Origin of the sequence: Pseudomonas sp. PS02288 (genome assembly GCF_029959715.1) — a bacterium.
In the GTDB taxonomy this organism is placed as follows: Bacteria; Pseudomonadota; Gammaproteobacteria; order Pseudomonadales; family Pseudomonadaceae; genus Pseudomonas_O; species Pseudomonas_O kuykendallii.
Genome location: NZ_JASCPA010000045.1, coordinates 1 through 42,907, shown reverse-complemented (window position 1 = coordinate 42,907; position 42,907 = coordinate 1). Strand labels below are relative to the sequence as shown.

The following is a 42,907-nucleotide window of genomic DNA, read 5'->3' as shown; positions in this document are numbered from 1 at the left end:
TGAGCGAGCAGGTCGCCGCCGCGGCGCTGCCCGCCGCCAACCACGGCGTCTGGCTGCGCACCGGCCAGGCCGACTCACGCCCGCTGCCGGCGGCGCTGGCGAGCATGCGCGAGCAGCTCGCCAGCGACTTCGCGCCGGTGATCGAGGACCGCGCGCTGGAGACCGAGCTGCGCCTGTGCCTCACCCACATCCGCAACCGCCACTGGGGGCTGTATGCGTAAGGACGGCGTACTGCAAAGCGAAATCGAGGTGCTGGTGCCGTTCTTCGACGTCGACTCGATGGACATCGTCTGGCACGGCCACTACGTCAAATACCTGGAGGTCGCCCGCTGCGCGCTGCTCGAGCGCATCGGCCACAACTACCAGCAGATGCGCGACGCCGGCTACGGCTGGCCGATCATCGACCTGCAGCTGCGCTACGTGCGGCCGGCGCGCTTCAACCAGCGCATCAGCGTGCGCGCCGACCTGGTCGAGTGGGAAAACCGCCTGAAGATCAACTACCTGATCCGCGACGTGGAAACCGGCGAACGCCTGACCCGCGCCAGCAGCGTGCAGGTGGCGGTCGAGATCGCCAGCCGGGAAATGCAACTCGCCTCGCCGGCGGTGTTCGTCGACGCCGTGCGCAGGGCGCTGGCATGAGACGCCTGCTGCTGGCGACCGCGTTGTCGCTGCTCCCGGCGCTGGCCCAGGCGTTCGGCCTGGAACAGCTGGCGGCGCAACTGGGCAAACCCGCGGTGGTGCGCGGCGAATTCGTTCAGCAGAAGTTTCTCCGCGCCCTGGAAAAACCGCTGACCAGCCGCGGGGAGTTCGTCCTGGCCAAGGGCCACGGCCTGCTCTGGCTGTTGAAGACGCCGCTGCAGCAGGATTACCGCATCGACGAACAGGGCATCGCCCGGCGCGAGGCCGGCGGCTGGCAGGCGATCCCGCAGCGCAGCGCCAGCGCCCAGCAGAACCGCCTGTTCCTCGCCGTGCTGGGCGGCGACAGCAGCGGCCTGCAACGGGATTTCGAGCTGGCCCTGCAAGGCGATGCACAGCACTGGCAGCTGACCCTGACCCCGCGCGCGCTGCTGCTCAAACAGATCTTCAACAGCATCCGCATCGACGGCGGCGCGCTGGTGCAGCGCATCGTGCTGGACGAAACCCAGGGGGACCGCACCGAACTGCTGCTGCAAAACAGCGTCGCGGCCGATGCCCTGTCCGATCGGGACCAGCATGATTTCACCGATTGAGCGACGCGCCCCCCGGGTCTTTCTCGCCGGTCTGCTGATGCTCCTCGCGCTGGGCGCCTGGCAGTGGCGAAACGGCGCGCCACTGAGCACCGACATCCTCGAACTGGTGCCCGGCAGCAGCCGCGACGCGCTGCAGAAAAGCGCCGAACAGCGCATGCAGGAGCCGCTGAATCGCGAATTGCTGGTGCTGGTCGGCTACCCGGAGCGCGACCGCGCGATCGCCGCTGCCGCGCGACTCGCCGATGCCTGGCGAGCCGGTGCGCTGTTCGAGAAGGTTCAGACCGGCGTTCAGGCCGACCTGCCGGCGCTGCGCGAGCAACTGCTGCGGGGCCGCCTGGCGCTGCTCGGCGCGACCACCCGCGAACGCCTGATCGACAACCCGAAGGCCTTCATCGAACAGCGCGTGCAGCAGCTCTTCGACCCCTTCGCAGGTTTCGGCCTGATCGCCAACCAGCAGGACTGGCTGGGCCTGGCCGCCGCCATCGCGCAGCAGCGTCCGGCCAGCGCCAACGTGCAGCTGGACCTCGGCAGCGGCGCGTTCTTCGCGGAAGCGGACGGCCTGCAATGGGCGCTGCTGCGCGCGCGTACCCGCGCCGATGCCTTCGACATGAACGCACCGCTGGAGGCCGCGCGACTGGTGGCCGAGGCCCGCGCCCAGGTCACGGCGGACGGCGGGCGGCTGGTCGCCGCCAGCGGCCTGCTGTACGCCGCCGCCGCCCAGCAGCAGGCCACCCGGGAAATCACCTGGGTCGGCGGCGGCGCGACCGTCGGCGCGCTGCTGCTGTTGCTGCTGGCCTTCCGCCGGGTTCGCGTGCTGCTGGCGTTCCTGCCGGTGGTGGCCGCGCTGCTCGCCGGCTGCGTCGCCTGCGTGGCGCTGTTCGGCCATATCAACGTACTCACGCTGATGCTGGGCAGCAGCCTGATCGGCGTCGCGTCGGATTACCCGCTGCACTACCTGTCGAAGAGCTGGGGCGCGCCGACCTGGCGCAGCTGGGACGCGGTGCGCGCCACGCTACCGGGGCTCAGCCTGAGCCTGGCGACCAACCTGATCGGCTATCTGGCGCTGGCCTGCACGCCGTTCCCGGCGCTGACCCAGGTCGCGGTGTTCTCGGTGGCCGGGCTGCTGGCCGCCTACCTGTGCTCGATCTGCCTGCTGCCGGCGCTGCTGAACGGCTTGCAACTGCGCCCGCGGCGCTCGCTGCTGCGCCTCGCCCAGCTTGCTGCTCATCTCCTGCAGGTTGAGGTGAACGGCGGGAAAGGCCTGGCGGAACGCGTGGATCGCCCTGGGGATACGGGTGCTGAACGGCGCCGACGAGGTGAAGCCGATCTTCATCTCGCCCAGTTCGCCGAGCTGCGCACGGCGCGCGACATCGGCCGCCTTGTCGACCTGCGCCAGCACCAGACGCGCCTCCTCGAGGAACAGCCGGCCCGCCTCGCTGAGCTCGACCCGACGATTGGTACGCTCGAACAGGCGCGCCCCCAGCTCCTGCTCCAGTGCCTGGATCTGCTGGCTGAGGGGCGGCTGGGAGATGCCCAGCAGCTCTGCGGCGCGGCCGAAGTGCAGTTCCTCGGCCACCGCGATGAAGTAGCGCAGGTGACGCAGTTCCATAGCGCGCTCCAATTAAGTCGTTTCAGATATCAAACAGGTCGAATGATATATTGGATGTAATCGTTAGCCACCTATATTCTTTTCCTGCCAATCCTTCATTCGCCCCCTTGAGGTACCCGTGAAAACTGCTGTCGCGTCGCCCGCCTTGTCGTCCGTGGCTGTTTCCAGCGCCGTCCAGAGCAGCGAGATCTACATCGAGAAGAACACCCCGATGTTCATGCGCACGGTGCTGGCGCTGTTCTGCGGCGGCTTCTCCACCTTCGCACTGCTCTATTGCGTGCAGCCGATGATGCCGATCCTCTCCCACGAGTTTTCCATCAACGCGGCGCAGAGCAGCCTGATCCTTTCGGTTTCCACGGCGACGCTCGCCATCGGCCTGCTGATCACCGGCCCGCTGTCCGATGCGCTCGGGCGTAAACCCGTGATGGTCGCGGCGCTGTCCGCCGCCGCGCTGTTCACCATTGCCAGCGCGCTGATGCCTACCTGGCAGGGCGTGCTGGTGACGCGCGCGCTGGTCGGGCTTTCCCTCAGCGGGCTCGCGGCCGTGGCGATGACCTACCTCAGCGAGGAAATCCACCCGCAGCACATCGGCCTGGCGATGGGCCTGTACATCGGCGGCAACGCGATCGGCGGGATGTCCGGGCGGCTGATCGCCGGCGTGCTGATCGATTTCGTCAGCTGGCACACGGCGATGCTGGTGATCGGCGTGCTGGCGCTGACGGCGGCTGTGGTGTTCTGGAAGATCCTCCCCGAGTCGCGCAACTTCCGCGCCCGCTCGCTCAACCCGCGCAGCCTGCTGGACGGCTTCACCGTGCATTTCCGCGACGCGGGCCTGCCCTGGCTGTTCCTCGAGGGCTTCCTGCTGATGGGCGCCTTCGTCACGCTGTTCAACTACATCGGCTATCGCCTGCTCGCCGAGCCTTACCACATGAGCCAGGCGCTGGTCGGGCTGCTCTCGGTGGTCTATCTGTCGGGCATCTACAGCTCGGCGCAGATCGGCGCGCTGGCCGACAAGCTGGGCCGCCGCCGGGTGTTCTGGGCGACCATCGTGCTGATGTCCGCCGGTCTCGCACTGACCCTGTTCACCGCGCTGCCGCTGGTGGTGATCGGCATGCTGACCTTCACCTTCGGCTTCTTCGGCGCGCACTCGGTGGCGAGCAGCTGGATCGGCCGCCGCGCACCCAAGGCCAAGGGCCAGGCGTCGTCGCTGTACCTGTTCAGCTACTACATCGGTTCCAGCGTCGCCGGCACCCTCGGCGGGGTGTTCTGGCACGCGGCGGGCTGGAACGGCATCGGCCTGTTCATCGGGACGCTGCTGATGATCGCTCTCGGCGTGGCCATCCACCTGGCGCGCCTGCCGGTGCTGCCGGGCAACCGCAACCGCTGATCGGCAGCGCAACGCAAAACGCCCGGCAGATGCCGGGCGTTTTCGTTTCAGCGTCCCTCGCGGAGGGGAACTCTTAGGCGTGGTACTGCGCGGACAGCTCGTGCACCGCCTCGAAGAACGCCCGCGCGTTCTCTGGATCGACTTCCGGGGTGATGCCGTGGCCGAGGTTGAACACCTGCCCTTCGCCGTGGCCGTAGCGGGCGAGGATGCGCCCTACCTCGGCGCGGATCGCCGCCGGGTTGGCGTAGAGCACGCTCGGGTCCATGTTGCCCTGCAGCGCCACCTTGTCGCCGACGCGGGCGCGGGCGCTGCCGATGTCACAGGTCCAGTCCAGGCCGAGGGCCTCGGCGCCGCTGTCGGCCATCGACTCTAGCCACAGGCCGCCGCCCTTGGTGAACAGGATCACCGGCACGCGCCGGCCCTCGTGCTCGCGGATCAGCCCGTCGATGATCTGCTTCATGTAGGCCAGGGAGAACTCCTGATAGGCCGCCGCCGACAGGCTGCCGCCCCAGGAGTCGAAGATCTGCACGGCTTGCGCGCCGGCCCTGATCTGCCCGTTGAGGTAGGCGGTGACCGAGCGCGCCAGCTTGTCGAGCAGCGCGTGCATGGCCTGCGGGTTGTCGTAGAGCATCGCCTTGGATTTGCGGAAGTCCTTCGACGAGCCGCCTTCGACCATGTAGGTCGCCAGCGTCCAGGGGCTGCCGGAGAAGCCGATCAGCGGCACGCGGCCGTTCAGCTCGCGGCGGATGTTGCGCACCGCGTCCATCACGTAGCCCAAGTCCTGTTCCGGCTCGGGAATCGGCAGCGCTTCGATGTCGGCCATCGAACTGACGACCTTCTTGAAGCGCGGGCCTTCGCCGGTCTCGAAGTACAGGCCCTGGCCCATGGCGTCGGGAATGGTGAGGATGTCGGAGAAGAGGATCGCCGCGTCCAGCTGCGGGTAGCGGTCCAGCGGCTGGATAGTGACCTCGCAGGCCAGCTCGGGGTTCTTCATCAGGTTGACGAAGTTGCCGGCCTTGGCGCGCGTGGCCCGGTACTCGGGCAGGTAGCGGCCGGCCTGACGCATCATCCATACCGGGGTAACGTCCACCGGTTGCTTGAGCAGGGCACGCAAGAAGCGATCGTTCTTCAGGACAGTCATGGGGTCATCCGGGAAAAAAGTGCGGGCATTTTCGCAGAGCGCAGGGCAAAAGGCACGGCGGGTGCCGTGCCTTTGCGTTATGCGGTATCGGGTTCAGTGTACGGCGGCGGCCGCCAGGGCCTTGCGCCGGCGACCTTCGGCGTCCGCGGTGCGCATGGCGCCGAGAACGGTCTGGGCGTCGACCGGGAAGGGTTCGTTGTGGATGCTCTCCCCGACCGCGCAGGCCAGCTCGGCGGCGCGCAGCAGGTAGGCATCGTCGACGTCGTGCAGGCCGATGTCGGCCAGGGTCACCGGCAGGCCGATGGCGATGCAGAAGTCGTAGACCTCATCGATCTGCGCCGGCGCGCTGTCGCGCAGCATGAGCATGCTCAGCACGCCGAAGGCGACCTTCTCGCCGTGCCAGTAGGCGTGGGTCTCGGCCAGCGCGGTGAAGCCGTTGTGGATGGCGTGCGCCGCCGCCAGGCCGCCACTCTCGAAGCCGAGACCGGAAAGCAGGGTGTTGGCCTCGATGATGTGTTCCAGCGCCGGCGTCACCACCTGCTGGCGGCACGCCTGCAGCGCCAACGGACCGTACTCGAGCAGGGTGTCGTAGCACAGCCGTGCGAGGGCGAAGGCGGTACGCGGGCCGGGGCGACCGGTCATGTTGGCGGCCCCGCGGATGCGGCAATCCTCGGCCTCGAACCAGGTCGCCATGGCGTCGCCCATGCCGGCGACGAGGAAACGCGCCGGGGCCTGGGCGATCACCTGGCTGTCCACCAGCACCAGATCGGGATTGCGCGGCAGCACCAGGTAGCGCTTGAACGCCCCCTCGGCGGTGTAGATCACCGACAGCGCGCTGCACGGTGCATCGGTGGAGGCCAGTGTCGGTACCACGGCCACCGGCAGGCCGAGCTCGTGGGCCAGCGCCTTGGCGGTGTCGAGCGCCTTGCCGCCGCCGATGCCGACGATCGAATCCGGACGGCGCGCCTCGGCGAGGCCGACCAGCCGGGCGATTTCCTCGTCGCAGCATTCGCCGGTGAAGCGCACGCGGTGGAAATCGATCCGCTCGCTGGCGGAGGCGTCGAGTTGCGCGCCGAGGTTGTCGTCGGCGAAGGGATCGAGCAACGCCAGGCTGCTGCCGCCGAATCGGGCCAGCTCTTCACCGAGTTGCGCGAGCGCGCCTCGACCCTGGACGTAACGCGAGGGGAAAATGGCGGTGGTGAGCATGGCGAGACTCCTGGACAACGGGGGATGTCGTCACTCTAGGGGAACGCCGCTGGCGGGGTTTTGCGTCAGGTCAGCTTGGCGCGGCATCGCGTCGCGCCTGCTGCCGGAAGGGCGCGAGCTGAGCGCTCGCGCCGCGCGGGATCAGACTTCCAGGTAGTCGAGGATGCCCTCGGCGGCCTGGCGACCCTCGAAGATCGCGGTCACCACCAGGTCGGAACCGCGGACCATGTCGCCACCGGCGAAGATCTTCGGGTTGCTGGTCTGGTGCTTGAACTGCGACTGCTCGGGAGCGATCACCCGGCCCTGGCTGTCGGTGCGGATGTCGAACTGCTCGAACCAGGGCGCCGGGCTCGGGCGGAAGCCGAAGGCGATGACCACGGCATCGGCCGGCAGGACTTCCTCGGAACCCGGAATCGGCTCCGGGCTGCGACGACCACGGGCATCCGGTTCGCCGAGACGGGTCTCGACCACCTTCACGCCTTCCACCTTGTCCTCGCCGACGATGGCGATGGGCTGACGGTTGAAGAGGAACTTCACGCCCTCCTCCTTGGCGTTCTTCACTTCCTTGCGCGAGCCAGGCATGTTCTCGGCGTCGCGACGGTAGGCGCAGGTCACGGCCTTGGCGCCCTGGCGGATCGAGGTGCGGTTGCAGTCCATCGCCGTATCGCCGCCACCGAGCACCACCACGCGCTTGCCCTTCATGTCGACGAAGTCCTCGGGGGACTTCTCGAAACCCAGGTTGCGGTTAACGCTGGCGATGAGGAAGTCGAGCGCGTCGTGGACGCCTGGCAGGTCTTCGCCGGGGAAGCCGCCCTTCATGTAGGTGTAGGTGCCCATGCCCATGAACACCGCGTCGTACTCGGCGAGCAGCTCGTCGATGCTGACGTCCTTGCCCACCTCGGTGTTCAGGCGGAATTCGATACCCATGCCGGTGAAGACTTCGCGACGATTGCTCAGCACGCTCTTCTCCAGCTTGAACTCGGGGATGCCGAAGGTCAGCAAGCCGCCGATCTCCGGGTTCTTGTCGAACACCACCGGGGTCACGCCGTTGCGCACCAGCACGTCGGCACAACCGAGGCCGGCAGGGCCGGCGCCGATCACCGCGACGCGCTTGCCGGTCGGTTTGACCTTGGACATGTCCGGACGCCAGCCCATGGCGAAGGCGGTATCGGTGATGTACTTCTCCACCGAGCCGATGGTCACCGCGCCGAAGCCGTCGTTCAGCGTGCAGGCGCCCTCGCACAGGCGGTCCTGCGGGCACACGCGGCCGCAGACTTCGGGCAGCGTGTTGGTCTGGTGCGAGAGTTCGGCGGCGGCGAGGATGTTGCCTTCCGAAACCAGCTTCAGCCAGTTCGGGATGTAGTTGTGCACCGGGCACTTCCACTCGCAGTACGGGTTGCCGCAACCCAGGCAACGGTGCGATTGATCGGCGGCCTGCTGCGGTTTGAACAGGTCATAGATCTCGACGAATTCCTTCTTGCGCTGGCGCAGCAGCTTCTTCTTCGGATCCTTGCGGCCGACCTCGATGAACTGGAAGTCGTTGTTCAGACGTTCAGTCATTTCAAAACCTCTTTTCAGCAGCGCCGAACCTGGGCCGCGCTGCGAGACGATCACGGTGAGCCGGCAAGCCCCGACGGGGGCTTGCCGCTTGGAGCGGCGTTCTTATTGCGGGTTCGCCCGGGTACTGGAAAGCAGCGAACCAAGGCTCGCCGCCTTCGGCTTGACCAGCCAGAACTTGCGCAGGTAGTCGTCCAGGTTTTCCGAAAGGTTGCGTCCCCATGCACTGCCGGTTTCCTGCACGTACTCGGCGAGCACGCGCTGCAGGTGGCTGCGGTAGGCTTCCATCGGTTCGTTGTTGATCCGCTGGATTTCCACCAGTTCGTGGTTCACCCGGTCGACGAAGGTGTTGTCCATGTCGAGTACGTAGGCGAAGCCACCGGTCATGCCGGAGCCGAAGTTGTAGCCGGTCTTGCCGAGAACGCAGATGAAGCCGCCGGTCATGTATTCGCAGCAGTGATCGCCGGTGCCTTCCACGACCGCATGCGCGCCGGAGTTGCGCACGCCGAAGCGCTCGCCCGCGGTGCCGGCGGCGAACAGCTTGCCGCCGGTGGCGCCGTACAGGCAGGTGTTGCCGATGATCGCCGACTCCTGGCTCTTGAACGCGCTGCCCTTCGGCGGCGTGATCACCAGTTGGCCACCGGTCATGCCCTTGCCGACATAGTCGTTGGCATCGCCTTCCAGGTACATGTTCAGGCCGCCGGCGTTCCAAACGCCGAAGCTCTGCCCTGCGGTGCCCTTGAAGCGGAAGGTCAGTGGCGCCGAGACCATGCCCTGGTTGCCGTGACGGCGGGCGATCTCACCGGAAATCCGCGCGCCGATGGAGCGGTCGCAGTTGCAGATGTCCAGCTCGAACTCGCCGCCGAGCTTGTCGGAAATCGCCGGCATGGCCATTTCCACCATGCGCTCGGCGAGCAGACCCTGGTCGAACGGCGGGTTCTTCTCCACCTGGCAGAACTGCGGTTTGTCGGCCGGAATATGCTCGCTGCCCAGCAGCGGGGACAGGTCGAGCTGCGCCTGCTTGTCGGTTTCGCCCGGCAGCATTTCCAGCAGATCGGTACGCCCGATCAGCTCGCCGAGGCTGCGCACGCCCAGCTTGGCCAGCCATTCGCGGGTTTCCTCGGCGATGAAGGTGAAGAAATTCACCACCATGTCGACGGTGCCGATGAAGTGGTCCTTGCGCAGTTTGTCGTTCTGCGTGGCGACGCCGGTGGCGCAGTTGTTCAGGTGGCAGATGCGCAGGTACTTGCAGCCCAGTGCGATCATCGGCGCGGTGCCGAAGCCGAAGCTCTCGGCGCCGAGGATGGCTGCCTTGATCACGTCGAGGCCGGTCTTCAGGCCGCCGTCGGTCTGCACCCGGACCTTGCCGCGCAGGTCGTTGCCGCGCAGGGTCTGGTGGGTTTCGGCGAGGCCGAGTTCCCACGGCGAACCGGCGTACTTGATCGAGGTGATCGGCGAGGCGCCGGTGCCGCCGTCATAGCCGGAGATGGTGATCAGGTCGGCATAGGCCTTGGCCACGCCCGCGGCGATGGTACCTACGCCCGGCTCGGCCACCAGCTTCACCGAGACCAACGCCTTCGGGTTGACCTGCTTGAGGTCGAAGATCAGTTGCGCCAGATCCTCGATCGAGTAGATGTCATGGTGCGGCGGCGGCGAGATCAGCGTTACGCCAGGAACCGCATAGCGCAGCTTGGCGATCAGGCCGTTGACCTTGCCGCCGGGCAGTTGACCACCCTCGCCCGGCTTGGCGCCCTGGGCGACCTTGATCTGCAGCACTTCGGCGTTGACCAGGTACTCCGGGGTTACGCCGAAGCGGCCGGTGGCGACCTGCTTGATCTTCGAGCTCTTCACGGTGCCGTAACGGGCCGGGTCTTCGCCGCCCTCGCCGGAGTTGGAGCGCCCGCCCAGGCGGTTCATCGCCTCGGCCAGGGCCTCGTGGGCTTCCGGAGACAGCGCGCCAAGGGAAATCCCGGCGGCGTCGAAGCGCTTGAAGATCGACTCCAGCGGTTCAATTTCCTCGAGCGTCAGCGGGGCGTCGGCGAGCTTGATCTTGAGCAGGTCGCGCAGCATCGACACCGGACGGCTGTCGACCAGTGCGGTGTACTCCTTGAACTTGGCGAAATCGCTCTGCTGCACGGCGGCCTGCAGGGTGTTCACCACGTCCGGGTTGTAGGCGTGGTACTCGCCGCCGTAGACGAACTTGAGCAGCCCACCCTGCTGGATCGCCCGGCGGTTGTTCCAGGCCTCCTGCGCGAGCAGTTTCTGTTCGGCTTCGATATCGACGAACCGCGCACCCTTGATGCGGCTGGATACGCCGCGGAAACTCAGCGCCACGACTTCGTCGGACAGGCCCACCGCCTCGAATAGCTGTGCGCCGCGGTAGGAGGCAACGGTGGAAATCCCCATCTTCGAGAGGATCTTCAGCAGCCCCTTGGAGATGCCTTTGCGGTAGTACTTGAAGACTTCGTAGAGGTCGCCGAGCACCTCGCCGGTGCGGATCAGGTCGCCGAGCACTTCGTAGGCGAGGAACGGGTAGACCGCCGTCGCACCGAAGCCCAGCAGCACGGCGAAATGGTGCGGATCGCGCGCGGTGGCGGTCTCGACCATGATGTTGCAGTCGCAGCGCAGGCCTTTCTCGATCAGCTGGTGGTGGACCGCGCCGACGGCCAGCGAAGCGTGCGCGGGCAGCTTGCCGGGGGCGATGTGGCGATCGGTGAGGATCAGCAGCACCTTGCCGCCGCGCACCGCTTCCTCGGCCTGGTCGGCGATGTTGCGTACCGCGGCTTCCAGCCCGATCGACTCGTCGTAGTTGAGGTCGATGATCTGGCGCTCGAAGCCTGGGCGTTCGAGGGTCATGATCGTCCGCCACTTGGCCGGCGACAGGATCGGCGTGCTGAGGATCGCCCGGTTGGCGTGGGACGCGTCCTCTTCGAAAATGTTGCTCTCGGCGCCCAGGCAGGTTTCCAGGGACATCACGATGGCTTCGCGCAGCGGGTCGATCGGCGGGTTAGTGACCTGCGCGAACTGCTGGCGGAAGTAGTCGTAGGTCGAGCGCACGCGCTTGGACAGCACCGCCATCGGGGTGTCGTCGCCCATCGAGCCGACCGCTTCCTGGCCCTGTTCGGCGAGCGGGCGCAGCACCTGGTCGCGCTCCTCGAAGGTGACCTGGAACATCTTCATGTATTGCTTGAGGTGGTCGCTGTCGTAGAACGGTGAGCCGTGGTCGTGGTCGTCCAGCGTCGCCTGGATGCGCAGCGCGTTCTCGCGCAGCCAGCGCTTGTAGGGGTGGCGCGATTTCAAGCGGCTGTCGATGTCGTCGGTCTGCAGGATCTGCCCGGTCTCGGTATCCACGGCGAAGATCTGCCCCGGACCGACCCGGCCCTTGGCGATGACGTCCTCGGGCTGGTAGTCCCACACGCCGATTTCCGAGGCGAGGGTGATGTAGCCGTTCTTGGTGGTCACCCAGCGCGCCGGGCGCAGGCCGTTGCGGTCGAGCAGGCACACGGCATGGCGGCCATCGGTCAGCACCACGCCGGCCGGGCCATCCCAGGGTTCCATGTGCATGGAGTTGTATTCATAGAAACCGCGCAGGTCGGAATCCATGGTCTCGACGTTCTGCCAGGCCGGCGGAATGATCATGCGCAGGCCGCGGAACAGATCCATGCCGCCGGTGACCAGCAACTCGAGCATGTTGTCCATGCTCGAGGAGTCGGAACCGACGCGGTTGACCAACGGGCCGAGCTCGTCGAGGTCGGTGATCGCCTCGTTGGCGAACTTGGTACGCCGCGCCAGCGCCCAGTTGCGGTTGCCGGTGATGGTGTTGATCTCGCCGTTGTGGGCGAGGAAGCGGAATGGCTGGGCCAGCGGCCATTTCGGCAGGGTGTTGGTGGAGAAGCGCTGGTGAAACACACAGATCGCGGTCTTCAGGCGCTCGTCGCTGAGGTCCGGGAAGAACGCCGCCAGGTCGGCGGGCATCATCAGGCCCTTGTAGATGATGGTGCGCGGCGAAAAGCTGCAGATGTAGTGATCGGTGTCCTCGGCATTGGCCACGGAAGAGCGGCGACGCGCGGAGAACAGTTTGACCGCGAAGGTTTCGTCCGACAGCCCCTCGCCCCCGATGAACACCTGCTCGATCTGCGGCAAACGCTCAAGCGCGAGACGGCCGAGCACGCTCGGGTCGATCGGCACCTTGCGCCAGCCGACCAGTTGCAGGCCGGCGGCGAGAATCTCGCGGTTCATGTTCTCGCGAGCGGCTTCGGCGCGGACCGGGTCCTGGTTGAAGAAGACCATGCCGACCGCGTATTGCTGCGGCAACTCGACGGCGAAATGCTCACGCGCCATCTCGCGCAGGAACAGGTCAGGTTTCTGTATGAGCAGGCCACAGCCGTCGCCTGTCTTGCCGTCGGCGTTGATGCCGCCACGGTGGGTCATGCAGGTCAACGCTTCAATGGCGGTTTGCAACAGATCGTGGCTCGCCTCGCCCTGCATGTGAGCGATCAGGCCGAAGCCACAGTTATCCTTGAACTCATCAGGATGATACAGACCTGCTTTCATAGGGACTCTCACCAGGCTGCCTTCTATAACAAGGCAAAAATGCTTTCAAATACAATCAGTTACCGAACGCGCAGGACGAGTCGCCAGCTTTGCGCAGGCAAAGGGAGGTCATTGTACATATCCACCCGGACGCTCACAAATCGTTAGTGGCGTGGCAGTGAATTTTAATGTCGCAATAACGTAGGAATAAGGCGGCGGGCCGTGATAGCGCCCGCCGTCTCTAACCGCCAGGAATCAGCGCGAAGCGCCCATTTCCTGCTGGATGCTGGCGAAGGTTTTCGGCCATGGCTTGCCGGCCTGAACCTTGGCCGGCAGCGTCTTGATAGCCGCCTGCGCCGCCGTGCGGGAGGGGAAGCTGCCATAGGTCACCACATAGAGTGGTTTGCCCTGGAAGACCTTCTTGAAATACCGGTACTGATCGCCGTTCGCCCGAACGAACGCCTGCGCACTGCTCTCCGACGCCGAGCCGAGGATCTGCACGGTAAACGCCGTGGCCGGCTGGGCCCGATACCAGTCCGCACCCGGCGATGCCGCGCTCGCCACCGCTGCAGGCTTGTCCACCTTCGCCGTGGCGGGCGCCGCAGGCTTGGTTGCCGCAGGCGGGTTGGAAACGGCCGCGGCGGGCGGCGTGGACTTGGGCTGCGTTACCGGAGCCGGGCTCGCGGTTGGCGCGGTCACTACCGGCGGCGCAGCGGCAACCGGCGGTGCAGGTACGGCGGCGATAGGCGCCGCGGCGCCCGGCTCGGGCAACGGCGCCGGACTGGGAACCTCGGTAGCCGTCTCGTCGCCATCTTCCGTAGCCGCCGCCTGAGCGAGAGGGCTGCGAATGACCGGCTGAGCCTCGCCCACCAGAGGCAACGGCAGCGGCTGGGAAGACCCCGAAAACTCGACGGCAGGATTGCCTTCCTGCGAAGCCCCCTGCTGCGCCTGCCCCGCCGGACTGCCTGCCGCCTGATCCTGAGGCGCCAGTGCAACGCCGGGAGCGGGTTCGCCAGGGGTCTTGCTGCCCTGCCCCTGCATCAACCACGCGGCCAGAACACCCACGAACACCACGACAAGGGCCAGAAGATGCTTCTTCGGCAACTTGAATGCGAAACCGGCGCGCTTGCCCGAGCCGCGCTGCGCCAGCATCGCCTCGATCAACGTCTCGCGCGCCACCTGGTTAATCGCACCCGGCCAACCTTCGGACTGGGCGTGGATATCGGCGATCTGATCGTCCGAGAGGACTTCGATTCCCTGCCCGGCGCCCTCGAGGCGGCGAGCCAGGTAGGCGCGCGTCTCCTCCTCTTCGTAGGGTTGCAGCTCGATGACGTGGAAGCACTCTTCCCCGCCGTCGCCCAGATCATCCAGACGCGCGATCAGCGAAGGCTCGCCGAATAGGAACACGTGGGCGCGGCCGTCGGCATTGCCCTGCGCCAGCGCCAGCAAGGCCTCGAGCGCATCCGGTTTGAGCGCTTCGGCATCGTCCACGAGCAGATAGACTTCCTGCCCGGTCAGCCCCAGCTGCACCACCTGCGACTGGATAGAGCGGGAATCGGCGGCCTGCATGCCCAGCCCCTGGGCCACCTGCCGCAACAGGCTGGCCGCATCCTCGGCGCCACGCGCGGAAACCACCACGCTGAGCACACTCTGCTTGTTGGTACTGGCGACCAGAGCCTGGCGCAAGAGGGTCTTGCCACTGCCTTCAGGCCCACTGACCACCAGAAGCAGCTGACTGTAACGCGCGAGGTGATGAAGCTGCCCCAACACCGGCTTGCGCTGGGCAGCGAAGAACTTGAACCCCGGCACCCGCGGTGCGAAAGGGTCGTGGCTGAACTGGTAAAAACCTAGAAACGCTTCATCGGCATGCAAACTGGTCATGAGCTCTCATTGTTCTCCGAGCTGGTCCACCAGGGCGCGGTAATTCGCGCTCAGGGTGGCGTGCAAAGTCTCATCAGGATAATCCGCCGTAACCACGGCTTCCCCCATCCGCCTCAGCAATACAAGGCGCATCTGCCCATCCAGAACCTTCTTGTCGACGGCCATGTGCTGGAGGAAATCGGCCGGGGTCATCTCTTCGGGCGGCACCACCGGCAGACCCGCCCGCTGGAACAGGCGAATCCCGCGATCGCGATCCTCCGTGGAAATCCAGCCAAGGCGCCGCGACATTTCCAGGGCCATCACCGTGCCCGCGGACACGGCCTCGCCGTGCAGCCAGGCACCGTAGCCCTTGTGGGTCTCGATGGCATGGCCAAAGGTGTGGCCCAGATTGAGGGTGGCACGAACCCCGGCCTCACGCTCGTCCGCGCCGACGATACGGGCCTTTGCCGCACAGGATTGCTCGATGGCGTACGTCAGCGCCTGCTGGTCGAGCGAACGCAGCGCATCCATATGCTCCTCGAGCCAGGCCAGGAAACCCTCGTCGCAGATCAGGCCGTACTTGATGACCTCGGCCAGGCCGGCGGAAAGCTCGCGCGGCGGCAGCGTGGTCAGCGTCGAGGTATCGATGAGCACGGCATTCGGCTGATAGAAGGCGCCGATCATGTTCTTGCCGAGCGGATGATTGATCCCGGTTTTCCCGCCCACGGATGAATCGACCTGCGACAGCAGCGTGGTCGGCACCTGGATGAAATCGACGCCGCGCTGATAGCAGGCCGCTGCAAAACCAGCCATATCGCCGATCACGCCTCCACCCAAGGCGATCACCGTGCAACGGCGATCGTGCCGGGCGGAAAGCAGGCCGTCGAAAATCAGCTGCAAGGTCTCCCAGGTCTTGAACGCCTCCCCATCGGGAAGAACGATGGCTGTCTGTGCGTAGGCAGCCAGTGCACGCTGCACCGATTCGAGATAAAGCGGCGCGATCGTCTCGTTGGTAACGATCGCCACCTTCTTGCCCGCAACATGACGGGCGAACAGTTCACCCTGAGTGATGAGCCCGGCGCCAACGTAGATGGGATAACTGCGATCAGCGAGGTCGACGTGAAGAGTCTGCATGAGGCCCCCGTAAAAAAGGCCAATAGGATAGCGCATCCGGCCGGAGTTTAATCCGGCCGCAACGCCTGCAAGCGCTCGAGTATTTCCTGAACGACCATCCGCGGCGGGCGCTGGTCGGTTTCGATGACGATATCGGCAATCTCGCGATAAAGCGGGTCCCGAATAGCCATCAGCTCTCGGAGCACCTTGCCAGGGTCGGAAGTGCGCAGAAGCGGACGATTCCGATCCCGGGCCGTACGGTTCAACTGCTGCGCAACAGAGGTGAAGAGATAAACGACATCGCCCCCAGCCTTAAGGACGGCGCGGTTGTCATCGCGCAGCACCGCTCCGCCGCCTGTCGCCAGCACCACGCCATTGAGCTCGCAGAGCTCCGCAAGCATCGAGCGCTCCCGCTCGCGGAAGCCCGGCTCGCCCTCGACATCGAAAATCCAGGGTATGTTGGCGCCACAGCGCTGCTCGATTTCCTTGTCGGAATCCTTGAAGGGAAGCCGCAGCTCTTTGGCCAGAAGCCGCCCGATGGTGCTTTTCCCAGCACCCATCGGGCCAACCAGAATCAGATTGCGCACAGCATCAACGACCCACCGCAATAGCCTGATTGTTCATGATGCGCGGAGTGAGGAAGACCAGCAGCTCGGATTTGGAGTCCTGCACTGTGTCGCGACGGAACAGTCGTCCGAGGTAAGGCAGGTCACCCAGGAAAGGGACTTTCTCGGTGCTCTTGGTTTGGGTGTTGGAAAACACGCCGCCAATTACAATTGTCTCGCCGTCACTCACAAGGACCTTGGCATTCACCTCGTTCTTGTTGATGGCGGGAACACCATTTGACGCCTCCGCATTGGTGAAGTCAGGCGCATCCTTGTTCACCTTCACCTCCATGATTACCCGATTGTCGGGGGTAATTTGCGGAGTGACTTCCAGCGATAGCGCTGCTTCTTTAAACGAGGTACTGGTGGCACCGCTGGAGCTGGCTTCCTGATAAGGCACTTCAGCGCCCTTGAGGATGCGAGCCGTTTCCTTGTCGGAAGTAACGACCTTGGGCTGGGATACGATTTCGCCGTTACCGGTCGCTTCCATAGCGGAAAGCTGCAGGTCCAAAATCACGTTGTTCGTAATGAAGCCAATACCTATCCCGGAAGTGCTGTTGCTAGCACCCAAGTCGACAAATGGGACAGGGCTACTACTGGAGCTAGAGCCAGAGCCAGAACCAGCGCTGCTAGTAGGCAACGTACATCCACCGGCAAAGGGACCACACCCACCCGTTCCACTTTCATTGATACCAATGTTTCCGTTCTGCCCGTAGCCAGTCCAGTTGCCTTTGCTCAAGGCACCACCCCAGCGAACACCCAGCGCCTTATCGTAATCGACGTTTGCCTCGACGATCCGCGCCTCGATCATGACCTGCCGTACGGGGATATCCAGCTGGGTAACGATTCGACGAAGCTCATCCAGACGCTCTTGAGTCTGATAGGCAATGATGTTGTTGGTGCGATCGTCCACGGTGATCGAGCCACGCTCGGGCGTAGAAGCCGCGCCCGCTTCGGAGCTGGTTACCGACTGGAACAGTTTGGCGATGTCAGACGCCTTGGCGTAGTTCACCTGGATCAAATCCCGACGTAGCGGAGCCAGTTCGGCGATTTGTTTTTGCGACTCCAACTCCTGACGCTCCCGAGCCGCGATCTCATCAGCCGGCGCGACCAGAAGCACGTTACCGATTTGACGTTTGTCCAGCCCTTTGGTCTTCAATACCAGATCAAGCGCCTGATCCCAGGGCACGTTCTGCAAACGAAGTGTGATGCTGCCCTGAACCGTATCGCTGGCCACGAGGTTCAAATCGGTAAAGTCGGCAATCAGCTGAAGTACCGAACGAACGTCAATATCCTGAAAGTTAAGAGACAGCTTTTCACCCGAGTAGGTGAATCTATCGCTCTTACGCTGCTCAACCTCTTCTTTTGCCAGCGGCTTGATACTGATGGTCAGCTTGTTATCAGTCTGATAAGCAAGATAATCGTAAAAACCCGTAGGCTCGATATTGATGCTGGTTTGGCCACCCTGTGTACTCGCACTTACAAACTGTACGGGGGTTGCGAAATCCTTGACATCCAATCGCACTCGTAGCGACTCGGGCAACTGGGTATTCGCGAAGTCCAGACGAATTTTTCCGCCCTGCTCCTGAATGTTCGGACTTACCGTTGGATCGGAGAGTGCAATAACCACATTCCCTTCGCCCTGATCACCACGCTGGAAATCGATCCCACTGATGGCCTTACCGGCCGGAGCGAAGGTTTTCGAAACAGGAGCAGCAGGCGCTTTGGAGCTGACAGGCGCCTGGACGGCGACCGGCTGGGGAACGGGAGCACCAAGAGCCCCTTCACCCACCACGACATACAGGTTATTGCCTTCAGCACGAGTGCTGTAGGGCACGAGAGTCGCCAGATTAACGATCAGACGCGTGCGGTCCTTCACCTCGACGACAGTGACGCTTCGCGCGTTGCCTACGCCGAGCTCCTTGTTCTTGGCACCCAACTTACTGCTGACACCGGGCAGATCGAGCGCAATACGGGCCGGTTGTTCGATGGTGTAACCGCGCGGGACTGGAACAGGCTCGTCAAAGGACAGCTTCAGCTCGACACGATTGCCCGGCAACGCCGCGACATCCAAACTCTGGAGATTGGCCGCCAACACTTCAGGCGCAATCAGAGCCGCCAACATTGATAGAGCTAGGCGCGAAAGTTTGCTGTTCATTCTCTGATTCCGTTGTGCTGACTGGCAATAATTCTTCATATCCCTGTCCCTATGAGCGTTCTTTTAGGGCCAGGCTACGCGGCCTTTCCAACCAGCCACCCTCTCCGTCTGGAACGACTTCCACAACTTCGATCGCGTTCTCGTTGATGGCCACAATCCGTCCGTTGTTTCTTCCGAGGTAGTCCCCTACACGAATTCGATGGACTCCACCGGCACCCCGGACCAAGGCAAACATCCCACCCTCGTTGGAAAGCGTGCCGACCATTTCGAACGTTTCGATATTGAAGCCTTCAAGGAACTGCTTGACCCGTGTTTCGTCCGGCTTGATGTCCTTGGAGCCCTTCTGCTGCCGAGCCAGATCGATCTTCACCGGCGGCTGGAATGGACTGCGCATGGCAGCAGCGCTGTAGGTGAAGGCCTCGTAGGGCTGAAATTTGGGCAACGGCTCGATAGAACCCTTCGGCCTCGCGCGAACCTCGTCCATGTAGTTCTGCAAATCGCTGAAGTCGTTGCTGACACCGCAACCCGCGAGAACCAGCACCAGAGCGGTGCCTACAAAAAGATGGGGGCTTTTCATTTCTGTACCCCGGTCTCGTTGTAACGATAGGTCTTGGCCAAGATGCTCATGCGCAACTTGTTGGGGCTGGCAGCGCTCACCGGCTTGATGTCGAAATCGTGCAACGTGACGATCCGCGGCAAGCTGGCGACACCGCTCACGAACGTCGCCAAATCGTGATAAGCGCCCACTACCGTAATTTGTATGGGAAGTTCGATATAGAACTGCTGCGCGGCCTCCGGAAGCAATTTGATCTCCTCGAATTCCAGCCCGCTGCCCAGCCCAGTGCGCGTAATGTCCTCAAGCAAGCCAGGGACTTCAGTATCGCTGGGCAACTGCCTGAGCAGGGCGCCGAAGGAAACTTCCATTTCCTTCATTTGCTCCTTGTAGGCTTCCAGGTTGGCGGACTGGAATGCCTTGCTGGAGAACTGCTCCTTCAACGTCAGCTCTTCGCTACGCTGCTGGTCGAGATCGGCCTGAAGATCCTTGAGATGGAAGTTGTAACCAAGCGCCAGAACCGCAACCAGGAGCAGGAAACAGGCTATTGCCTTGACTGGCGCCGGCCATGAACCCAGGTTGTTCAAATCCAGATCGCCCAGATCCACCTTGCGCAAACTAGCCAGGGAATCGGCAAGACTCATTTCGCGGCTCCTTCCACATCAGCTTTGGGCTGGGTCTGCTGCACCGTCAGCTGGAAGACGTTCGCCTGATCAACTTCCCCGGCGGTCACAGCCTTTACTTCCGTGAGGTTCGGCGCCGTGAGCCATTGCGAGGAATCCAGATTGCGCATTAGGTTGGAGACTCGATTGTTGGATTCAGCAGCCCCGGTGATAGCGATCGTCGAGCCGTCCATTTTCAGCTCGGTGAAATACACACCTTCCGGCAACGTACGAACAAGCTGATCGAACACTCGGCCGATGATCGGACGATTCCCCTGCAGGTCCTGAATGATCTTCATCCGCTCGAGCAGTTGCTGGCGACGGGTCCTCAGCTCTCTGATCTCCGCGATCCTTGCATCAAGCAGGGAGATTTCCGTGCGCACATAGTCGTTGCGGGCACGCTGGTTCTCTATCGCGGAATCCAGGTACTGGGAGGCCAGAAAGACCGCGCCACCAGCCACTAACAAGACACCACCCAAGGTAACGAGGAAGCGCTGCTTGCGCTCTTCGCGAAGCTGCTCGCGCCAAGGAAGTAAGTTGATCCGTGCCATGTCAGTCGAAACTCCTCATCGCCAGACCGCAGGCAATCATCAACGCCGGCGCATCACTGGCCAGGGCACCCGCGTTGACTTTGCCACTCAGGGCCATATCGGCGAAGGGGTTGGCGACCAGCGTCTGAGTGCCGATTTTCTGCTGGATCAAACGATCCAGATCGGGAATGGAGGCGGTGCCACCGGCCAACATGATGTAGTCGACGTCGTTGAACTGACCCGCGGCGAAGAAGAACTGCAGGGAGCGGGAAACCTGCTGGACCACAGCCTCCTTGAACGGCAGCAACACTTCGCTTTCGTAGTCATCCGGAAGGCCGCCCTGCTTCTTGGCAAGGCCGGCCTCCTCGACCGACAGGCCATAGCGACGCTGGATTTCCTCGGTCAGCTGGCGCCCACCGAAAAGCTGCTCACGGGTATAGATGGTGCGGCCATTGTGCAGCACGCTGAGGGTGGTCATGGTGGCGCCGATGTCTACCACGGCAACGGTCATCTCGTCCCGTTCGCCCCCCAATTGCTCGGCCAGAAGGCCATAGGCACGCTCCAGCGCATAGGCTTCGACGTCCACGACCTTGGCCGTGAGACCGGCCAACGCCAGCGCCGCCTCACGGACCTCGACGTTCTCCTTGCGGCAAGCAGCCAGCAGCACTTCAACCCGCTCGGGATTGCGTACCGAGGTGCCCTGAACTTCGAAATCTATGGCAACTTCTTCCAGCGGATAAGGAATGTACTGATCAGCCTCGATCTTCAGCTGGTTTTCCAACTCGTCATCGTTGAGACCCGACTCCATTTCGATCGTCTTGGTGATGACTGCGGAGCCGGCCACGGCCACTGCAACGGCCTTCACGCCGGTCTTGGCCTTGGCTGTCACACGAGCCAGCGCCTGCCCCACGCCCTCGAGTTCGGCGATGTTCTTTTCCACCACGGCGTTTATCGGGAGCGGCTCGACGGCATAGGCCTCTACTTTGTAGCGGCCACCCGAGCGACTCAGTTCGAGGAGCTTTACCGAGGTCGAGCTGATATCGATCCCCAGCAGCGTATTCGCTTTCTTGGTGAAGAGCCCTAGCACGTCCGATTTCCTATTGGCATCCGCTACTTACGGACTATTTATGTTTTTTCACATTAAATAACAGTCTTGACAGAAGCGCAAATGGCTCCCCGGCAAAAAAACCGCTTATAATGTGAACGGCTTTCCGCTTTCCGCTTCGCCTTCTGCTAACTCATTCTTTTATCTGGAAAACCAAGCATTTGATACGCCTGCTGAAATTCTTCTGGTGGTCTTGCGTAGCCGTTTTCTGTGGCCTTTTGCTTGGTCTCAGTGGCGCCTTTCTTTATCTGAGCCCAACCCTCCCCTCCGTGGACTCACTGCGCAGCATCCAACTGCAGATTCCGCTGCGCGTGTACAGCAGCGACGAGAAGCTGATCGCCGAATTTGGCGAGATGCGGCGTACCCCCATCCAGTTCGCCGACATCCCCAAGGACTTCATCCAGGCACTCTTATCCGCCGAGGATGACAACTTTGCAAACCATTATGGCGTCGACGTCAGCAGCCTGATGCGCGCCGCCTCTCAACTCTTGAAGACCGGCCATATTCAGAGTGGCGGCAGCACCATCACCATGCAGGTGGCGAAGAACTACTTCCTCACCAGCGAGCGCAGCTTCTCGCGCAAGATCACCGAGATCCTGCTCGCGCTGCAGATCGAACGTGAGCTGAGCAAGGACGAAATCCTCGAGCTCTACGTCAACAAGATCTACCTGGGCAATCGCGCCTACGGGATCGAAGCCGCCGCTCAAGTCTATTACGGCAAATCCATCCGAGACTTGAGCCTCGGGCAGATGGCGATGATAGCCGGTCTTCCGAAGGCGCCCTCGCGCTACAACCCACTGATAGATCCGGTGCGCAGCAAGGAGCGGCGCGACTGGATCCTCGGACGCATGTTCCGCCTCGGCAAGATCGACGAGACGCGCTACAAGGCCGCACTGGCCGAACCGATCGATGCCCGTTATCACGTGCAGACGCCCGAGCTGGCCGCGCCCTACATCGCGGAAATGGCCCGCGCGGAGATGGTCGGCCGCTTCGGCAGCGCCGCCTACACCGACGGTTTCCGCGTCACCACGACCGTGCCGAGCAACCTGCAACTGGCGGCCAACAAGGCGGTGCAGGACGGACTGATCAGCTACGACCAGCGCCACGGCTATCGCGGCCCGGAAACCCGCTACCCGAACATGACCCGCGAGGCCTGGCTGCAGGAACTGCGCAAGTACCGCACGCTGGGGAGTCTCGAGCCGGCGGTGGTCAGCCAGGTGGAGAGCAGCGGCATCCTCGTGCTGACCCGCGATGGGAAAGAAGAAGCCGTGGCCTGGGACAGCATGAAATGGGCCCGCCCGTTCATCAACAGCAACAGTATGGGCGCGCGCCCGCAGAAGCCGGCGGACGTGGTGCAGGTGGGCGACCTTGTTCGGGTACAGCGCCAGGAAGACGGCAGCCTGCGTTTCAGCCAGGTGCCGAGCGCACAGAGCGCACTGGTTTCGCTGGACCCGAACAACGGCGCCATCCGCGCCCTGGTCGGTGGCTTCGCCTTCGAGCAGAGCAACTACAATCGCGCGGCCCAGGCCAAACGCCAGCCGGGCTCTAGCTTCAAGCCCTTCATCTATAGCGCGGCGCTGGACGCCGGCTTCACGCCCGCGAGCCTGGTGAACGACGCGCCGATCGTCTTCGTCGACGAGTACCTGGACAAGGTCTGGCGGCCGAAGAACGACACCAATACCTTCCTCGGCCCGATCCGCCTGCGCGAAGCCCTGTACAAGTCGCGTAACCTGGTCTCTATCCGCCTGCTGCAGACCATCGGCATCGACTACGCCCTCAATTACGTCAGTCGCTTCGGCTTCAACAAGCAGGAGCTGCCGCGCAACCTGTCGCTGGCGCTGGGCACGGCCAACCTGACGCCGATGGAAATCGTGACCGGCTGGAGCACCTTCGCCAACGGCGGCTACAAGATCCAGCCCTACCTCATCCAGCGTATCGAGAGCCGCGACGGCGAAGTGCTGTTCACTGCCAACCCGCCGAGCGCGGCATTGGCCACACAGGATGCCGAGCCGCGCACCCAGACCGCCGAGGAAGCCACAGGCGGCAACGGCGCGGACGAAGCGAAAGACCCGCAGGCACCCGCCGTCGCCGAACGCATCGTCGACCCGCGCACCACCTACATCCTCACCAGCATGCTGCAGGACGTGATCAAGCGCGGCACCGGCCGGCGCGCTTTGGCGATGGGTCGCGGCGACATCGCCGGGAAGACCGGCACCACCAACGAATCCAAGGACAGCTGGTTCTCCGGCTACAACGCCGATTATGTGACCAGCGTCTGGGCCGGTTTCGACCAGCCGGAGACCCTCGGCCGCAGCGAATTCGGCGGCACCGTGGCGTTGCCGATCTGGATGAGCTACATGAGCGCCGCGCTCAAAGGTAAGCCGGAGCACGCGCCGGCGGAACCGGACGGGATCATCTCCCTGCGCGTCGACCCTGTCAGCGGACGCGCCGCGCCACCGGGATCGCCCGATGCCTACTTCGAGCTGTTCAAGAGCGAAGACTCGCCGCCGCCGATGAGTGAAATCGAGCCCGGAATGAGCGCGCCGGGCAGCCCGTTGCCAAGCGACGAGGCGGCGCCGATCGACCTGTTCTAGGACGTCCCGACGCAAAAAGAAAACCCCGCCTAGGCGGGGTTTTTCTTTGTTGCAGAAGACTCAGCCGAGGAACACGTCATCGACGCTCTTCAGCGGGTAGTGCTTCGGATAAGGCAGCGTGGCGACACCGGTTTCCACGGCGGCCTTGGCGACCGCCTCGGAAATCACGGTGATCAGGCGCGGGTCCATCGGTTTCGGGATGATGTACTCGCGACCGAAGCTCAGGGCGATGCCGCCGTAGGCGTCGCAGACTTCCTGCGGCACCGGCAGCTTGGCCAGGTCACGCAGGGCCAGCGCGGCGGCGATCTTCATTTCCTCGTTGATGCGCTTGGCGCGCACGTCGAGGGCGCCACGGAAGATGAACGGGAAGCCGAGCACGTTGTTCACCTGGTTCGGGTAGTCCGAGCGGCCGGTCGCCATGATCACATCGTTGCGCGTTGCATGGGCCAGCGCCGGGGCGATTTCCGGGTCAGGGTTGGAGCAGGCGAAGACGATCGGGCTGGCCGCCATGCGCGCCAGGTCTTCCGCCTTGAGCAGGTTGGCGCCGGAAAGACCGACGAACACGTCGGCGCCGTCGAGGGCGTCGGCCAGCGTGCGCTTGCCGGTCTCGTGGGCGAACACCGCCTTGTACTGGTTGAGGTCGTCGCGGCCGGCGTGGATGACGCCCTTGCGGTCGATCATGAAGATGTTCTCGACCTTCGCGCCCATGCTCACCAGCAGCTTCATGCAGGACGTGGCGGCGGCGCCGGCACCCAGGCAGACGATCTTCGCTTCGGGCAGGGTTTTGCCGGCGATTTCCAGGGCGTTGAGCATGCCGGCGGCGGTGACGATGGCGGTGCCGTGCTGGTCATCGTGGAACACCGGGATATCGCACTGCTCGATCAGTGCGCGCTCGATCTCGAAGCACTCGGGCGCCTTGATGTCCTCGAGGTTGATGCCACCGAAGGTGATCGAGATGCGCTTGACGGTGTCGATGAACGCCTGCGGGCTTTCCGCATCGACTTCGATATCGAACACGTCGATGCCGGCGAACCGCTTGAACAGCACGCCCTTGCCTTCCATCACCGGCTTGGAAGCCAGCGGGCCGAGGTTGCCCAGACCGAGAATCGCGGTGCCGTCGGAGATTACCGCGACCAGGTTGCCCTTACCGGTGTACGTGTAGGCCAGCTCGGGATCGCGACCGATCTCGCGGACCGGCTCGGCAACGCCGGGGCTGTACGCCAGGGCCAGGTCGCGGGCTGTCGCGGTGGGCTTGGTCAGCTCGACGCTGAGCTTCCCCGGGCGCGGCAGTGCGTGGTATTCGAGAGCGGCAGTTTTAAGGTCTGACATGTCGGATTTCCGCTTTTTTTGCTAGTGAAAACAGGCTGGCGGCCGAGGATACGCGTGAAGATAGTGCCGAACAAGACTGCCCGGTCAGCCTTGCGGAGCTCTCTAACAAGGGCTTTTCACGCCGCGCGGACGCCAGTGAGTCGCGCTCAGGGCAGCGCCTGGAGCATCGCCGGATGGCTCATTGCCAGCAGCCAGCGCGCCTGCCCGGACCTGAGTGCAGCGCGCCGCGCACGATCCACCACCCAGCCGCGCACCTCGACCTGCCGACCGACCAGCGCCTCCAGCGCTGAGGGGTCGAACTGGGCGATCCATTTCGGCTCGATGCGCAGGACCAGCGGGCCTTCGAGCTCGATCCAGAGCCCGCCGCGGTTGTGCTCGAACCCTCTCACGCGGGCCCGGACCAGCGCGAAACCGGAGGCCTTCAACTGCGCCGGCGTCTGGATCGGCGCCTTGCGCCATAGCCCCAGGCCGGATGCGCGCGCCACACGCTCCGCGGCCTGCTGGCAGACCAGTAGCCGGTCGTTGGGCGCGATGGCGACCTGATACCCCAGCCCCTCGGCGAGCAGGCGCTCCTCGAGATTCAGCCCGCGGCTGTCGAACACGTGCGCCAGGGTGCGCCCGTAGCGATCCTTCGCCTCACGCCCGGGCTGCACGATCACGCGGCCGTCGCTGGCGGCCACCAGCGCCTCCAGGCGCCGGCGCGCCATCTCCGCGAAGGCTTCGGCGGGTTGTCCGTCGCGGCCCAGTTCGGGCGCATTCAGACCGATCAGGCGCACGCTGCGCCCATCAGCGAGGCGCAGCGTGTCGCCATCGACGACGCGACGGACTTCGACGGGGTGCAGCGACTGGGGAGGTGCGGGACAGGCCGCGAGCGACGGCAGAACAGCCGAGACAGAAACGAAAAAGGCGCCCACCAGGGACGCCTTTTTCAACAGCTCCGGAAAACCCATGGGCCTTCCTTGGCAGCTCGCGCTTACTTGGCGCCGAACACGCCGAAACGCTGCTTGAAGCGGTCGATACGGCCGCCGGTGTCGAGCACCTTTTGCTTACCGGTGTAGAACGGGTGGCACTCGGAGCAAACGTCCAGGCTCAGGTTCTTGCCCAGGGTGGAGCGGGTCTTGATGACGTTGCCGCAGCTGCAGGTGGCGTCGATCTCGACATAATTCGGATGGATATCGGCTTTCATGGTGTATTCCTCTGTGTCTGGCGTGCCGCCACCCGACCCGATGTCGAGTACCGCACGGAAACGAGCCGCGGAATATACGCCCGACATCGAAGACCTGCAAGCGGCGAACCTCGCCGTCCGTCAGCGGAAAACACGTGCGAGCATGCGCGGGATCGGCGACTGGAGGTCGCGGACTGCTAAGATCGACGCCGCCCAAATTCAAGGACCCGCGCGTGCCCGAACTCATCCTCCGCCTCGCCCTGCCCTCGCCGCTGCGCCGCCTGTTCGACTACCGCGCACCGCTGGGCGCGACGGCCGCGAGCCTGCAGCCGGGCATGCGCGTGCGCGTGCCGTTCGGTCGGCGCGAGGTGATCGGCATCCTCGTCGAGGCCAGCGAAACCAGCAAGGTTCCGGCGGACAAGCTGCGCCCGGCGCTGCAACTGCTCGACGAGCAGACGCCGATGCCGCCGGCGCTGTTCAGGCTCTGCCTGTGGACCGCGCAGTACTACCAGCACAGCCTGGGCGACACGCTGAGCTGGGCGTTGCCGGTGCTGCTGCGCCAGGGCGAGCCGGCGGAAGCGCGGCAGGAGCGCTTCTGGCATGTGGCCGAAGGCGCCCGCCTCGACGACCCGCGCCTCACCCGCGCCCCGCGCCAGCGCGAGGCATTGCGCACCCTGGCACAGCACGCCCACGGCGTCGCGCATTCCCTGTTGAGCAAGCTCCAGCTGAACCGCGACAGCCTGGAGCTGCTGCTGGAGAAGTGCCTGGTCAGCGTCGAAGTGCGCCGCAGCACACCGATGAAACGCGCCGGCGGCTGGCTGGCGCAGCCGGAACTCCCGCTCAATCCCGAGCAACGCGCCGCCTGCGAAGCGATACGCTCGAGCTTCGGTGGCTTCCAGGCCTTCCTGCTGGCCGGTGTCACCGGCAGCGGCAAGACCGAGGTCTACCTGCAACTGATCCGCCAGGCGCTGGAAGCCGGCAAGCAGGTGCTGGTGCTGATCCCGGAGATCAACCTCGGTCCGCAGACGCTGGCGCGCTTCGAGCAGCGCTTCAACGCGCGGATCGCCCTGCTGCACTCCAACGTCAACGACCGCGAACGCCTGGACGCCTGGCTCGCCGCGCGCGACGGCGAGGCCGACATCGTCATCGGCACGCGCTCGGCGCTGTTCACCCCGCTGAAGCATCCGGGGCTGATCATCGTCGATGAGGAACACGACGCCTCTTATAAACAGCAGGAAGGCCTGCGCTACCACGCGCGCGACCTGGCGCTGGTACGCGCGCGCCAGGACAAGGTGCCGATCGTCCTCGGCTCGGCCACGCCCTCGCTGGAAAGCCTGCACAACGCCCACGCCGGGCGCTACGGCCTGCTGCGCCTGACCCAGCGCGCCGGCGGGGCCAAACCGCCGCGCTTCCTGCGCCTGGACATCAAGAGCCGGCCGCTGGACGCGGGCATCTCCGCACCGCTGCAGCAGGCCATCACGCAGACGCTGGAGGCCGGCCAGCAGGTGCTGGTGTTCCTCAACCGCCGCGGCTTCGCGCCGACCCTGCTCTGCCACGATTGCGGCTGGATCAGCGCCTGCCCGCGCTGCGACGCGCGAATGACCGTGCACCAACGCTCCAACGAACTGCGCTGCCACCACTGCGGGCACAGCGAACGGCGCCCGGCGAACTGCCCGAAATGCGGCCTGGTCGACCTGCGCCCGCTGGGCACCGGGACCGAACGCGCCGAGGAACGCCTGGAAATCCTCTTTCCGCAGTACCCGGTGCTGCGCATCGACCGCGACAGCACCTCGCGCAAGGGCGCGATGGACACCCTGTTCAGCACCATCCAGCGCGGCGAGCCATGCCTGCTGGTCGGCACGCAGATGCTCGCCAAGGGCCACCACTTCCCGCGTGTCACCCTGGTGGCAATCCTCGACGCCGACGGCGGGCTGTTCTCCGCCGACTTCCGCGCCAGCGAGCGCATGGCGCAGCTGATCGTCCAGGTCGCCGGGCGTGCCGGCCGCGCAGAGGAGCCGGGCACGGTGATCATCCAGACCCATCTGGCCGACCATCCGCTGCTGGTGCAGCTCACCGAGCAAGGCTATTTCGCCTTCGCCGAGCAAGCCCTGAGCGAACGCCGCGCCGCCGGCCTGCCGCCGTTCGCCCACCTCGCACTGCTGCGCGGCGAGGCGCACAAACCCGGCCAGGCCGAAGACTTCCTCGACCAGGCCTGCAGCGAGGCCGAGCACCTGCTCGAGGAGTTGCAGCTGAGCGGCATCGAACTGCTCGGCCCGGTGCCGGCACCGATGGAGCGCCGCGCCGGTCGCTACCGCGCGCAGTTGCTGCTGCAAGCGAACGCCCGCGCACCGCTGCACCGGCTGATGAGCGTCTGGCTGCCGCGCCTGGAGCAACTGCCCGGCGGCCGCGCGGTGCGCTGGTCGCTGGACGTGGACCCGATCGATCTGTTCTGACAAAAGGCATATCGCCCGCGCAGCCGAGGCTCGGTGCGCATGGCGCACCCTACGTCCTCGCGCCCGGCTCCTGACTGCCTCTATAATCCGCGGTTTTCGACCCGCCAAGGCCGACCGAGCAGACTATGAAAGACACGATTCGCCAGCTGATCCAGCAAGCCCTGACACGCCTCGTCGCCGACGGCGTGCTGCCCGAGGGCCTTACGCCGACGATCCAGGTGGAGAACAGCAAGGACAAGACCCACGGTGATTTCGCCAGCAACATCGCCATGATGCTGGCCAAGCCGGCGGCGATGAAGCCGCGCGACCTGGCGGAAAAACTGATCGCCGCGCTGCCCGCCGACGAGCAGTTGGCCAAGGTGGAAATCGCCGGGCCGGGCTTCCTCAACTTCTTCCAGAACAGCGACGCCCTGGCCGGGCGCCTGGAAGCGGCGTTGGCCGACGCGCACCTCGGCGTGCGCAAGGGCGGTGCGGCGCAGCGCGTGGTGGTCGACCTGTCGGCGCCCAACCTGGCCAAGGAAATGCACGTCGGCCACCTGCGTTCGACCATCATCGGCGACGGCGTGGCGCGGGTGCTGGAATTCCTCGGCGACGAGGTGATCCGGCAGAACCACGTCGGCGACTGGGGCACCCAGTTCGGCATGCTGCTAGCGTTCATGCAGGAGCAGCCGGTGGGCAGCGACGCCGAGCTCTCCGACCTCGAAGGGTTCTACCGCGCGGCGAAGAAACGCTTCGACGAATCCGCCGAATTCGCCGACCGCGCCCGCGGGCTGGTGGTCCAGCTGCAGGCCGGCGACGCCGAATGCCTGCGCCTGTGGCACCGCTTCAACGACATCTCCCTGAGCCACTGCCAGAAGGTCTATGACCGCCTCGGTGTGAAGCTGAGCATGGCCGACGTCAAGGGCGAGAGCGCCTACAACGACGACCTCGCCCAGGTGGTCGCTGACCTAGACGCCAAGGGCCTGCTCACCGAAAGCGAAGGCGCGCGCTGCGTGTTCCTCGACGAGTTCAAGAACTCCGAGGGCAACCCGCTGCCGCTGATCGTGCAGAAGGCCGGTGGCGGCTACCTCTACGCCACCACCGACCTCGCCGCCACGCGCTACCGCGCCGGCGTGCTGAAGGCAGACCGCGCGCTGTACTTCGTCGACCAGCGCCAGGCGCTGCATTTCCAGATGGTCTTCGCCGTGGCCAGACGCGCCGGGTTCGTGCCGCCGAACATGCAGCTCGAACACATGGGCTTCGGCACCATGAACGGCGCCGACGGCCGTCCGTTCAAGACCCGCGACGGCGGCACGGTGAAGCTGGTCGACCTGCTCGACGAGGCCGAAGAGCGCGCCTATGCGCTGGTCAAGGGCAAGAACCCCGAACTGGACGACGCCGAACTGCGCCGGATCGCCCACGCGGTGGGCATCGGCGCGGTGAAATACGCCGACCTCTCCAAGCACCGCAGCAGCGACTACAGCTTCAACTTCGAGCAGATGCTCAGCTTCGAGGGCAACACCGCGCCCTACCTGCTCTACGCCTACACCCGCGTGGCCAGCGTGTTCCGCAAGCTGGGCAAGGGCTATCACGAGCTGGACGGACGCATCGTCCTGCAGGCCGAGCAGGAACTGGCGCTGGCCGGCAAGCTGGCGCAGTTCGGCGAAGTGCTCGGCAACGTCGCCGAGAAAGGCGTGCCGCACGTACTGTGCAGCTACCTGTACGACCTCGCCGGGCTGTTCTCCAGCTTCTACGAGCATTGCCCGATCCTCGCCGCCGAGGACGAGCAAACCCGCCAGAGCCGTCTGCGCCTTGCCGCGCTGACCGGGCGCACCCTCAAGCAGGGCCTCGAACTGCTGGGCCTGCAGACCCTGGAGCGCATGTAAGTGGCGGCAAAGAAAAAGGCTCCCCCCAAGCGCGGCGCCAGCCGCTACCAGGCCCCCTCGAAGAAACCCATCCCGGGCTGGCTGTGGCTTGCCTGCGGGCTGGCGATCGGTGCCTTCGTGGTGCTGCTGATGAAGCTCGAGCCCGGCGACGACAAGATCAAGCGGGTCAAACCCGAGGTCGCGCAGAAAGCCGCGCAGAAGGCCGCCGCCGAAGTCGCCGGCCCGGTGAAGCCGAAGTACGACTTCTACACGCTGCTGCCCGAATCCGAAGTGATAGTGCCGCCCGACTCGATGCCGGCCACGCCGCCCGCCACGCCGGTGACGCCCGAGCAGGCGGCGAAGATCGATACCGCGCGCGCCGAGGCGGCACTCAATGGCCAGGTGCCTCCGCCGCCCCCGCCGGTCTCCGTGCCCGCGCCGAACACGCCGGCGAACGCGACGACGGTGGCCAAGGCACCGCTGACAACGCAGTACTTCCTGCAGGCCGGCTCGTTCCGCAAGCAGGCCGATGCCGACCGGGTGCGCGCGCAGATCATCCTGCTCGGCCAGGCGGTGCAGGTGGAGTCCGGCACTGTGCGCGAGGAAGTCTGGTACCGCGTGCTGGTCGGCCCGTTCGTCAGCAAGGAACAACTGGCCGGCGCGCAGAAGCAGCTCTCCGCCAGCGGCTTCGGCAACCTGCTGCTGCAACAGCGGCAGGTGCGCTGAGGCCCGAACGCTTCAGGCGCGCCGGTCCGGCGCGCGGGCTGCAATCGCGGGACGGCTTGAAGCCGCGGTTTCGCGCCCCAATATGAATCTCCATTCGGGCGAGAATGCCCCGCTGCGTGGAGATGTTCCCCTTGACCACCATCGTTTCAATTCGCCGCAACGGCAAAGTCGTCATGGGCGGCGACGGCCAGGTTTCCCTCGGCAACACCGTGATGAAAGGCAACGCGAAGAAGGTTCGCCGCCTCTACCACGGTGAGGTGCTGGCCGGCTTCGCCGGCGCCACCGCGGACGCCTTCACCCTCTTCGAACGCTTCGAAAGCCAGCTCGAGCGGCATCAGGGCCACCTGGTGCGCGCGGCCGTCGAACTGGCCAAGGACTGGCGTACCGACCGTTCGCTGAGCCGTCTGGAAGCCATGCTGGCGGTGGCCAACAAGGATGCCTCGCTGATCATCACCGGCAATGGCGACGTCGTCGAACCCGAGGAAGGCCTGATCGCCATGGGTTCGGGCGGCGGCTTCGCCCAGGCCGCGGCCATGGCGCTGCTCCGGCACAGCGAGCTGTCGGCGCGCGAGATCGCCGAAAGCGCATTGAACATTGCCGGTTCGATCTGTGTCTTCACCAATCAGAACCTCACTCTCGAAGAGCTGGATTCGGCGATCTGACGCGTCTCCACCTCCCTCCGCCGCCCGGCCCGCGCGCCGCGCGGCCAACGTCTGCAACGAGCCAACCACTATGTCCATGACGCCCCGCGAGATCGTCCACGAACTCAACCGCCACATCATCGGCCAGGAAGATGCCAAGCGCGCCGTCGCCATCGCCCTGCGCAACCGCTGGCGGCGCATGCAGCTGCCGGCCGAGCTGCGCCCCGAGGTGACACCAAAGAACATCCTGATGATCGGCCCGACCGGCGTCGGCAAGACCGAAATCGCCCGGCGCCTGGCCAAGCTGGCCAACGCCCCGTTCATCAAGGTGGAAGCGACCAAGTTCACCGAGGTCGGCTACGTCGGCCGCGATGTCGAATCGATCATCCGCGACCTCGCCGACGCGGCGATCAAGATGCTCCGCGAGCAGGAAATGGTACGCGTGGCCCACCGCGCCGAAGACGCCGCGGAGGAACGCATCCTCGACGCGCTGCTGCCGCCGGCACGCACCGGCTTCAACGACGACGCGGTGCCGAGCGGCGACTCGAACACCCGCCAACTGTTCCGCAAGCGCCTGCGCGAAGGCCAGCTGGACGACAAGGACATCGAGATCGAAGTGGCGGAAGCCCCGGCCGGCGTCGAAATCATGGCGCCGCCCGGCATGGAGGAAATGACCAGCCAGCTGCAGAACCTCTTCTCCAACATGGGCAAGGGCAAGAAGAAGAGCCGCAAGCTGAAGGTCAGGGAAGCGCTGAAACTGGTCCGCGACGAGGAAGCCGCGCGCCTGGTCAATGAGGAAGAACTCAAGGCCAAGGCGCTGGAAGCCGTGGAGCAGAACGGCATCGTCTTCATCGACGAGATCGACAAGGTCGCCAAGCGCGCCAACGCCGGCGGCGCGGACGTCTCCCGCGAGGGTGTGCAGCGCGACCTGCTGCCGCTGATCGAGGGCAGCACGGTCAACACCAAGTTGGGCATGGTCAAGACCGACCACATCCTGTTCATCGCCTCGGGGGCCTTCCACCTGTCCAAGCCCAGCGACCTGGTGCCCGAACTGCAGGGCCGCCTGCCGATCCGCGTCGAACTCAAGGCGCTGTCGCCGCAAGACTTCGAGCGCATCCTCACCGAGCCGCACGCCTCGCTCACCGAGCAGTACCGCGAGCTGCTGAAGACCGAAGGGCTGCACATCGAATTCGTCGAGGACGGCATCAAGCGCCTCGCCGAGATCGCCTGGCAGGTCAACGAAAAGACCGAGAACATCGGTGCCCGGCGCTTGCACACGCTGCTCGAACGCCTGCTCGAGGAAGTCTCGTTCAGCGCCGGCGACCTGGCCTCGCAGCAGAACGGCGCGCCGATCCGCATCGATGCCGCCTACGTCAACGGCCACCTCGGCGAACTGGCGCAGGACGAAGACCTGTCGCGCTACATTCTCTGAACCTGCCCCGCGGCGAGGGCCGATCCTTCGGCGCGGGTGAATCCGCTGGAGTTCCACCGATGCGCGTCCCCACCGCGATCAAACTGCGCAAGGCGTCGAAGACCCTGGACCTGGAATACGGCGCCGAGCGTTACAGCCTGCCCGCAGAATTCCTGCGCGTGCATTCGCCTTCGGCCGAAGTGCAGGGTCACGGCACGCCGATCCTGCAGTACGGCAAGATCGACGTCGGCTTGAGCAAGGTGGAGGCGGCGGGCAACTACGCGTTGAAGCTGACCTTCGACGACGGCCACGACAGCGGCCTGTTCAGCTGGGACTACCTGTACCAGTTGGCTACGCACCAGGAACAACTCTGGGCCGAGTACCTGGAGCAACTCTCCGCCGCCGGGCGCTCGCGCGACCCCAGCGAATCGGTGGTCAGACTGATGCTCTAAGGCTCACGCCTGGCCCAGTGCCTTCTCCAGGCTGCGCTCGATCTTCGCCTGGATCGGCGCCTTCATCGCGGCGAGCATCAGGCCCAGCTTCAACTCGACGCACACCTTGTTCTCTTGCACCTGAATGCGCCCATTGGCCGCCGAGTGACTCAGCTCGAGATCGTCGCCGGCCCATTGCGAGCTGACGCCGAAATCGCTGGCGAGCCGGGCGGCGATCGCCTCGGCCTTGCCGCGGGCGGCTTCCAGGCCGAGGGAATGTTCACGTTCGATGCGGATGGAGGACATGCAGGCTCCTTGCTGCGGCAGTTGGACGCGACACTATATCAAGCGCGACCAGCCACGCCCCACGGCGGCGCACGCAGCGCACAGCGCGTGGCGCCTGGCGTCGGCTTTTCGGTTTAGAATGGCCGCCACTTTTATCCACCGGTGCCTGCGACATGAACGATCCGCTTAACCGCCAAGACGCCGAGCCCACCACCCACTTCGGCTACAAGAGCGTGCCGGAGAGCCAGAAGGCGCAGAAAGTCGCCGAGGTGTTCCATTCGGTGGCGGCCAAGTACGACCTGATGAACGACCTGATGTCCGGCGGCGTTCATCGCCTGTGGAAGCGCTTCACCATCGAGCTCTCCGGTGTACGCACCGGCAACCGGGTGCTCGACATCGCCGGCGGCACCGGCGACCTGACCCGGCAGTTCTCGCGCCTGGTCGGCCCGACCGGCGAAGTGGTGCTGGCCGACATCAACGCCTCGATGCTCGCCGTCGGCCGCGATCGACTGATGGACAAGGGCGTCTCCGGCAACGTCAAGTTCGTCCAGGCCGACGCGGAAAAGCTGCCCTTCCCGGACAATCACTTCGACGTGGTGACCATCGCCTTCGGTTTGCGCAACGTCACCCACAAGGAAGACGCCCTGCGCTCGATGCTGCGCGTGCTCAAGCCGGGGGGCCGGCTGCTGGTGCTGGAGTTCTCCAAACCGTCCAGCGCGCTGCTGTCCAAGGCCTACGACGTCTACTCGTTCAGCCTGCTGCCGATGATGGGCAAGCTGATCACCAACGATGCCGACAGCTACCGCTACCTTGCCGAGTCGATCCGCATGCACCCGGATCAGGAAACCCTCAAGGGCATGATGGCCGATGCCGGCTTCGCCGCGGTCACCTTCCACAACATGACCGGCGGCATCGTCGCCCTGCATCGGGGAATCAAGCCCTGATGATCACCCAGGCCCTGCTCGCCGCCGCCGAAAGCGGCATCAACCGTATCCTCGCGCTGGACAGCAGTGCACAGGCGCGCCTCGCCGGGCTGTCCGGCAAGGTGATCGAGGTCGACTGCGCCTCGCCCGCCGTGCGCCTGTTCATCCTGCCTCACGCGGACGGCCTGCGCCTGGCCCGGCAATGGGCGGCACCAGCGGATTGCGTGCTGCGCGCCCCTGCCGGCACCCTGCTGCGCCTGGCCACCAGCCGGCAGAAGACCGCCGTGCTGCATCGCCCGGACGTGCAGATCGACGGCGACAGCGGCGTGCTGATGGAACTGTCCGCGGTACTCCAGGACCTCGAACTGGACTGGGAGTACGAGCTGTCGCGCTGGATCGGACCGGTGGCCAGCCATGTCCTCGGCAGCCGCCTGCGGGGCGCGTCGAACTGGGCCGAGCAGAGCCTCGACAGCCTGCGTCTCGACCTCAAGGACTACCTGGCCGAGGAAACCGCCAGCCTGGTCGGTGCCCGCGAAGCCGAAGCACGTTTCGCCGAACTCGATGCGCTGAAACTGGCCCTCGACCGTCTTGAGGCGCGTGTCGAGCGTCTCGTCCAAGGACCCAAGCCCCAAGCATGAAGCTGTTCGCCGCGCTAAGCCGCCTGCTCCGCATCCTCTTCGTGGTGATCCGCTATCGCCTCGACGACCTGGTCCTCGAACTGCCGCTGCCCTGGTACCTGCGCGTCTGCGGCTACCTGCTGCCCTGGCGCTGGCTGCCGCGGCGCACCTCGCCGCACAGCCGCGGGCAGCGCCTGCGCCTGGCGCTGGAAGGCCTCGGCCCGGTGTTCATCAAGTTCGGCCAGATTCTCTCCACGCGCCGCGACCTGCTGCCCGAAGATATCGCCGACGAGCTGAGCTTCCTGCAGGACAAGGTGCCGCCGTTCCCGCCGGAACAGGCCGTGGCCCTGATCGAGTCGCAGCTCGGCGCGCCGATCGCCCGGCTGTTCGCCCGCTTCGAGCAGCAACCGCTGGCCTCGGCCTCGGTAGCCCAGGTGCATACCGCGCGCCTGCACAGCGGCGAGGAAGTGGTGGTCAAGGTGGTGCGTCCGGGGCTCAAGCCGGTGATCGCCCAGGACATCGCCTGGCTGTTCCTGATCGCCCGGCTCGCGGAGCGGCTGTCCAGCGAGGCGCGCCGCCTGCACCCGGTGGAAGTGGTCAGCGACTACGAGCGGGTCATCTACGACGAACTCGACCTGCTTCGCGAGGCGGCCAACTCCAGCCAGTTGAAGCGCAACTTCGCCGGCTCGCCGCTGCTCTACGTGCCGCAGGTGCACTGGGACTACTGCCGGCCGAAAGTGCTGGTGATGGAGCGCATCTACGGCGTTCCGGTCACCGACCTGGCGACCCTCGCCAGCCAGCGCACCGACATGAAGCTGCTCGCCGAGCGCGGCGTGGAGATCTTCTTCACCCAGGTGTTCCGCGACAGCTTCTTCCACGCCGACATGCACCCCGGCAACATTTTCGTCAGCACCCAGCAACCGTGGAACCCGCAATACATCGCGGTGGACTGCGGCATCGTCGGCAGCCTCACGCCGGAAGATCAGGATTACCTGGCACGCAACCTGGTGGCGTTCTTCAAGCGCGACTACCGCAAGGTGGCGCAGCTGCACATCGACTCCGGCTGGATTCCCAAGGACACCAAGGTCAACGAATTCGAGGCGGCGATCCGTACCGTCTGCGAGCCGATCTTCGAGAAGCCGCTGCGCGACATTTCCTTCGGCCAGTTGCTGCTGCGCCTGTTCCAGACCGCACGGCGCTTCAACATGGAAATCCAGCCGCAGCTGGTGCTGCTGCAGAAGACCCTGCTGAACATCGAAGGCCTCGGACGCCAGCTCTACCCGGACCTCGACCTGTGGACCACCGCGCAACCCTTCCTCGAACGCTGGATGAAGGAGCGGATGAGCCCGAAAACCCTGCTGCGCAACCTGCAGACACAACTCGAACAGGTGCCGCACCTGGCCAACATGACCCGTGACCTGCTCGAACGGATGTCGCAACCGCATGCCGAAGACCCTCCGCCGCCCTGGCGCGAACGTCGCGACGGCGGCATCTTGCGCCTGCTCGGTGCAGCCCTGCTCGGCGGTGGTGCGGTACTCGCCGCGAACGCCGGATCGCTGAACGCGATCGAGGCCTGGCCGATGTGGATCATGGCCGCTGCGGGTCTTTACCTGGTCGTGCGCCGATAGCCAGCCGCGTCATCGGCTGGCACACTAGGTCCCCTCCATAGACACTGGCAGTACGGCGCGAGCCCTGCGAACAGGGCGCGCCGGCGCGGAAAGACACCATGAAAGACTGGCTTGACGAGATCAACTGGAACGCCGACGGCCTGGTCGCCGCCATCGCCCAGGACCACCGTACGGGCCGGGTGCTGATGATGGCCTGGATGAACCGTGAGGCGCTGAGCCTGACCGTCGCGGAAAACCGGGCAATCTACTGGTCGCGCTCGCGCAACAAGCTCTGGCGCAAGGGCGAGGACTCCGGTCACGTACAGAAGCTCCACGAACTGCGCCTGGACTGCGACGCCGACGTGATCATCCTGATGGTCGAGCAGGTCGGCGGCATCGCCTGCCACACCGGGCGCGAAAGCTGCTTCTACCGGCTTTACCAGGAGGGCGACTGGAAGACCGTCGAGGCGCCGCTGAAAGACCCGAAAGCCATCTATGCGGCGGGCCATCACCATGACTGACACGCTCGACCGCCTGGCCGAAGTGCTCGAGGCGCGCAAGGGCGCGTCGGCCGACAGTTCCTACGTAGCCAGCCTGTACCACAAGGGTCTGAACAAGATCCTGGAAAAACTCGGCGAGGAATCGGTGGAAACCATCCTCGCCGCCAAGGACGCCGCCAATAGCGGCGACTGCAGCGACCTGATCTACGAAACCGCCGACCTATGGTTCCACAGCCTAGTCATGCTCGCCGCCCTCGGCCAGCATCCGCAGGCCGTGCTGGACGAACTGGACCGGCGCTTCGGCCTCTCCGGGCATGCCGAAAAGGCCGCCCGCTCCGACTCCCACTAATCACACGAGGTTCTCCATGGGCATTTTCGACTGGAAACACTGGATCGTCATTCTCATCGTCGTAGTACTGGTTTTCGGCACCAAGAAGCTCAAGGGCCTGGGCGCGGATGTCGGCGAATCGATCAAGGGCTTCCGCAAGGCGATGAACGACGACGAGCGCCCGACCGAAGAGCCGAAGGCCTCGACCACGCCGCTCGAGCAGCCGCACACCATCGACGCCCAGGCGCACAAGGTCGAAGAGCCGGCGCGCAAGGATTAATCCATGTTCGGTATCAGCTTCGGCGAACTGCTGCTGATCGCCCTGGTGGCGTTGCTGGTTCTCGGACCGGAGCGCCTGCCGGGCGCGGCGCGTACCGCCGGCCTTTGGGTGGGCCGGCTCAAGCGCAGCTTCAATGCGATCAAGCAGGAAGTGGAGCGCGAAATCGGCGCCGACGAGATTCGCCGGCAGCTGCACAACGAGAACATCCTGTCGCTGGAGCGCGAGATGAAGCGCAGCATCCAGCCGCCGACGAACACCACGCCGGAGCAGCCCGCCGCCGCTTCGCCGGAGACCGTGGAGGCCGCGCTGCATCCCGAGCCGAAGAGCGATGCCCTATCGCCGCCAGCAGTCGACACCCCCGTCACGCCAGAGCCGCCGCGCAACCCATGAGCGAGATACCGGAACAGGACCAGGAAATGCCCCTGGTTTCGCACCTCACCGAGCTACGCACGCGCCTGCTGCGCTGCGTGGCCGCGGTCTTCCTGATTTTCATCAGCCTGCTGTACTTCTCCAAGCAGATCTACGCCTACGCCTCGGAACCGCTGCGGCGCTTTCTCCCCGAAGGCGCGACGATGATCTCCATCGATCCGGCCTCGGCGTTCCTCGCGCCATTGAAGCTGACCATGATCGTCTCGGTGCTGCTGGCGATGCCCATCATCCTCGGACAGATCTGGGGCTTCATCGCGCCGGGCCTGTACAAGCACGAGAAGCGCATCGCCGTGCCGATGCTGGCGTCGAGCATCGTGCTGTTCTACGCCGGCATGGCCTTCGCGTATTACCTGGTGTTCCCGCTGATGTTCCATTTCTTCATCAGCCAGGCGCCGGAAGGCGTCACCACGATGACCGACGTGAACAGCTATCTGGATTTCCTGACCCTGCTGTTCGCCTTCGGCCTGACCTTCGAGATTCCGGTCGCGGTGGTCCTGCTGACGCTGATCGGCGTCGTCGACGTCGCCTACCTGAAGAAGATCCGCCCTTACGTGATCATCGGCTGCTTCGTGGTCGGGATGATCCTCACCCCGCCGGACCCCATGTCGCAGACCCTGCTGGCCGTGCCGATGTGGATGCTCTTCGAGGTCGGCCTGCTGTTCTCGCGCTTCGTGCGCAAGAGCCGCGACGAGCGCGAAGAAGCCGAAAGCACCGACCAGCCGCCCGCACCACTGCCGTGAACCTGCTGTTGCTGGAAGACGCCGACTTCGTCGCGGCGGACCGGGCCATCCTGCGCGATCGCCGCCTCACCCATCTGCATGACGTGCACCGCGCCGAGGCCGGCGACAGCCTGCGCGTCGGCCGCCTGGGCGGAGCGATGGGCACGGCGCGCCTGCTGCGGCTGCAAGCCGACGAAGCGGAACTGCAGGTCGATCTCGACCAGGCACCTCCGGCCAAGCTGCCGCTGACCCTGCTGCTCGCCCTGCCGCGCCCGAAGATGCTTCGCCGCGTGCTGCAGACAGTCGCCGCCATGGGCGTTCCGCGGCTGGTCCTGCTGAACAGCTACCGGGTGGAAAAGAGCTTCTGGCAGACGCCCTTCCTCGAGCCTGCCGCGATCCGCGAACAGCTGATTCTCGGTCTGGAACAGGCGCGCGACACGGTGCTGCCGGATGTGAGTATCGAGAAGCGCTTCAAGCCCTTCGTAGAGGATCGACTGGCATCGGTCGCTGCCGACAGCCTCGGTCTGATCGCCCACCCGGGCGACTACCCTGCCTGCCCGCGCGGCATCGACGCTCCGGTGACGCTGGCGATCGGCCCGGAAGGTGGCTGGATTCCCTATGAAGTCGAGAAGATGATCGCGGCGGGACTGGCGCCCGTGCAGCTCGGCGATCGCATCCTGCGGGTCGAAACCGCCGTCACCGCCCTCCTCGCACGCCTGTACTGAACCCGCGCCCTGCGGATTTTCACGGTTCGCTTCTAAAATTGTCCTACACCTTTATAGAGTCGCGACCTGCGGCCGATAAGCGCAGCATCCCGCCCCCAGGGAATGGCCTTCTTGTCGTGGAGACACGCGATGGACTGGTTCGACAACCTTAGCGTCAAACTCAAACTCGCCCTGGGCTTCGGCCTGGTGCTGCTGCTTACCCTGCTGATCACCCTAACCGGCTGGTTCAGCCTGGGACAGACCATCGAGCGAGGAGACAAACTGGGCGCGGCCGCGCGCTTCGGCGAAATGACCAAGGACCTGAACGTCTCCCGCCTGCAGTATCTGATCAAGCAAGAGCCCGCCACAGCCGAACGGCTGCGTGGCCGCCTCAAGGACATCGACAAGATCTCCGACGACCTGGGCGCGACCCTCGACCCCGACGACATGGAACTGGTTGGCGAGCAGGACGCCACCAATGACGCCTACCAGAAAGCCATCGAGCTGCTTGGCCAGGCCTACCAGACCCGCGAGGCTGCCCGCGCCAGCCTTGGCAGCAATGCCGATCACGCCGTGCAACTGATCACCGCCCTGGAGCAGCGCGTGCTCGGTGACAGCGCGCTCGACGATGCTACCCGGCTCGCCGAGTTCCGCCTCGTCGCCCAACTGCGCCTCGCTGTGCAGCAGGCGCGCTACCAGGTGCGCGGCTACACCTACAGCAACGATCCGAGCGTGCAACAGACCGCGCTCGACGCCGTCGACGCCGCCATCGGCAGCATCACCCAACTGGGCCAGCAGACCGGCGCGGCGGATGCCAGCCTGGGCGAAATCGCCACCGCCCTGCAGGCTTACCGTAATGCTGTCGTACAGTTCCGGACCGCCAGCGATGCGGCTGCCGCTCAGTTCGCCGCCATGCAGAGCGAGGGTGAGCGCTTCCTGCAGATCGCCCAGCAGCTCTACCAGATCCAGAACGAGAAGCGCACCAGCGAAACCGGGCGTACCCGCGGGCTGCTCGCGATCAGCGCCGCGCTGGCGCTGCTGATCGGCGTGTTCGCCGCGGCGTTGATCACCCGGCAGATCACCCGCCCCCTCAACCTCACCCTGGTCGCGGCGGAACGTATCGCGTCCGGCGACCTAGGCCAGGACATTCAGGTGCGGCGCAAGGACGAACTGGGCCAGTTACAGAAGAGCATGCAGCGCATGACCCTCAACCTGCGCGAGCTGATCGGGCATATCCGCGACGGCGTCACCCAGATCGCCAGCGCCGCCGAACAGCTGTCCGCGGTCACCGAGCAGACTAGCGCCGGGGTGAACAGCCAGAAGAGCGAGACCGACCAGGTCGCCACCGCGATGAACGAGATGGCCGCCACTGTGCAGGAAGTCGCACGCAACGCCGAGGAAGCCTCGCTCGCCGCCAGCACTGCCGATCGCCAGGCTCGTGAGGGCGAAACCGCGGTGAACGACGCGGTGGGGCAGATGGATCGCCTGGCCGCCGAAGTGAGCCGCTCCAACGACGCGGTCGGCCTGCTCAAGCAGGAAAGCGAGCGCATCGGCAGCGTGCTCGACGTAATCAAGTCAGTCGCCGAGCAGACCAACCTGCTGGCGCTCAACGCCGCCATCGAGGCCGCCCGTGCCGGGGACGCCGGACGCGGTTTCGCCGTGGTCGCCGACGAAGTACGCGGCCTGGCGCAACGCACGCAGAAATCCACCGAGGAGATCGAGGAGCTGATCGCGGGCCTGCAGAGCGGCACTCAGCGCGCCGCCAGCCTGATGGACAGCAGCCGGGCACTGACCGAAAGCACGGTCGAGCTGACCCGCAGCGCCGGCAGCCGTCTCGGCGACATCGCCCGGGCGGTGTCGACCATCCAGGCGATGAACCAGCAGATTGCCGCCGCGGCCGAACAGCAGGGGGTGGTCGCCGAGGAGATCAACCGCAGCGTCATCAACGTGCGCGACATCTCCGAGCAGACCGCCTCGTCCAGTGAGGAGACCGCGGCCTCGAGCGTCGAGCTGGCCCGCCTGGGCGCCGAACTGCAACAGCGCGTGGCGCGCTTCCGAACCTGATCGCCCCGTCGTCGGCGCCCGCGCGAAGGGCGCCGCACGGGTCGCCGTAGCTATGGTCTACTGCGGGTGGAAACCCCAGGAGGCCGACGATATGCGCGTATTGACCATCGACATGCACCGCCTGGAACGCGCACTGGACGATCCGGGCCCCCTCGAGCACTACCTCGATCTGCACAGCGGCCAGCTGATCTCGCTGGATGCCGACGACCCAGACACGCAAACCCTCTATCAGCTGGAAAGCGATCCCGAGCGCTATGCCGGCATCCCGCCGCTGGACACCGCCGACCGCATCGACATGCGCGAGGCATTCCTCTTCGACCTGCACGACCCGCACGCCCATCCGCTGCTGGCGGCGGCCCTGCAGAGCCGGCGACCGCTGCGCACCTTCGGCTACGAGCTGGAGCAGTTTCCCGCTGCACGCCAAGCCTGGCCGATCTATGAAAAGGCCCGGCTGCACGAGCTGGCGCTGAACTGGCTGATGGAACTGGGACTGGAGCCGGCCGCAGCGGACACGGCGGCGGATTCGTCCATGCCCGAAGGCATCCGCCGGCGTCTGCTGAGGGCCTGAAACCGTCGAGGAACCGGGCGGCGATGCGATCACGCATCGCC

Annotated in this window: 37 protein-coding genes and 3 pseudogenes; 23 read left to right on the top strand and 17 right to left on the bottom strand. The window is 65.1% G+C overall.

Features of this window, described 5'->3' with window-relative positions:
* The 4 genes and pseudogenes from QMX85_RS17005 to QMX85_RS16990 form a co-directional block, all read left to right on the top strand.
* Window positions 1-221 (top strand): annotated as a pseudogene (locus tag QMX85_RS17005) (histidine ammonia-lyase); the annotation flags it as partial.
* Window positions 214-639 (top strand): acyl-CoA thioesterase, encoded by a 426-nt coding sequence (locus QMX85_RS17000; RefSeq protein ID WP_282342803.1) that lies wholly within the window; start codon window positions 214-216, stop codon window positions 637-639. The pseudogene QMX85_RS17005 and the gene QMX85_RS17000, both read left to right, overlap by 8 nt.
* A complete protein-coding gene (locus QMX85_RS16995; RefSeq protein WP_282342801.1) occupies window positions 636-1,229 on the top strand; it encodes an outer membrane lipoprotein carrier protein LolA in 594 nt (197 codons plus the stop codon). Before QMX85_RS17000 ends, QMX85_RS16995 begins: the two co-directional genes overlap by 4 nt.
* Window positions 1,213-2,445: pseudogene (locus QMX85_RS16990) on the top strand (hypothetical protein); the annotation flags it as partial. The gene QMX85_RS16995 and the pseudogene QMX85_RS16990, both read left to right, overlap by 17 nt.
* A gap of 3 nt (window positions 2,446-2,448) precedes the next feature.
* On the opposite strand, the pseudogene QMX85_RS16985 reads toward QMX85_RS16990, so the two are convergent.
* A pseudogene (locus QMX85_RS16985) lies at window positions 2,449-2,838 on the bottom strand (LysR family transcriptional regulator); the annotation flags it as partial.
* A 118-nt stretch (window positions 2,839-2,956) separates the two neighbouring features.
* Between QMX85_RS16985 and QMX85_RS16980 the strand changes: the two are divergent.
* The gene (locus QMX85_RS16980; RefSeq protein ID WP_282342799.1) at window positions 2,957-4,225 is read left to right on the top strand and encodes an MFS transporter; all 1,269 of its coding nucleotides are present in this window, start codon (window positions 2,957-2,959) and stop codon (window positions 4,223-4,225) included.
* Between the two features lie 73 nt (window positions 4,226-4,298).
* Here QMX85_RS16980 and hemE read toward each other — a convergent pair whose 3' ends face one another.
* The 12 genes from hemE to QMX85_RS16920 form a co-directional block, all read right to left on the bottom strand.
* Window positions 4,299-5,366, bottom strand: a complete 1,068-nt coding sequence (hemE, locus tag QMX85_RS16975; protein ID WP_282342797.1) for a uroporphyrinogen decarboxylase — start codon at window positions 5,364-5,366, stop codon at window positions 4,299-4,301.
* Window positions 5,367-5,459: 93 nt separating this feature from the next.
* Window positions 5,460-6,572, bottom strand: a complete 1,113-nt coding sequence (locus QMX85_RS16970) for a glycerol dehydrogenase (RefSeq protein WP_282342795.1) — start codon at window positions 6,570-6,572, stop codon at window positions 5,460-5,462.
* Between the two features lie 141 nt (window positions 6,573-6,713).
* Window positions 6,714-8,132, bottom strand: coding sequence for an FAD-dependent oxidoreductase (locus QMX85_RS16965; protein ID WP_282342793.1), 1,419 nt, complete (start codon window positions 8,130-8,132; stop codon window positions 6,714-6,716).
* Window positions 8,133-8,234: 102 nt separating this feature from the next.
* Window positions 8,235-12,683: a glutamate synthase large subunit gene (gltB, locus tag QMX85_RS16960; protein WP_282342791.1), complete on the bottom strand. Its 4,449-nt coding sequence runs from the start codon at window positions 12,681-12,683 to the stop codon at window positions 8,235-8,237.
* Window positions 12,684-12,917: 234 nt separating this feature from the next.
* Window positions 12,918-14,543, bottom strand: coding sequence for an AAA family ATPase (locus tag QMX85_RS16955; RefSeq protein WP_282342790.1), 1,626 nt, complete (start codon window positions 14,541-14,543; stop codon window positions 12,918-12,920).
* 6 nt (window positions 14,544-14,549) lie between these two features.
* The gene (aroB, locus tag QMX85_RS16950; RefSeq protein WP_282342788.1) at window positions 14,550-15,656 is read right to left on the bottom strand and encodes a 3-dehydroquinate synthase; all 1,107 of its coding nucleotides are present in this window, start codon (window positions 15,654-15,656) and stop codon (window positions 14,550-14,552) included.
* A gap of 47 nt (window positions 15,657-15,703) precedes the next feature.
* On the bottom strand, window positions 15,704-16,222 hold the full coding sequence (gene aroK, locus QMX85_RS16945) for a shikimate kinase AroK (protein ID WP_282342787.1): 519 nt from the start codon (window positions 16,220-16,222) through the stop codon (window positions 15,704-15,706).
* Window positions 16,223-16,226: 4 nt separating this feature from the next.
* Window positions 16,227-18,398: a type IV pilus secretin PilQ gene (pilQ, locus tag QMX85_RS16940; RefSeq protein ID WP_282342785.1), complete on the bottom strand. Its 2,172-nt coding sequence runs from the start codon at window positions 18,396-18,398 to the stop codon at window positions 16,227-16,229.
* Between the two features lie 49 nt (window positions 18,399-18,447).
* Window positions 18,448-18,975 (bottom strand): type 4a pilus biogenesis lipoprotein PilP, encoded by a 528-nt coding sequence (gene pilP, locus QMX85_RS16935; protein ID WP_090225670.1) that lies wholly within the window; start codon window positions 18,973-18,975, stop codon window positions 18,448-18,450.
* The gene (gene pilO / locus QMX85_RS16930) at window positions 18,972-19,595 is read right to left on the bottom strand and encodes a type 4a pilus biogenesis protein PilO (RefSeq protein WP_282342781.1); all 624 of its coding nucleotides are present in this window, start codon (window positions 19,593-19,595) and stop codon (window positions 18,972-18,974) included. The genes pilP and pilO overlap by 4 nt, the downstream gene beginning before the upstream one ends.
* Window positions 19,592-20,164, bottom strand: coding sequence for a PilN domain-containing protein (locus QMX85_RS16925; RefSeq protein ID WP_282342779.1), 573 nt, complete (start codon window positions 20,162-20,164; stop codon window positions 19,592-19,594). The genes pilO and QMX85_RS16925 overlap by 4 nt, the downstream gene beginning before the upstream one ends.
* Before the next feature lies 1 nt (window position 20,165).
* Complete coding sequence (locus QMX85_RS16920) at window positions 20,166-21,230, bottom strand: pilus assembly protein PilM (protein ID WP_090225665.1); 1,065 nt, start codon at window positions 21,228-21,230, stop codon at window positions 20,166-20,168.
* Window positions 21,231-21,409: 179 nt separating this feature from the next.
* On the opposite strand from QMX85_RS16920, the gene QMX85_RS16915 reads away from it, so the two are divergent.
* Complete coding sequence (locus QMX85_RS16915) at window positions 21,410-23,842, top strand: penicillin-binding protein 1A (protein ID WP_282342778.1); 2,433 nt, start codon at window positions 21,410-21,412, stop codon at window positions 23,840-23,842.
* 60 nt (window positions 23,843-23,902) lie between these two features.
* Here the strand turns inward: QMX85_RS16915 and QMX85_RS16910 are convergent, their stop codons facing one another.
* From QMX85_RS16910 to rpmE, 3 genes are all read right to left on the bottom strand, one after another.
* Window positions 23,903-25,171, bottom strand: coding sequence for a malic enzyme-like NAD(P)-binding protein (locus QMX85_RS16910; RefSeq protein ID WP_282342776.1), 1,269 nt, complete (start codon window positions 25,169-25,171; stop codon window positions 23,903-23,905).
* 146 nt (window positions 25,172-25,317) lie between these two features.
* Window positions 25,318-26,121 (bottom strand): thermonuclease family protein, encoded by an 804-nt coding sequence (locus QMX85_RS16905; RefSeq protein ID WP_282342774.1) that lies wholly within the window; start codon window positions 26,119-26,121, stop codon window positions 25,318-25,320.
* 23 nt (window positions 26,122-26,144) lie between these two features.
* The gene (rpmE, locus tag QMX85_RS16900) at window positions 26,145-26,357 is read right to left on the bottom strand and encodes a 50S ribosomal protein L31 (RefSeq protein WP_003459015.1); all 213 of its coding nucleotides are present in this window, start codon (window positions 26,355-26,357) and stop codon (window positions 26,145-26,147) included.
* 212 nt (window positions 26,358-26,569) lie between these two features.
* Between rpmE and QMX85_RS16895 the strand changes: the two genes are divergently transcribed.
* The 6 genes from QMX85_RS16895 (at window position 26,570) to QMX85_RS16870 (ending at window position 33,863) form a co-directional block, all read left to right on the top strand.
* The gene (locus QMX85_RS16895; protein ID WP_282342713.1) at window positions 26,570-28,789 is read left to right on the top strand and encodes a primosomal protein N'; all 2,220 of its coding nucleotides are present in this window, start codon (window positions 26,570-26,572) and stop codon (window positions 28,787-28,789) included.
* A 125-nt stretch (window positions 28,790-28,914) separates the two neighbouring features.
* The gene (gene argS, locus QMX85_RS16890) at window positions 28,915-30,654 is read left to right on the top strand and encodes an arginine--tRNA ligase (protein ID WP_282342711.1); all 1,740 of its coding nucleotides are present in this window, start codon (window positions 28,915-28,917) and stop codon (window positions 30,652-30,654) included.
* Window positions 30,655-31,359, top strand: coding sequence for an SPOR domain-containing protein (locus QMX85_RS16885; RefSeq protein ID WP_282342709.1), 705 nt, complete (start codon window positions 30,655-30,657; stop codon window positions 31,357-31,359).
* A gap of 131 nt (window positions 31,360-31,490) precedes the next feature.
* Complete coding sequence (hslV, locus tag QMX85_RS16880) at window positions 31,491-32,021, top strand: ATP-dependent protease subunit HslV (RefSeq protein ID WP_090225655.1); 531 nt, start codon at window positions 31,491-31,493, stop codon at window positions 32,019-32,021.
* 70 nt (window positions 32,022-32,091) lie between these two features.
* Entirely contained in the window at window positions 32,092-33,432 is a 1,341-nt protein-coding gene (hslU, locus tag QMX85_RS16875; protein WP_090225654.1) for an ATP-dependent protease ATPase subunit HslU, read from the top strand.
* 59 nt (window positions 33,433-33,491) lie between these two features.
* A complete protein-coding gene (locus QMX85_RS16870; protein ID WP_282342707.1) occupies window positions 33,492-33,863 on the top strand; it encodes a DUF971 domain-containing protein in 372 nt (123 codons plus the stop codon).
* A gap of 3 nt (window positions 33,864-33,866) precedes the next feature.
* Here the strand turns inward: QMX85_RS16870 and QMX85_RS16865 are convergent, their stop codons facing one another.
* Window positions 33,867-34,148: a polyhydroxyalkanoic acid system family protein gene (locus tag QMX85_RS16865; RefSeq protein ID WP_282342704.1), complete on the bottom strand. Its 282-nt coding sequence runs from the start codon at window positions 34,146-34,148 to the stop codon at window positions 33,867-33,869.
* 152 nt (window positions 34,149-34,300) lie between these two features.
* Here QMX85_RS16865 and ubiE point away from each other — a divergent pair, with 152 nt between their 5' ends.
* The 11 genes from ubiE (at window position 34,301) to QMX85_RS16810 (ending at window position 42,866) form a co-directional block, all read left to right on the top strand.
* Window positions 34,301-35,071: a bifunctional demethylmenaquinone methyltransferase/2-methoxy-6-polyprenyl-1,4-benzoquinol methylase UbiE gene (ubiE, locus tag QMX85_RS16860; RefSeq protein ID WP_090225649.1), complete on the top strand. Its 771-nt coding sequence runs from the start codon at window positions 34,301-34,303 to the stop codon at window positions 35,069-35,071.
* Entirely contained in the window at window positions 35,071-35,688 is a 618-nt protein-coding gene (locus QMX85_RS16855) for an SCP2 sterol-binding domain-containing protein (RefSeq protein ID WP_090225648.1), read from the top strand. The genes ubiE and QMX85_RS16855 overlap by 1 nt, the downstream gene beginning before the upstream one ends.
* Window positions 35,685-37,295: a ubiquinone biosynthesis regulatory protein kinase UbiB gene (gene ubiB / locus QMX85_RS16850; RefSeq protein ID WP_282342702.1), complete on the top strand. Its 1,611-nt coding sequence runs from the start codon at window positions 35,685-35,687 to the stop codon at window positions 37,293-37,295. The genes QMX85_RS16855 and ubiB overlap by 4 nt, the downstream gene beginning before the upstream one ends.
* A 98-nt stretch (window positions 37,296-37,393) precedes the next feature.
* A complete protein-coding gene (hisI, locus tag QMX85_RS16845; protein WP_282342701.1) occupies window positions 37,394-37,795 on the top strand; it encodes a phosphoribosyl-AMP cyclohydrolase in 402 nt (133 codons plus the stop codon).
* On the top strand, window positions 37,788-38,123 hold the full coding sequence (locus QMX85_RS16840; protein WP_282342699.1) for a phosphoribosyl-ATP diphosphatase: 336 nt from the start codon (window positions 37,788-37,790) through the stop codon (window positions 38,121-38,123). The genes hisI and QMX85_RS16840 overlap by 8 nt, the downstream gene beginning before the upstream one ends.
* Window positions 38,124-38,139: 16 nt before the next feature.
* Entirely contained in the window at window positions 38,140-38,382 is a 243-nt protein-coding gene (locus QMX85_RS16835; RefSeq protein WP_090225641.1) for a twin-arginine translocase TatA/TatE family subunit, read from the top strand.
* 3 nt (window positions 38,383-38,385) lie between these two features.
* Window positions 38,386-38,772, top strand: coding sequence for a Sec-independent protein translocase protein TatB (gene tatB, locus QMX85_RS16830; RefSeq protein WP_282342696.1), 387 nt, complete (start codon window positions 38,386-38,388; stop codon window positions 38,770-38,772).
* Window positions 38,769-39,551 (top strand): twin-arginine translocase subunit TatC, encoded by a 783-nt coding sequence (gene tatC, locus QMX85_RS16825; RefSeq protein ID WP_282342694.1) that lies wholly within the window; start codon window positions 38,769-38,771, stop codon window positions 39,549-39,551. Before tatB ends, tatC begins: the two co-directional genes overlap by 4 nt.
* Window positions 39,548-40,255 (top strand): 16S rRNA (uracil(1498)-N(3))-methyltransferase, encoded by a 708-nt coding sequence (locus tag QMX85_RS16820; RefSeq protein ID WP_282342692.1) that lies wholly within the window; start codon window positions 39,548-39,550, stop codon window positions 40,253-40,255. Before tatC ends, QMX85_RS16820 begins: the two co-directional genes overlap by 4 nt.
* A gap of 129 nt (window positions 40,256-40,384) precedes the next feature.
* Entirely contained in the window at window positions 40,385-42,298 is a 1,914-nt protein-coding gene (locus QMX85_RS16815) for a methyl-accepting chemotaxis protein (protein ID WP_282342690.1), read from the top strand.
* Window positions 42,299-42,389: 91 nt separating this feature from the next.
* A complete protein-coding gene (locus QMX85_RS16810; protein WP_282342688.1) occupies window positions 42,390-42,866 on the top strand; it encodes a UPF0158 family protein in 477 nt (158 codons plus the stop codon).
* Window positions 42,867-42,907 lie beyond the last annotated feature (41 nt).

Excerpts from the sequence above, each read along its gene's own strand:
- QMX85_RS17000 (WP_282342803.1), top strand. The coding sequence starts at position 214 with ATGCGTAAGGACGGCGTACTGCAAAGCGAAATCGAGGTGCTGGTGCCG.
- QMX85_RS16995 (WP_282342801.1), top strand. The coding sequence starts at position 636 with ATGAGACGCCTGCTGCTGGCGACCGCGTTGTCGCTGCTCCCGGCGCTG.
- hemE (WP_282342797.1), bottom strand. The coding sequence starts at position 5,366 with ATGACTGTCCTGAAGAACGATCGCTTCTTGCGTGCCCTGCTCAAGCAA.
- QMX85_RS16970 (WP_282342795.1), bottom strand. The coding sequence starts at position 6,572 with ATGCTCACCACCGCCATTTTCCCCTCGCGTTACGTCCAGGGTCGAGGC.
- QMX85_RS16965 (WP_282342793.1), bottom strand. The coding sequence starts at position 8,132 with ATGACTGAACGTCTGAACAACGACTTCCAGTTCATCGAGGTCGGCCGC.
- gltB (WP_282342791.1), bottom strand. The coding sequence starts at position 12,683 with ATGAAAGCAGGTCTGTATCATCCTGATGAGTTCAAGGATAACTGTGGC.
- QMX85_RS16955 (WP_282342790.1), bottom strand. The coding sequence starts at position 14,543 with ATGACCAGTTTGCATGCCGATGAAGCGTTTCTAGGTTTTTACCAGTTC.
- aroB (WP_282342788.1), bottom strand. The coding sequence starts at position 15,656 with ATGCAGACTCTTCACGTCGACCTCGCTGATCGCAGTTATCCCATCTAC.
- pilQ (WP_282342785.1), bottom strand. The coding sequence starts at position 18,398 with ATGAACAGCAAACTTTCGCGCCTAGCTCTATCAATGTTGGCGGCTCTG.
- pilP (WP_090225670.1), bottom strand. The coding sequence starts at position 18,975 with ATGAAAAGCCCCCATCTTTTTGTAGGCACCGCTCTGGTGCTGGTTCTC.
- pilO (WP_282342781.1), bottom strand. The coding sequence starts at position 19,595 with ATGAGTCTTGCCGATTCCCTGGCTAGTTTGCGCAAGGTGGATCTGGGC.
- QMX85_RS16925 (WP_282342779.1), bottom strand. The coding sequence starts at position 20,164 with ATGGCACGGATCAACTTACTTCCTTGGCGCGAGCAGCTTCGCGAAGAG.
- QMX85_RS16910 (WP_282342776.1), bottom strand. The coding sequence starts at position 25,171 with ATGTCAGACCTTAAAACTGCCGCTCTCGAATACCACGCACTGCCGCGC.
- QMX85_RS16905 (WP_282342774.1), bottom strand. The coding sequence starts at position 26,121 with ATGGGTTTTCCGGAGCTGTTGAAAAAGGCGTCCCTGGTGGGCGCCTTT.
- rpmE (WP_003459015.1), bottom strand. The coding sequence starts at position 26,357 with ATGAAAGCCGATATCCATCCGAATTATGTCGAGATCGACGCCACCTGC.
- argS (WP_282342711.1), top strand. The coding sequence starts at position 28,915 with ATGAAAGACACGATTCGCCAGCTGATCCAGCAAGCCCTGACACGCCTC.
- hslU (WP_090225654.1), top strand. The coding sequence starts at position 32,092 with ATGTCCATGACGCCCCGCGAGATCGTCCACGAACTCAACCGCCACATC.
- QMX85_RS16870 (WP_282342707.1), top strand. The coding sequence starts at position 33,492 with ATGCGCGTCCCCACCGCGATCAAACTGCGCAAGGCGTCGAAGACCCTG.
- QMX85_RS16865 (WP_282342704.1), bottom strand. The coding sequence starts at position 34,148 with ATGTCCTCCATCCGCATCGAACGTGAACATTCCCTCGGCCTGGAAGCC.
- ubiE (WP_090225649.1), top strand. The coding sequence starts at position 34,301 with ATGAACGATCCGCTTAACCGCCAAGACGCCGAGCCCACCACCCACTTC.
- QMX85_RS16855 (WP_090225648.1), top strand. The coding sequence starts at position 35,071 with ATGATCACCCAGGCCCTGCTCGCCGCCGCCGAAAGCGGCATCAACCGT.
- ubiB (WP_282342702.1), top strand. The coding sequence starts at position 35,685 with ATGAAGCTGTTCGCCGCGCTAAGCCGCCTGCTCCGCATCCTCTTCGTG.
- hisI (WP_282342701.1), top strand. The coding sequence starts at position 37,394 with ATGAAAGACTGGCTTGACGAGATCAACTGGAACGCCGACGGCCTGGTC.
- QMX85_RS16840 (WP_282342699.1), top strand. The coding sequence starts at position 37,788 with ATGACTGACACGCTCGACCGCCTGGCCGAAGTGCTCGAGGCGCGCAAG.
- QMX85_RS16835 (WP_090225641.1), top strand. The coding sequence starts at position 38,140 with ATGGGCATTTTCGACTGGAAACACTGGATCGTCATTCTCATCGTCGTA.
- tatB (WP_282342696.1), top strand. The coding sequence starts at position 38,386 with ATGTTCGGTATCAGCTTCGGCGAACTGCTGCTGATCGCCCTGGTGGCG.
- tatC (WP_282342694.1), top strand. The coding sequence starts at position 38,769 with ATGAGCGAGATACCGGAACAGGACCAGGAAATGCCCCTGGTTTCGCAC.
- QMX85_RS16815 (WP_282342690.1), top strand. The coding sequence starts at position 40,385 with ATGGACTGGTTCGACAACCTTAGCGTCAAACTCAAACTCGCCCTGGGC.
- QMX85_RS16810 (WP_282342688.1), top strand. The coding sequence starts at position 42,390 with ATGCGCGTATTGACCATCGACATGCACCGCCTGGAACGCGCACTGGAC.